Source organism: Labrenzia sp. PHM005 (genome assembly GCF_006517275.1).
In the GTDB taxonomy this organism is placed as follows: Bacteria; Pseudomonadota; Alphaproteobacteria; order Rhizobiales; family Stappiaceae; genus Roseibium.
Genome location: NZ_CP041191.1, coordinates 3,846,858 through 3,904,058 on the forward strand (window position 1 = coordinate 3,846,858; position 57,201 = coordinate 3,904,058).

The following is a 57,201-nucleotide window of genomic DNA, read 5'->3' on the forward strand; positions in this document are numbered from 1 at the left end:
AACGCACTGTGGTCGAACGGTGGTTTCCTGTACGCACCGCCGGTCCGCTAATCCTCTTATGAATTGAGGATTTCTGGGGTTCCGGCGGCATAGCTGCCGGAACCCTCAATAAATTCTACGCAGATATAACCGGAAAACATCCGGACATGCGTGGGGAACACACCTGCTTTCTGCCGATAGGGGAACGCTCTTTCAGGAGCGTTATCGAAGAAAGAGGTCTACGCCACGTCCACGGTGAGGCCATATCAAGGGCCAGAGATGCCGGGCGTGATAACTTGGGCGAGGTTCTATGTCAGTCTTGGAGCAAGACTCGGCTGGGGCACCTGCGCGTGCCTCGCTGGTGAATGATCCGAAAGTGCGGGGGCTGTTCTATCAGGTGCTCCTGATTGGAACATTGGTTCTCTTCGGATACTTCATAGTCACGAACACGATAGCCAACCTGGAGCGGCAAAACATTGCCTCCGGTTGGGGCTTTCTTGAAAATACAGCCGGTTTCGGCATCATCCAATCGCTGGTTTCCTACTCGGAAACATCGTCCTACGGACAAGCGGTTTTTGTCGGCTTCCTCAACACACTGCTGGTGGCCGTCGTTGGTATCTTCTTTGCAACAATCATCGGGTTCGTTGTCGGGATCGCCCGGCTGTCGAACAACTGGGTCATTTCGCGGATCGCGTATTGTTACGTTGAATTGGTCCGGAATATCCCACTGCTGTTGCAGATCTTCTTCTGGTATTTTGCGGTTTTGCGCGCTGTGCCGGGCAAACGGGAAAAGTGGTCGTTCTTCTTCGACACTTTTCACCTCAACATCGCAGGCCTTCGCATGCCGAGGCCGATTTGGGAACCGGGTTCTGGATGGATCGGCGTCGCCTTGATAGTTGGTATCGTGGCTTCAGTTGTCGTTTCAAAGTGGGCGCACAAGCGCCAGGATGAAACGGGTCAGCAGTTCCCAGTCTTCTGGACGGGCCTTGGACTGATTATCGGGCTGCCGGTACTCACTTATTTGGTCACCGGAATGCCGATGTATCTGGAGCATCCGAACTTTATTGAAACCGGTCCGATTTTGCGGCGTGGTTTTGAATTGGGTGTCGGTTTCAACCTCATCCCGGAATTCCTGGCTCTGACAGCGGCGCTGGCTATTTACACGGCGGCCTTCATCGCGGAAATCGTTCGTGCGGGTATTCAGGCGGTCAGCCATGGCCAAACTGAAGCGTCTCATGCACTTGGTCTTCGCAACGCACCGACGCTGCGTCTGGTGGTTATCCCGCAGGCAATGCGCGTGATTATTCCGCCGCTGACCAGTCAGTACCTGAACTTGACGAAGAACTCCTCACTTGCCGTTGCTATTGCCTTCCCGGATCTGGTGTCCGTCGGCGGTACGGTTCTCAACCAAACTGGTCAGGCGATTGAAATCATCGCCATCTGGATGGCGGTCTATCTGTCGCTCAGCTTGATCACTTCAGCATTCATGAACTGGTACAACCAGCGCATGGCGCTCGTGGAACGGTAAGGAGAGCGGCATGTCAAATTCACAGTTGTTCCAAATAAGAACTGAAGAGGCGCCGCTTCTGCCGGCGCCGGTTTCCACCACTGGTGTGATCGGATGGATGCGGCAGAACTTGTTCTCATCCATTGGTAACACGCTTCTGACCCTGGTCGGAATCTACATAGCCTATTCTCTGATTACCCCGTTCATTCAGTTCGCTTTTGTCGATGCGGTCTGGACCGGAGAAAACAGGGAGGCCTGCCTTCCGTCAGATGGTGGGCATAGCGGGGCTTGCTGGGCCTATGTTGAAGCGTATCTTCCGCAGTTCATCTATGGCCGGTATCCGGTCGAGGAACGGTACAGGGTCGATATCGTCTATGCACTGTTTGCGCTTCTGCTCGTGCCTTTGGCAATTCCAAGCGCACCGTTCAAGAAGATCAACGCGGTCCTGTTTCTCGTCGTTTTCCCGATCGTTGCCTATTTCCTTCTGACCGGTCTGGTCATTGGGGATTCGGTGATCTGGCCGATCGTTGAAACTGCTCAATGGGGTGGTCTGCTGGTAACGCTGGTGATCGCAGTGACAGGTATCGTGGCGTCCTTGCCGCTCGGTATTGCGCTGGCCCTTGGACGACGGTCTAAAATGCCGATCATCAAGCTGGTCTCGATCATCTTTATCGAGTTCTGGCGTGGTGTACCGCTCATCACGGTTCTGTTCATGTCCTCAGTGATGCTGCCGTTGTTCCTGCCGGAAGGCGTGACCTTCGATAAGCTTCTCCGGGTTCTGATCGGCGTGACGCTGTTCTCAGCTGCCTATATGGCTGAGGTCGTCCGTGGTGGCCTTCAGGCGATTCCGAAGGGGCAATACGAAGGTGCGATGGCGCTCGGACTTCGGTTCTGGCCGATGATGTATCTGATCATTCTGCCGCAAGCGTTGAAGCTGGTGATCCCTGGGATCGTCAACACCTTTATCGGTCTGTTCAAAGACACGACCCTTGTGCTGATCGTCGGTATGTTTGACCTCCTTGGCCAAATCCAGTCGTCCTTTACGGATCCGACCTGGTCGACGCCAAGTCAGGGCCACACCGGTTATCTCTTTGCAGCCATAATCTTTTTCGTCTTCTGCTTCGGCATGTCGCGATACTCCATCTACATGGAGAAGAGGCTGCACACAGGGCACAAACGCTAGACACTGAACAAGTGCAGGGCGCGCGATCAGACGCTGCGCCCTGCGGATCGAAATTTCTGGAGAGATACTCATGAGTGAAAATGCAGTAAATGCGGAAGAGCTGGCCGCTGACCGCTCGAAAATGAAGGTTTCGGACACGGATGTCGCGATCGAAATCAAAGACATGAACAAGTGGTACGGTGACTTTCACGTCCTGCGCGACATCAACCTGCGGGTGATGAGCGGAGAGCGGATCGTGATCTGTGGCCCGTCCGGTTCCGGCAAATCAACAATGATCCGTTGCATCAACCGTCTGGAAGAGCACCAGGCCGGCAACATCATCGTTGAAGGCACTGAACTGACCGACGATCTGAAAAAGATCGACGAGATCCGCCGTGAAGTCGGCATGTGCTTCCAGCACTTCAACCTGTTCCCGCATCTGACGATCCTGGAAAATTGCACCCTGGCGCCGATCTGGGTGCGTAAGATGCCGAAGAAGGAAGCCGAAGAGATTGCGATGCACTACCTGGAGCGGGTCAAGATCCCGGAACAGGCGCTGAAGTACCCGGGCCAGCTGTCTGGTGGTCAGCAGCAGCGCGTGGCGATCGCCCGGTCACTCTGCATGAACCCGAAGATCATGTTGTTCGATGAGCCGACATCGGCGCTCGATCCGGAAATGATCAAGGAAGTGCTCGACGTGATGGTTGGTCTTGCCGAAGAAGGCATGACAATGCTTTGTGTGACCCACGAAATGGGCTTTGCCCGTAAAGTGGCCAACCGGGTTATCTTTATGGACGCCGGCCAAATTGTTGAGCAGAACGAGCCGGAAGAGTTCTTCACCAACCCGCAACACGAGCGGACGAAGCTTTTCTTGAGCCAGATCCTGCATCACTGATCTCAGCCACCTTGTTTGGCGTTCCAAAAACAAGAAGCCCCGGACTTTTGTCTGGGGCTTTTTTCTTAGAAATTTATTAGACTGGCACCAGTTTATCGACCGCACAGCCAGCAAGCATCTTCAGCGATTCCGGATCTTCCCCCATACGTGCCCGGATCGAAATTCCGTGGATCACCATGGCCAGTATTTGACTGGCCTCGAACGCTGCTGCTTCGCTGATATTACCTTTGCCGTGATAGTGGATAAGCTGGCCGAATTGGGTGTCCATTCGAAGAATGACAGCTTCCAGCGCGTCCTTGAAATCTTTGTCCTGCAGGATTTCGGTCGGAAGAGTGGAGATAGCAAAACATCCATATCGCGCGCCGGTGATATCAGTGTGCCCGGTGTAAAGGTCGATGGCAGCACTGAAGATTGCTTTGAGTTGTGGTTTGGCGCCTTTTTCGGCGAGTGCAGCGTCCCGCAAATGCGCTTCCATCTTGTCCGCAAACCGCGTGACCACCTTCAAGAACATGTCTTTTTTTGAGCCGAAGGCGGAATAAAGGCTTGGCCGGTTCAAGCCGGTTTCAGCAGCGATCTGATCCAAACTGGTTGCCGAATACCCGTTTTTCCAAAACACCTGCAGGATTTGATCCAGCGTTTTGTCTTCATCAAATGTCCGCGGCCGGCCGCGTTTGGCGCTTTCTGTCATTTTATACTACTTCGCATAAAATGCTCGACCTGTCTATTTATATGCGATACGGTACAAAAAAGGGGATGATGTCATGACAATGTTTGACGAGATTGAAGGAAAACCGGCATTTGGATCGCTGGCCTGGGGGACGCGGACTGGCGCCTACAGCCACGGCCGCCTCACCACTTATGAAAAGCTCAGTGTTTTAGGAAACATGGGAAAGATGGCGGGGCTCCAAGGGTTGGATGTACTGGCCAGCAAACTAGGGCTGATGAAGGCTTATGGTGCGGATTTGGAGGGGCTACTGCCGCCAACAACCGGTTTGGTCACTGATAGCCTTGCATTTGCCGATGAAGTGCTTGGCGAAGAGATTTTCCAGCACAGTTGGCGGACTTATTATTGGGGCATGCTGTTGGGCGGTTATCGGGGTTTGGAAATCGACCGGGAAATACTGTTTTCAGCGGCGATTCTTCATGATCTTGGGATGGCAAAGGATCGGCCGGTCCATCCGTGCACCTGTTGTTTTGCTGTTCATGGTGCGGAACGGGGTAAAGCACATTTGGTCTCAATGGGGCACGATCCGGCCAAGGCGAGAAAAGTTGGCGATGCGATCGCCCTTCATCTTAATGGCTATGTTTCTAACCGCCTTTATGGCGTCGAAGCGCACCTATTAAGCCGTGGAGCCATGTGCGATGTTTTTGGTTTGGGAAGCAAACGGGTCGCCCGGGACACCCGCCGGGCCATATTGGCGCACCATCCCAAAGGAGACTTGTTGAACGGTTTGGAGATTTGGCCTGGCCATCACTTAAAAAACACCCGGGGCGATTTTCTTATCCGTTTGAACGGGGGCGAAAAGCACGCGGCTCAGCCGCTTTCCCTGCAACAAAGTCCTAGATAACCGGGGACTAGAAATGGAAAAACTTCTGCCGGGATGATCGCTGTTCTAAGAAGTTTTCGGGACCCCGGTTGATCGGTAGCGAATCAGTTTCTGGCTTTATTTCGTCATCCTGTTCTTTTTTGCAATGAAGGAAGTTCTGTTGGGAAGAAGTACTTAGGTAAAAAATGTAGTCAGATTGTATATTTAGGAAATGTTCATCATGAGGTGGCCAATTGCCCTTACGTAAAGTGAGGGCGCTCCAATGAATTTGTTACAATCTGATTTTCAGAAACGGTTGGAATTCGCTGAAATTGATAGTCGGACAGTTTCAGCTTTGCAGGAGATTTGGCCGGTCATTCAGCCAGCTCTGGATGGCTTGTTGTCTGACTTTTACGCGCATGTGGGAAAGGTTCCCGAACTGGCCAATTTGGTCGGGGCCCAGCAATCGCGATTGGTGAATGCTCAAAAGACTCATTGGGAAAAGCTTTTCACAAGCGGTTTTGATGAAGACTATCAGCGCAGCATCAATACCATTGGTCATGTCCACTGCCGGATCGGCCTCGAGCCTAAGTGGTATATCGCGGGATATAAATTTGTCCTCGTTCGCCTCAATAAGTTCCTGGTCAAAAAGTACCGCAGATCGATGAAGGATCTCGGGAAGACACTTGAACATGTCACTGCCGCAGTCATGCTGGATATGGACATGGCAATTTCCACCTATGAAGAACAATTGCTTTTGGAACGGGCGGAACAGGCCAAGCGCCTCAATCAAGCGATCGAGACCTTCAGAACACGTGTTGAGGGACCACTTGCGGAGGTCGACAAGGGAGCCGCTATCGTTTCATCTGAATCCCGGAACCTTTCATCTTTGTCAGAGGGCGCCCTGGAGCAGATTGGCAACGCACAAACTTTTTCTGCCGAATCCAATTCCAGCGTTCAAACAGTTGCGGCCGCCACCGAAGAATTGTCCGGCTCTATACGGGAACTTTCAGAGCAGGTGATTGGCGCTGCGCGAATTGCAACAGAAGCCTCTGAAGGCACAGAACAATCTAGTGTTCATGTCAGCAGCCTGGCCGGGGCAGCCCAGAAAATCGGTGATGTGGTCGGGCTGATTCAAGCAATTGCCGAGCAAACCAACCTTTTGGCGCTCAATGCCACAATCGAGGCTGCGCGGGCAGGGGAATCTGGAAAAGGGTTTGCAGTAGTTGCCAATGAAGTCAAAACCTTGGCTGGACAAACCGCCAAGGCAACGGAAGAAATCAGCCAGCAAGTTGGAGAAATTCAACAGACGACGGAACGAGCCGTCCAGTCGATCGCATCCATTTCCGATGTGATCAAACAATTGGATGAAATGACAACATCCATCGCCGGTGCTGTGGAAGAGCAGGGGGCGGCGACCCAGGAGATTTCTCAGAGCGTGAATGTTGTTGCCTCAGGGGCTCAATCTCTTGAGGAAAATATTCGCGGTGTTGCGGACGCAGTTAATGCGACCCATGACGCTGCAAATACTTTCCAGTCGGCCGCCGGCGAAGTGAACCAGAGTGTCGACAGCATCTCCGATCACATCAAAGACTTTTTTGAAACATTGAAAACCGGGACCTAAGAGATCCAGAACTTTCCCGTTTTTGATCCCCTAAGGCTCCATGAGTAGGAAATCTTGCCTGCCATAAACAAGTTAACCCTGCCGAATTCTGCAGGGTTTTCTTTTATTGGGGTTGGCAAACCGATCAGGCCGAGCCTGTTAGCACTTCCGTATCGTCGCGGGCGCCCCATTCGGACCAGGAGCCATCATAAAGGGACAGGTCACGGGCTTCGAGGACAGTGAGGCCGAGCGTGAGGATTGCCGCAGTCACGCCGGAGCCGCAGGTTGTGGTAATGGGTTTGGAAAGATCCACACCGGCAGCTTCATAGACCGGCTTCAGCTCCTCCCTTGTTTTGAAGGTGCCGGCTTCTGAAATAAGGTTGGTAAAGGGCAAGTTTTTGGCGTTCGGCATATGACCGCTTCGCAATCCCGCCCGCGGTTCCGCAGCTTCTCCGGCGAAGCGGGCCGCAGAGCGCGCGTCCAGAAGCTGCGCGTTCTCAGAAGTCGTCAGGGCTTTGACCGCAGCCAGATTGGCCACCGCGCTGTTGTTCAAGCGGGCCGTGAAATGGCGCTCGGGGCGCCGGACCGGATTGTCGTCCGCAGGGCGGCCTTCAGCGGTCCATTTCGGCATGCCGCCATCGAGCACATGGACGTTTTCGACACCAAACGTCCGGAAAGTCCACCAGACGCGTGCGGCGGAGTAAAAGCCGAAATCATCATATACGACAATGGTTTGACCGTCGCCAATTCCAAGTTTCCGCATGGCGGATGAAAACACATGCGGCGCGGGCAACATGTGTGGCAGGTCGCTGTTTTTGTCGCAGATCTCGTTGACGTCGAAAAAAACTGCCCCGGGAATATGGGAGTCCGGATAAACCGGTTTGGCATCGGGCGTTGTGACCGGCGGCATCCATGCATTTACGACAACCACATCCGGCGCGTTGAGATGATTGGCCAGCCAGTCTGTGGAGACGAGCGGATGATAGGTCATGAATCAGTCCTTGTGTTCCAGAAGGCCGTGGGCCTTGTGCCAGTCTTCGATCGATTTGTCCGGATAACCCTCAAAATGAGCGTGGCCAGGTCCCTCAGGCACGTCAATCCATGCGGGTTTGTCCTTCAGCATGATGTGAACGGTTTCCGGCGTTTGCGGCAAGGCCGTATCAATGGACCCAGCGTGGGGATGCAACAACTCCGGCCAGCGTGGATCCCAGAGCCAGAGGTGGGAGCCGCAAGCCCCGCAGAAATGACGTTCGGCCGGGCTGGTCTTGCCGTCGATTTTGGCGTGATAGACCGATTTTTGGTCTGCACCCTCAACCCTGAGGCTGTGCGCATCCGCCATCAGATTGATCGCATAACCGCCGCTGCCGGCCAATTTGCGGCAGATCGAACAGTAACACTTCATGAAGGGGTACGGAGCTGCGCTCTCCACTTCAAACGTGACCGCCTTGCAATGACAGCTACCGGCGAGTTTCATCTGTAGAACTCCCTGTCGTGATCAATCTGCCAGGCGAAGCCGGACCCGGCGGTTTTGCTTGCCCTTTTTTTCGCTTTTGCCGAGCGTGAGCGGTCCTATTTCCGACGTCCGGGTGACATGGGTGCCGCCACAAGGCTGCAGATCGACATCACCGCCAATCCGCACAAGCCGGACCCGGCCAGCCCCGCGCGGCGGCTGAACGGACATGGTCTTGACCAAACCAGGATTGGCGTCCAGTTCTTCATCGGTGATCCATTCGAAGGCGACATCGTAATCACCGCTGGCGAGGGCGTTGACTTTCTCGCTGACGGCTTCCTTGTCGAGCGGTGTGTCGCCCATGTCGAAGTCGAGCCGGCCTTCGCCGTCGCCGATCTGACCGCCTGTCACAGGATATGGCAAGGCAACAGAAAGGAGGTGCAAGGCCGTATGCATGCGCATCAGCCGGTAGCGGCGCGCCCAATCAATATGCGCTGTCAGTTTCGTACCCGCGTCCGGGAGGGTTTGGCCTTCAGCCGGAACATGAACGATGGTCTGCTTGTCTGCATCGTAGACCGTTGTGGCAATCTCAATGCGGCTGCCATCATCCAATTCCAGATAACCGCTATCGCCCGGCTGACCGCCACCGGTGGCATAAAAGACCGTCCGATCCAGGACGATCCCGCCGAGGTCGTTCACCACCACCACGTCCGCTTCGCAACTGCGCAAATAGGCATCATCGCGGAAGAGGGGCGTGGTCATGTGAACAACTCCTTGGTTTGAATTTTGAATCTCTGCCAAGGATGCATAGTGCTCAATCAGGGTCAATCCACGGGCTGTGGTTTTGACAGTGGAAAAAGGGTCAAGAATTCGCTTTGGCGACCAGCAGTTTGAGCGCAAATGTGCCCATGATGCCGGCGAACAGCCAGTCGAATGCCCGCATCACCTTTGGAGAGGACTTGAGCAGTCTTGCAAACGCACCGGCTCCCAGGACCATCAGCGCGCAGATCGGCATACCGAGGACCACGAAATAACCGCCGAAAAACAGAAGTTTAGCGGTGGCATGCGGATCGCTTGCAGACACGAATTGCGGCAGGAAGGTCACGAAAAATAATACAATCTTTGGATTGAGGATATTGACGCCCAGCCCTTGTAGCCAGACCCGGTGAAACGGCTGTTTTTTGGTCTCAACGGCTTCGAGGGTCATTGATGTGCCATTCCGGACAGCCTGAAACGCAAGCCAAATAAGGTAACCTGCCCCGATGACCTTGAGGATGGAAAACGCTGTTGCCGATGCCGCTAGCAACGCTGAAATACCGATGGCCGCCAAAATGGTGTGGATGACGAGGCCGCAAGTTGCTCCGAGAACGGCGGCCAGACCCGCCTTGCGGCCCTGGGTCAAGGTCTTGCTCATAAACAGCGTCATATCGGGGCCCGGCGTGATTGTCAGGACCAAAGCCGCCGCGGTGAAGGCAGCTAGGACAGCGGGTGTTGGGAAAAAGTCAGGCATCAGGGCGCAGTCCTTTTAAATGAGCGTCGCGCACAACAACGCAAACGATCTTGTCTGTCAAAAGAAAATTTTTGGGGGACAGGCGCGAGAAATAAGGACAGGCGCTAAGTCCTTAACTTTTCTTGAGAAGTCTCAGCCCTAATGTCAGTCAGGGATTGTTCCGGGGGATGGTATGCCGCTAATCAAACTTCTTGTCTGCCTGTGCGGCTTGAGCTTCTTGTCCGGATGCGCTGCCGTTGCCGTTGGCGGTGCCGTGGTGGGGACTGCAGGCACTGTTGTTGGAACCACGGTCAAAACGACAACAAAAGTCGCCGGCGGCGCCGTCAAACTCGCCATTCCAGATGGGGATGATGAAGAAGATTGAGGCGACACATGTCCGTGCATTCGGCTTAAATCACAAAATCGGTGACAACAAACGGGCGCCTTGGGCGAGGACCTGGAAGGCGTAGCTGCGGGATTGGAATGCGTCGGGCCAGGTCAGGCGGGCGTTGGCAAAGTCCTCTTCCAGCATTTTTTCGACCTTGCCGATCATGCGTTCGTGGGTGAACCACAGGGTCAGTTCAAAATTGATCTGGAAGGAACGGTTGTCCATGTTGAGGGTACCGATCGATACCAAGTCGTCATCCAGCAGCGCCACCTTTTGATGCATGAAGCCGTCTGTATAGCGGTAGACCTTAACGCCGCGCTGAACCAGGACATCCTCGTAAGCGTGGCTGGCCAGCCAGACGGTCCAATGATCACGTTTTTCCGGCAAAAGAATCCGCACATCGACACCGCGCATGGCAGCGGCCGCCAATGCGGTTTGCACATCTAGAGACGGGACGAGGTAGGGGGAGGTAATCCAGAGCCGGTTTTTTGCCCGTGCAGCGACCTCAACATAGGCGATCGCACATTCTTCAAGCTTGTCGGCTGGACCAGTCGGCATCACCAGTATCGATTCATCTCCTGGCATTGGGACATCACTGACTTGCGGCAATTCAATTTGGGTTCCGCTGGCCCATAACCAATCTTCCACAAAGGACAGGGCACAAGCGACAGTGGCGGGGCCTTCGATGCGCACATGTGTGTCCCGCCAGCGGCCAAACCACTTGCTGCGGCCGATGTATTGATCCGCCACGTTGTGCCCGCCGACAAATGCTTCGCGGTAGTCGATCACCACCAGTTTGCGGTGATTGCGGTAGTTGAGCCGCATTGGCCCGAGCATTTTTAAGAACTTGTGGTTTTCATTAAAACCACAAACCTTGACCCCGGCGTTGGTCAATCGGCCGATGAAGTCGTGTGACAGAGCGTGGCTGCCGACGTCATCGTACAGGAAATAGATGTCGATCCCGTCCTTGGCCCGGGCAATCAGGGCATCGGCCATCTCCCGGCCTAAGGCGTCGTCGTGGATGGCGAAGAACTGGAAAAAGATCACTGACTTGGCGCGGGCAATCCCATCCTTGATGGCCGTGAAGGTGGCCTCACCGTCGATCAAGAGATCAGAGGTGTTGCCAGCCAGGAACGGCATGCCGGCAACCCGCGTGAGCACCGGCCAATCACGGGTTTCTTCGTGATCGGTCAGTCCGAGTTCATCGGCTCGGCGGGCTCGTTCGGTTCGTCCAAGCGTTGTCTGGATTTTGGCGTAATCGGAAAACGACCGCCAGCCGAAGATGAAATAGAGCGGAACTGTTAGGTAAGGCAGGAAGAACAGGGAGAGGAGCCACGCAACCGACCCCTGGGAAGTGCGGGAATACATTACTTCCCGCACAGCGCAAACAACGGCGACAGAATAAAACGCCAGAAGCGCAGCAGCGACCAGACCCAGGTTGTTGGCCAGTATATCCAGCCACGTCAGGTCGGTCGCGGCATCCTGGAGGACCCGTTCGGTACCGGCTAGGCCGTCTTTGAGCGCAGGATCATCAGAATTCATGCCCGGTCTGGCGCGATTCGCTCCCCCTTGGTTTTAGGCAAATGGCGGCTTAAGGCTGGTTGTCCGTTCGAGCCATCCCGGCACAGGCAGGTTCTTCGATTTCAAGAACTCCGGATTGTAGAGTTTGGACTGGCTGCGGGTGCCGTGATCGCAGAGGATCGTCACGATTGTGTGCCCGGGGCCCAGGTCTTTGGCGAGACGTTTGGCGCCGGCAAGGTTGATGGCACTGGAGCCACCCAGCAGCAGGCCTTCGTGTTCCGCGACGTCAAAGACGAGCGGCAAAGCTTCTTCATCTGGAATGGCATAAGGATAGTCGACTTTCACATCACCAACGATCACGGTCGAGCGCCCAAGGCCAATGCCTTCTGCGATAGAGCCGCCGTCGGTTGCCTTGGCTTCACCGTCCTTGAAGAGGTGGTACATGCCTGCACCGAGCGGATCGGCACAGCCAATTGTCACGCCGGGTTTTTGTTCGCGCAGGAAGGTGGACACTCCGGCCAAGGTGCCGCCGGAGCCGACAGCACATATAAAGCCGTCAATCTTGCCGCCGGTTTGTTCAAGGATCTCCGGCCCGGTTGTGAGATAATGGGCATTCCGATTGTCGAGATTGTTCCATTGGTCGGCGAACAGGACACCATTCGGTTCGGTTTTTGCCATTTCTTCAGCAAGCCTGCGGGCAACGTGCTGATAGTTGTTCGGATCTTTGAACGGTTTTGCCGGGACTTCCAGAAGCTCTGCGCCACACATGCGCAGCATGTCCTTTTTCTCCTGGGTCTGGGTTTCCGGGATCACGATCACGGTGCGGTAGCCGCGGGCGCTTGCCACCAAGGCCAGGCCAATACCCGTGTTGCCGGCAGTGCCTTCAACAATCACACCGCCGGGTTTTAGATCACCGCGGGCTTCCGCTTCCAAGATCATCTGCCGGGCAGGGCGGTCTTTCACCGATTGCCCCGGGTTCATGAATTCGGCTTTGCCGAGAATTTCGCAGCCTGTTTCTTCAGAAAGGGCTTTGAGGCGGATAAGCGGTGTGTTGCCAATGGCATCAACAACAGATGCGGACACAGACATTCAATCAATCCTGACTGGTAGATGCGGACAGCGGGGCGGTCCGGCAGACATTGTATGTAGCTGCAGACGCTAATGATCTGAACGCCTGCGATCAAGCTTGCAATGTAAGATCTGTGATGGCGAATGCCATATCTTTGCTGGCAATTTGGCGTTTGATGGCCGTTTTCAGGAAAAGTAAAGCTTGAGTTGTTCTGCTCTGGTTATGGATAACTTGGCATTTTTGGCCTATTTATCCCGAGAATTGATCCGGTTTCAGCGCCAGTGCGTAGGTGGGGTGTTGACCGGAATAAAAAGGCCGCTATGAGAGTAGAGATGGAAAAGAACGTGACCGGGATGGATGAGTTGCTGGCTGGCTATGCCGCCGGAACCCTGACTTATCCGGCTCAGGCTTTGATTGGCGCTCATCTTGAATTGAGTGATCAAAGCCGCAGTTACGTCAATTCTCTGGAGACATTGGCCGGAACTGGCCTAGCCGACAGTGACCCTGTCGCCTTGTCTGATCGGGACAATCTATTGGAGTCGATCTTCTCTGATGATGATCCGATCATCGGCGGAGATATTGGCCTGCCGGTTGACGGGAATTCCTCGGATGTGCCGCAATCGCTTAAGACCATCATCGGAAAACCTATGAAGGACTTGCCCTGGAAAACTCTTCTTCCAGGCGTAAAAGAATGCAAGCTCGGTGAAATCGACGGCTGCGATACGAGCCTGTTATGGATCCGCGGCGGACGCCAGATGCCGTCCCACACCCATCATGGAACAGAGCTGACGCTTGTTCTTCAGGGGGGGTTCTCAGATGAAGGTGGTCATTACATAACCGGTGATGTGGCTTTTGCCGATGGTGACATAGATCACAAACCGGTCGCCGATGATGGCGAGGATTGCATCTGTTTTGCGGTTACCGCCGGACGCTTGGAACTGACCGGTCCTATTGGCCGCTGGTTTGCCCCATTCATGCGCGGCTGATCAATCCAGAACCTTAGACTTTGCGTATTAAAAGCAAGGACCTAAGGAGATATATTTGTCCAACAATCACTATGTTGCCGCCCCGTCCGACGGAGCTGCATGGATTACCGGTGCGAGCTCGGGAATTGGCCGTGAACTTGCGCTAGACCTGGCCCGGACTGGTTGGCAAGTCGCAGTGACCGCACGCTCGGAAAAAGGCTTGAGCGAGCTTCAGTCTGAAGCGTCTGACCTTCGCGGCGGCATTCATGTGTTTGCAGGGGATGTGACCGACAGCAAACAGATGGCCCAGCATTGCGCCGATATTTCTGCCAATTTCGGCGGGTTAGCACTTCTCATCGCAAATGCCGGAATTTACCTGCCGCAAGACGGCCTTGAGGGTGAAATCGAGGCTTACCGTAAGATCTTCGACGTCAATTTGATGGGCACGGTCAATGTGGTGCTGCCCGCTATCGCAGTGATGAGACAGGAAGGGCAGGGGCAAATTGCCCTTGTATCCTCCGTTGCCGGTTATCGCGGGTTGCCGACATCGGCGGCTTACGGGGCAAGCAAAGCTGGTTTGATCAACATGGCGGAAAGCCTGAAGTTTGATCTGGACCGTGCCGGGATCCATATTCAGGTCATCAATCCCGGATTTGTCGATACGCCAGCGACGAAGTCCAATCCGTTTCCAATGCCTTATCTGATGTCACCGGATGACGCGGTAAAGGCCATTCGGAAAGGTCTACAGGACCCGGACGCCTTCGAGATTGCTTTTCCCAGACCTTTTGTCAGACAACTCAAAGCCCTAAAACTGTTGCCCTACCGCCTCTATTTCAAACTTGTTCGCAAATCGACAGGTTGGGACAAGAAATAGGCCGGGTCTTGCCCGGCTTAAGTTCTGTTTTTTCTCAAGAGGTCTTTTCATAGACCATCTGGCGCACATCGATGTTGCCGGCCCTAAATCCGGCTTCGCAGTAATGCAGATAAAACTCCCAGAGGCGCTTGAAGCGTTCATCAAAGCCCATGGGGCTGATCTGTGGCCAGGCCGTGCGGAACCGCTGGCGCCATTCCGACAAGGTACGGGCGTAATCCTGCCCGAAGATTTTTTGCTCGGTTAGGTCAAGGCCGAGAGACTTTCCGATTTCCGTAAGTTTCTCTGGTGGCGGCAGCATGCCACCTGGAAAAATGTAACGTTGGATGAAATCGGTGCCCCGCCTGTAATCCTCAAACATCCGGTCTTGAATGGTGATGATTTGGAGGCCGGCTTTGCCGCCAGGTTTCAGGCAACTGGAGACTTTTTCAAAATAGGTCGACCAGTATTTCTCGCCGACCGCCTCGAACATTTCGATCGACGCGATCCGGTCAAATTGGCCTTTTTCGTCGCGATAGTCCTGAAAGACGATGTCGACTTTCTCATTCAGCCCGGCATTGAAAATCCGTTCTCTGGCGTAGTCGTATTGTTCCCGGGAAATGGTGAGGCCGCGAACATTTGCGCCGATCGTCTTGGCAACATGTTCGGCAAAACCGCCCCAGCCACAGCCGATCTCAAGAACGGAGTGGCCAGGTTCAATGCCAGTCTGCCGGATCAAGGACGCATATTTTTCTGTCTGAGCTTCTTCCAAATCCTTGGTGTCACTGTTGTAGAGCGCCGAGGAGTAGGTCATCGAAGGATCGAGCCATTTTTTATAAAATGCGTTTCCGAGATCGTAGTGCGCGGAAATATTGCGTTTGGAGCCGCGTTTAGTGTTGGCGTTTAGCCAATGGCGGACCGACAGCAGCAAACGGGTGAGCGGGCGGCCTTGTAGGGCTTCAAGCGTCGAACTCTGGTTGATACAGAATACTTCCAGGAAGGTCGTCACATCCGGGGAAGACCAGTAACCGGCCATAAATGCTTCGCCAACACCGACATCACCGCCATTTACGACCATCTGGAAGAAACGCCAGTTGTGAATTTTCAGAACACCTTTTGGTCCAGGCTCCACACCGTGGATCAAAAAAATGCGGCCATCCGGGAACGTGATTTCTAAAGAACCGAAGCGGATTTTAAGCGCCAGACTTGCGGCGATCTGGGCAAGACGCGGCACGCCCCTCAACTCATTGCGGATATTGTCGCCGGTCAAAACAATAGGCCCACTCATACCGAACCTCTTGAAATGTTATGTGTCGTTTTCTGCCATGGGTCTGGGGCGTTGCGCCGGTCCGCCTGGTAGTCTCTTACATCTTTTGCGGGCCGTTTATGGAATGGTACACGCTTGCGCCAGATTTTAAAGGCTTGCCAATGGATTGCGGCCATGACCTTGAAAGTAACGAGCGGCACACGCAGGCAGGCGAGCAGGAGATTGTAGGTCGTTGCAGCTTCGTGGCTGCCGGAAAAGGTTGCCGATAACAGAGGCCCTTTATCGTCGGTTTCCAGGATCCGAATGCGGACATCTTTACCGGGTGGCAGCATCCGGAAATGGTAGTGCTGCTCCATGCTGATGAACGGTGAAACGTAGAACTCTTTCTTCTGATCCTGGCGGACGCCGGCATCGCTCAACTGTCCATCGGTGACAGGCGCCACATAAGTATGAAGGCCGCCAAAGGTGTTCCTGACTTCATAGACGATCGCCGTCAGCGTGCCGCTTTCGCCGTAAGCATAATAGACACTGAGCGGATTGAAGCCGTAACCGAGAAGGCGCGGATAAGCGAGCAAAAGAATACGGTCTGCTGGCGGCAAACCCTTCTGGCTCATAAGCCTATCAATGTGGGCGCGAAGACTGCTGCCGTCCCGTGGGCCGTGATCCTTTTCATGAAACGACAGAAGATTGAACCGGTTGACTGAAAAGATGCGGCTTTGCCGCGCGGCGTCCGGCAACCGGTCCAAATCAATCAGCAGGTTGAACACCTCATAGGAGAACCGGTGGGTTTTTGGTTTCATCCTGTGATGCATAACCGCGCCTTGAAAGAGTGCCATCGCCGCATCCGGTGGTGGCCCATTGTCAGACATCCGGTTTTTGGATTCTCCTTTCCTCATTCGGCAGCTTCCAAAACTGAATAGGGCTCATGCTGTTGCTCCCACGGGAGCACCGCACCGAGCGCTTTTGCGACGTTGAGGCCGGATACAAGGCCGTCCTCATGAAAGCCATGTCCATTCCAGGCGCCGCAAAACCAGGTGTTGTTGACACCTTGAATGTGGTGAAGCTGCTTTTTCGCAGCCAGAGCGCCAGCATCAAATTGCGGGTGGTCGTAGATGTATTTGGCGAAAGTCTTGTCTTCACGCGGTGCTTGAAACGGATTGAGGGTCACGAAAACCGGTTTTGAGCGATCCAAGTTCTGCAACCGGTTCATCCAGTAGGACACTGTTACATCTTGGGTTTCGCCAGCATCCCGGTCTGACATGTAATTCCATGATGCCCAGACTTGTTTCTTTTTCGGCATGAGGTCTTCATCCCGGTGCAGGTAGACTTCATTCGGCCGGTAGCGGATGGCACTCAATATCCGCCGTTCTTCCGAACATGCATCGCCGAGCATGGCAAGGCTTTGATCGGAATGGCCCGCTAAGATCACCTGATCAAAAGTGTCTACATGACCGGTGATGTCGCGGACAATTACCTTGCCTTGTTGCCGAAGGATTTCGACCACTTCGCAGCCGAGTCGGACTTTGTTCTCAAAAGGCGCGATCAGTTTCTGAACGTAATTGCGGCTGCCACCAGAAACTGTGCGCCATAGCTGACGGTCCAAAGATAAAAGGCGGTGGTTGTCGAAAAAAGCGACAAAACTTTCTGCAGGGTAGGCGCGCATCTCGTTGATTGGCGTGGACCAAATGGCCGCACCCATGGCGAGCAAATAGTCGTTGATGAAGCCTTGGGAGTATCGCTCTGCCTCCAGATATCCGCCCAGCGTCTGGCCTGCGAGTTTGCCATTTGTAAGATCTACGACCGACTGCTTGTTGAAACGCAGGATATCGCGCAGCATCTTCAAAAAGCGGGGGGACAGGAGGTTTTTACGCTGCGCGAAGACCGTATTGAGCGAGTCGCCGGACCATTCCAATTTGCCGCAGTCCGCAGAGAGCGCAAAGCTCATGTCGGTGATCTCGGTGCCAACGCCCAGATGATCCAGCAATGCGGTGAAGTTGGGATAGTTTAGTTCGTTGTAGACGATAAAACCCGTGTCGACCGACATAGGCGTCCCATCATAATCGATGTCCGCCGTCGCGCTGTGCCCACCGGGCCGCAAGCGTTTTTCGTAAAGTACAATGTCGTGATGGGCGTTCAGCGCCCATGCCGCGCTGTTTCCAGAAATCCCTGAGCCGATGACGGCAATCCGCATGTCTTTTCCTTTGGCCTTAAAAGGCCGTTTTGATTTCCAGAGCCGGAAACCAAAACGGCTGAACAATTAAGTTTCAAAACGGTCTACGGCCTTGCATAAAATCCGGATCACGCAGGGCAATGAAATTTATGAGAAATTTCCAGTAAACGATGAACACCGTTGAAAATGGTAGATTGGTGCATCCCACTATTCAATACGCCAAGCCCCTGAATCAAAAGAACCGGCCTACTGGCCGGTTCAACTGAGATTTGTCCATGTGGGAGGCGGCCCGCTCCGAAGAGCGGGCCTTGTGACCTGTTCGCGGGGACTAATGGCGATCAGGCTTGTAGGGTATCAACCAGCCAGGTCCAGGCGACTTTCACCCGAGTGGTGGCTGCGTCGAAGAAGGCAACAACCTTCTCCCAAACCAATTGGCCGAAATCTGCAATTTGAAGCATCGTGCCTTTGCGGACCGGCTCATTGCCCGTTTCGATTAGTTCGACAGCGGCAGCATTCACGCCATCATTGATGACGCGGCGTGTCACCATCAGAGAACCTTCGCTGATCAAGCGGGATTCATCCTTGCCAACCACCACAGTTTCCGGGGCTAGGGCGTTGACGACCACCGCCCGGCCATCTGGTAGGAGATGGGTTTCGTTGGTGCTGACTTCGGAATCGTAAATGACCTCTCCATAAGAATCGATTAATTCGACCCAAACGGCTTTACGTCCTTGCAACTCAATTTCGCCAACCCAAATGGTCAATTCACTTTCCAGCGGATCCTTTTGATCAAAGGACGCCGATGCCACGGTGACCGCGAGGCGGTCTTCCGGCAAAGTGATGGTTTCCTGCGGCAATGGATTGGCAACAGCGCTTCCCGCGAAAGCGAGGATGAGGCCAAGCGCAAATGCTCCTGCTTTGGTATTCCGTTGCATGATCGCCTCCCGAGGCTTCAACAACAAATTTCACCGCGCTCTTGGGGCCTATTGCGATCGTGGTCCATTTTTGGACTTCTTGACCAAATTCCTTATGCTTTTTGTTTTTGTTCGTGAAAGCGCCCCTTTTGCGCAGCCACTATTCTGCCATTATCGCACCACAATCTGGTGAATGGGTGTAACATACATCACAAAACGCGCTATTTCCGGTTACTTTCCGTTAATAAGTGTGTCTTCAATACCTCAGTGCAAGCAAAATCACGTCCAAGTGATCGAAATACGCTCGCGATAATTGACAATAAAATTCGTCTTTCGATTGTGGTGTTGCAAAATCAGCACGCAATTTGGCCGGTTTTTGCCGCGTTTTTTAGGGTCAAAAACCACCGATTAATTTTGGATATCTTCGTTTTAGGCTGGTTTTTCACCGCCAGAGGGGCACCGGCAGCGAAGAAAGTTATCATGGCCTCACCCAGGCGGCTGCTGCCCAATTTGCGGTTAAAGCAAACTGCCATCACTTAACGTTAAATGTGTCAGGAGGCCTTTCTAATTGTGAAACCCAAGAAATGGGACAGTGTCAAAAAATGCAAAAAGGACTTTTATTCTGAAGTAGAGAATAGTTTAAGGAATTTGTAATTAAAGGCGAAGCTAATGCCCTTACGGAAAAAGAAAAATATATGCATCCGATACAGAGGGATAACGCAAAATGACACATGTGAATAATATCAATGCCAAAAAGAAGCTTTCAATACTTGCTGTTGTTCTTGGCTCTGCCGCTCTATCCGGTACTGCCTATGCTGATAACATTGTTGTCGGTGTTGAGGAGCTGAATTACTTTCCGCATTACACCATGGACGGTGGTGAATATGGTGGATTTGGCCGGGCGCTCTTTGATGCCTGGGCTGCCGATCGCGGGCACACGGTCGAATACAGAGCATTCCCGATTAAGCGCCTCTTTGAAAATCTTGTCGAAGGCAAGATAGACATGAAATATCCGGACAACGCCTATTGGTCATCGGATATGAAAGACGGAAAGTCGGTCGTTTATTCGGAAAAGGTGGTTGAATACATTGACGGCGTATCCGTGAAGCCTGGAAACGTCGGCAAAGGTATGGACTCGGTCAAAAAGCTTGGCACAGTGCGTGGCTTCACGGCTTGGTCTTGGCTCGATGTAATCAATTCCGGTACTGTGAAGGTGTCGGAGAACAAAGCGCTCGAAGGCGTGATCAAACAGACTTTGGCAGATCGTGTTGACGCCGCCTACGCGAATGTTTCCGTGATCCAGTATCAGCTGGACAAGATGGGAAGTGCTAAGGCGCTAACGTTCGACCCAGACCTGAAACATACCCGTGACTTCTATTACGCCAGCACCACGACCAAGCCGCAGTTGATCTCAGATTTCAATTCTTGGATGGCAGATAACGCAGCCAAGGTCGATGCCTTGAAAGCAGAATATAAGGTGACACTCGACTAACGGGCTGACCGAACTGAATCAAAAGGCCCGGCCAACGTTTGGTCGGGCCTTTTTTGTATTTCTATCTCTGAAAACTGGTCTTTTCATAAAGGAGCGTGATATGACCCGCGTCGCTTTACCGAATGCGACTGCTAATAAGGAAATCCGTTAGAAAACCAAAAATCGACGTAAAACACATCCGCTTCTTTTTGAAAGCCAAGGGTGTTGATTGCGTTGTATTCTTCAACATCTGTGGCTGCGTATAGATGCTTTCCAGTTTCCGGATTATAAAGCCGTGCAACACTGTCATGGTTTGTTCCGCTACTGTCTGCAAAGGCATAGAAAACGATACCTTCATATGTATACGGGTTGTCTGATTGCTGAAGATACTGAATTTCTGCATCGTTGGTGGTGAAGAAATGATGTCCTGTTTCGGTGTTCAAGCCCCGATGGACCGCAACGCCGGTATCTGGTGTTGCGCCGGTTACAAATGCGCGGCCCTCAAACTTGAAACTTGGCATGGTTTCCAGAACAAGGTCTTTCTCTTGTTCACTGGCTGTGTAGAAGTGCGATCCGTTCGCTTCATTCAAAAAACGATAGGCCGCTAGATTTTGGGCTTCAGACAGATATTCTGTCATGGACGTATCAAACGCCTGCAAGGCGCCGTCTATTGTGGTGTCGATAACTTCAAGACTGACAGACCCGCCTTGCTGGTCAAGAAAGGATTGCAAATCGGCGTCTGAAAGACTGTCAAAGATGCCGTTGAAGGCGGTTTCCATTTGTTCTTCAGACCAGACAGTGTTGCCCATCAAGGCAATCCGAAGGGTTTCAGTTTTGAGATTAACGAAGGCGGTTTGCCCAATATAAAGGTGGATGCCGTCTGCAATTTCACTGGCAAGGGGGGCCCCTAGATCGGTAAACGCTTTTGTTGCCAAGGTCTTCAAGGGGCCGAACCCCGGTGGTGTTCCAACAACCGGCCCTAGATCGCCGCCGATGCCTGTCAATACCGTTGCATCGGAAGCCCCATCATTGGTCAGGGATGTTTTGAATGCGTTTCTTATTTCGTCAGGGGAGGTCAAAAAATCTGGCAAAAAATAAACTCCAAACAAATAGTGATTCAGGTTGCAGTGCTAAAGTGATGTGATCAGAGATGCAACTAAAAGTATACATTCGGTAATTGCAGTGAGAGGGCTGGGGCGAGATTTTGCTAAATCAGCAAATGGTCAAAATGGAGCCGATGAGATGGATGCTGGGGGGAGGGAAAGTGTTACGAGAGGGCGCGCCTCCGGGGCGGCCGATTTCGTTGGGTTTATGACTTTTCTGTCCAAAAGGTCTTTGGTTTTGACGTTCTTGCTGCTCGTAGGCTGTGTCAACGGGACCCAAGCAGATCCTTCAGAAAACGGCAGCTTTGGCGCGCTGCTTTCAAAGAGCGAACATGTTTTCTTCAGCGCTGGCGCGAGTTATGCCGTTTACCGGCGGGGGGAGATCATTGAGGCAGGAGCTTTTGGCGTAGCAGATCTGAAAACCTGGCGGAAAATGACAGCCGGTACGCCTTTGCGCATCGCATCCTTGACCAAGCCAGTCGCGGCGTCATTGATCCTGGAAGCTGCCCAGGCTGGATCAATCGATTTGGGCAGCTCCTTTTGGGAGCATGCCCCGCAATTCACAAGGGACTGCGCCAGATACAAAGAGTTCTTCAAACAAAAAAAGCTGCGCTATCTGAATGGCGTGACGTGCGGGGATCCCAAGATCACGATCAGGTCGGTTTTAACCCATACGGCCTCTGCTCCGATAAATACGCGTTTTGCGTATAACGGATTTCTGTTCGGCAAATTAGTTGAAGTCCTTAATGCGGTGAACGATGGAAAATCAGCCGAGGAGATATTTCGGCATCAAATTATCGTCGCGATTGGACTGGACCGGTCAGCCGCGGGCGTCAGCGACCCCGGTGGTGCGGATGTCATCGAAGCGCTGGCACCTCCACATAGGCTGGATCAGGAAAACCAGCCTGTGCCGCAGCGTTTGTTGGAACACCCCATCAATACCGGTGCAGGATTTATTGCCTCTGCGCCCGATGCAGCGCGCGTTTATATTACGATGATGAACGGAGAATTTCTTTATGAGGGTCTCGCCAACGACCTTATGAAAAAGGTCGTTTTGAAAAATGGCGCACTGTCCCCCTATCGGTACGGGGTGTTTGTCGAAGATCTGAGGGGGCGGACGCTGGTTTGGCATCGGGGCTGGCAACCCGGCAACTATACGTCCCTCTGGATTCATGATGTCGACAGCCAGACTGGGATGGTGTTCTTGTCCAACACCGATCTCCAACCAGTTACAGGCGATTTCAGTGGTCACACGCTCGCGGATAATGGCCTTGCAAACCTCTTTCTGAGGTGGCAAAGCGCCTCTGCAGATAACAGATACAGATAAGGAGGCGTCCGGCTTCATCGAACGCACCGTCCTAACGGTGGCGATCATCTAGCTTTGGGATCTTGGGGTTGGCGTGCCCCACTATGGTTTGCGGATTTTTCAACGCTCTGCCGGCGTTAAGAGGCGCGTTTTGACAAAAGCAGAGAGCGTTATTCGAAGCTCACAACAATGGTGCGTGCTTAGTGCTACGTCTAACAAAGTAAAGGAAAAGAGTGGCTCCCTGAGTAGGACTCGAACCTACGACCCAGCGATTAACAGTCGCTTGCTCTACCAACTGAGCTATCAGGGATCACCGTGCGGCGGTCAGTGCGTCACCGCCCCCGTCGATGGAGATGCGTATAACGCAGGCTTTATCCGTTTGCCAAGCCCTGAAATGCGTTTTTTTCTTCTTCGCGATATTTTTTTGTCAGGTATGTGGAAAACTGCAATTTATTCAGGTGGCTAGCGGTTTCTTTCTCTTGTTGAAAGTTGCGTGATTTCAAACGCGCTCCAGATCGGGAATGTAAATCCTGACAGGTCACCTGGAATTTGAAACCATCAGCCTCTCAACCACTATTCTCGGTAGGCAGTCCGCGCTTGTGCTGCCGGAAACTTCCGGCTACGAAGGGAAATGACGGTTCCGGTACCAAGTGTTTTGGTCCGGATGAAACGGGAATCTGGGAGGTCGTTAGTCAACGGCCAATCCGGAGCTGCCCCCGCAACTGTGAGCGGTGAGTGCTGGCGCAAAACCCACTGGTGTTTCTTACAGGACTTTCTGTATGCAGCCGGGAAGGGGCGCTGGAAACTTGGAACTGCGAGCCAGGAGACCGGCCGTCTTTTTTGCAACTCAAAACGCTGTCGGGCGGACGGCGGGGAGAATTTGGTGACAAACACGACCGGCCACCGGGCCACATTTGTATTTGGCGGCGCACGCTCGGGCAAAAGCGAGTTTGCCGAACAGCTTGCCAACACGTCCGGACTTCAGAAATTCTATATTGCCACAAGCGCCGTCTTCGATCCGGAGATGAGTGAAAGGATTGGTCAACACAGGCACCGCCGCGGAGCCTCTTGGACCACGATCGAAGAGCAGATCGATCTTGCGGGTGTTTTGGAAAAAACGCTCGCCCCTGACCGGGTCGTCTTGGTTGATTGCCTGACTTTGTGGCTCTCCAATCTGACCTACACCGAGAAAAGAACCGAAGCAGAAATCAAACGGCTCCTGTCCGTTTTGAGCGCACCAGCCGGTCCGTGCATCTTCGTTTCCAACGAAGTGGGCATGGGCATTGTGCCGGAAAACAAACTGTCGAGGTCGTTCCGCGATGCGCAGGGGCGTCTCAATCAGGATATGGCAACGGTCTGCGATCAGGTTGTTTTCGTCGCTGCCGGACAGCCGCTGCTTCTTAAACCCAACTCTCAGCCGGACATCGTACTATGACTTCTTCTAAACTCCAGCCGGGCCAAAAGATCCCGGCGACCATCGTGACCGGATTTCTGGGGGCGGGCAAAACGACACTGATCCGCAATCTCCTGCAAAATGCGGATGGCAAGCGGATCGCTCTGATTGTCAATGAGTTCGGTGATATGGGCTTTGACGGCTCCTTGGTAAACGGCTGTGCCGATCCGGAGTGTTCGGCTGAAGAAGTTGTTGAGCTGACCAACGGCTGTATTTGCTGCACGGTGGCGGACGATTTCCTGCCGACCATGGAGATGCTTTTGGCGCGGGAAAATCCGCCGGAGCATATCGTTATTGAGACATCTGGCCTGGCTCTGCCGCAGCCGTTGGTGCGGGCCTTCTCTTGGCCGTCCGTCAAGCCGAAAGTGACGGTGGATGGTGTCGTGACGGTGCTGGATGCGGCAGCCCTGGCGGAAGGCCGGATAGCGCTCGATGAAGCGGCTTTGGAAGCCCAGCGCGCGGCCGATGAAGCGCTGGATCATGAAAGCCCGGTTGAAGAGCTCTTTCATGATCAGCTGCGTTGTGCCGATCTTGTTGTCCTGAATAAGGCCGACCTTGTCGCGGACGACGCGCTTAAAGGTGTCCAGGAAAGAATTTCCAAAGACGTCCGCCAGGCGGTTCACATCGTCTCTTCGGAAAAGGGAACTTTACCCATCGAGGTGTTGCTTGGCCGTGGTTCTGCTGCCGAAGACGACATGGCCGCCCGCCACGAGCACCACCATCATCACCATGATGACGATCATGAACACGAACATGACGACGACCATCACCATGACCACCACCACGACCACCATCATCACGATGATTTTGAGAGTTATGTGATCGGCGTTCCGGCGTTTGCTTCTCTAAAGGATGCCGAGGCGCGCGTTTTGGACGCTATGGCCCTGAAGGGGGTCTTGCGAATCAAGGGTGCGGTCCAAATTGAGGGCAAGGCTGCTCCGGCTATGGTCCAGGCGGTTGGGCCGCGGGTGGAAACCTGGTTCGCATCGGGCGCGGATAGTTCCGGTAAACTCGTGGTCATTGGTCTCAAGGGGCTCGACCTCGGTGCGGTTCGCGGCCTGCTTGGCGAGACTGCGAAAGCTGCCGAGTGATCAAGTTTGGCGGCGGTTGAGTTTTGCTTCCCCGGCCGGGGTCTGTTTCCCAAACGGTCCCAGCTCAATCCTTGGGCCGCGGGTAAACTACATAATATTTATTCAGTAGCTTTGCCGCGTTGATGGCAAACGGACTGGATCCCATGGTCAAGCCATGGGATGACGAAAAAGCAGCTTTAGGCAGCTGGCAAACTGGCGACAGAATAAAGAGAAAAACCTGAATGCATATTCTTGCGAGCCAGACGCGGCGCATTGATGATGGGGGCGATGCGGTCGATCTCGGCCAGCAGCCCGCTGATATCCTGTTCCTATCCGCGGCCGACACCGAACTAGGCAGTTTTGCAGCGGCCCATGCTTGGCTCGGGCCGGACACGGCCAGCTTGCGGCTCGCCAATCTGATGGCACTGGCCCACCCCTATTCCGTCGACCTTTATGCCGAGCAAACCATGCGCGGCTCCAAGCTTGTGATCTTGCGTATTCTGGGTGGGGTGGAATACTGGCGTTACGGGCTGGAACGGTTTTCAGAAGAAGCGCGCGCCAGCCAGATCGATCTGATTGTTATCCCTGGCGATGACAAATGGGATGAGGCGCTCACAAGTCACTCCACGCGGGGTATGGACGAAGTCCACCAGGTTTGGCGCTATTGCGTCGAAGGCGGCGCAGAGAACTATGCCAATGCGCTGCGTTATGCTGCCAATCTGATCGGCAAGGCCGAAGAGCCCGCTCATCCCGTGCCGTTGCCTCGGGCCGGGATTTATCTTCCAGGTCACGCTGCGCCAGATCTGGAGGCCTTGAAGGCGACGTGGACAGATCCGTCCGCTCCCGTTGCAGCGATTACTTTTTATCGGGCGCTGGTTCAAGGCTCGCAAACCGCGCCCATTGATGCGCTTGTTAAGGCGTTGGCGGAAACTGGCATTAATGCGCTGCCGGTTTTTGTCTCAAGCCTCAAGGAAGCTGAATCCATTGCTGTTCTGGATACGCTGTTTGACGGTGCAAAACCCGATGTAGTGCTCAATGGCACCGCGTTTGCTGTTTCCAAGGCGGGCGCGGCCCATCAGCCAACACCGCTCGACAAATGGGGCAAGCCGGTTCTGCAGGTGGTGTTCTCCTCGTCCTCAAAGGAAGGCTGGGAAGAAAGCGACCAGGGACTGTCGATCCGCGATCTTGCCATGCATGTGGTGCTGCCGGAAATCGATGGCCGTCTGCTGACCCGGGCCGTTTCTTTCAAGGAAGAGGGCGTATTTGACGAGGCAACCCAATCGACACCGGTGAAATTCACGCCGGTTCCGGACCGGATGCGGTATGTTGCTGAGCTCGCCGCCAACTGGGCGCGACTTGGCCATGTTCCGGCTTCGAATAAGAAAACAGCGCTGATCCTCGCCAACTATCCCAACAAGGATGGGCGCCTAGCCAATGGCGTTGGCCTGGACACGCCGGCGTCTTGCGTGACGGTGCTGAAGGCCATGGCCAAGGCCGGATATGATGTCGGCGCTGCCCCGCAGTCCTCTGCTGAATTGATGGATGTCCTGACCTCCGGAGTGACCAACGCGCTGGAGGGGCGTGAGGCGCGCGGAGATTACCAAGCGTTGCCGCTGGATACCTACAAAACAGAATTTGCCAAATTGCCCGCCACCGTCCGTTCTGCCGTCCAGGACCGATGGGGAGCGCCGGAGCAAGATCCGCATATTGTGGACGGTGATTTCAGGCTTGCCTTACACCGGTTCGGTAATCAGTTGGTCGGCATCCAGCCCGCGCGTGGTTACAACATCGACCCCAAGGAAACCTATCACGATCCGGATCTGGTGCCGCCGCACCACTATTTTGCCTTTTACATTTGGCTGCGCCGGGAGTTCGGTGCCGATGCCGTGATCCATCTTGGCAAACACGGCAATCTGGAATGGCTGCCAGGTAAAGCGCTCGCGCTGTCGGAAGACTGTTTTCCGGAAGCTGTTCTCGGTCCAACGCCGAACATCTATCCCTTTATCGTCAACGATCCGGGCGAGGGCGCGCAGGCCAAACGGCGCACATCCGCGGTTATTGTCGATCACTTGACGCCGCCGCTGACGCGGGCTGAAAGCCATGGCGTTGCCGAAGAACTCGAGACGCTGCTGGATGAATACTACCTGGCAAGCGGTGTCGATCCGAGGCGCTTGAAGGCGCTGACGCGAGACATTCTGGATGCTGCGTCCCGGCATGGCCTCGACAAGGACATCGGTATATCGGACGACATGGACGAGGACACGCGCCTTGCCCGTCTCGATGCGCATTTGTGCGACCTGAAAGAACTGCAGATCCGCGATGGTCTGCATATTCTGGGAGAAAGCCCACAAGGTGAGTTGCTGGCGGATCTTCTGGCCGCTCTGGTGCGTGTGCCGCGAGGGGCTGAGGTGTACCAGAACAGCTTGCAGCGGGCGCTGGCAGAGGATTTGGCGCTCTCAGGTTTTGACCCGCTGAACTGCGATTTTTCTGCCTTCTGGACCGGTGCAAAACCACAGATCTTAGCAGAACAGTCCGATGCCCCTTGGCGGTCGAACGGCGATACGGTGGAGCGTCTGGAACTGCTCGCCCAAAAGATCATCGCGGGCGATGTGATCGCGTCCTCTGAATGGACGGCTGTCCAGGCGGTGGTGCAGGAAATCGAAACCCGCATCCGGCCATCGGTGACAGGATCGGGCAAAGCCGAGCTGGACGCTGTGCTGACCGCGCTCGACGGCGGGTTTGTTGCGCCCGGTCCGTCTGGTGCGCCGTCCCGCGGCCGTCCGGACGTTCTGCCGACCGGCAAGAATTTTTATTCTGTTGATGTGCGTGCTGTACCGACAGAGACCGCCTGGCGGCTCGGCCAGCAATCAGCTTCGCTGGTGGCCGAACGTTATTTTCAGGAAGAAGGCGAATGGCCTAAGTCGCTGGTTCTGACGTGCTGGGGTACGGCCAACATGCGCACCGGCGGGGACGACATTGCCCAAGCGCTGGCCTTGATTGGGGCCAAACCTGTCTGGGAAACAGCCTCGGGCCGGGTCACCGGTTTTGAAGTCCTAAAACTCTCCGAGCTTGGCCGGCCGCGCATAGATGTCACGCTGCGGGTCTCCGGCTTCTTCCGCGATGCTTTTCCGCACCAGATGGACCTCTTTGACAGTGCGGTCCGCGCCGTCGGGGCATTGGAGGAGCCTGCGGAGGCCAATCCTGTTGCTGCTCGTATGAAAGCGGAAGCGGCAAAATTGGCGGGCGAGGGCATCTCCATTGATGAAGCCCAACGCCGCGCAGGGTTCCGTGTCTTTGGGTCGAAACCGGGCGCCTACGGTGCAGGTCTTCAGGCTCTGATCGATGAGGGCATCTGGGAGGAACGCGGCGATTTTGCCGAGGCCTTCCTGACTTGGGGCGGATATGCTTATGGCGGCGGTGCCAGCGGCGATCAGGCCCGCGGCGAACTCGAAGGGCGGCTGGCGTCCGTCGATGCGGTTCTGCACAATCAGGACAACCGCGAGCACGATCTTCTCGACAGCGATGATTATTACCAGTTTGAAGGCGGATTGGCCGCGACCGTCGAACAGCTGAAGGGCGATGCTCCGAAAATTTATCACAACGATCATTCGCGCCCCGAGCGCCCAGTTGTTCGTTCCTTGTCGGAAGAAATCGGCCGGGTCGTGCGTGGCCGGGCGGCCAATCCCAAATGGATCAAGGGTGTGATGCGCCACGGCTACAAGGGTGCCTTTGAGATGGTCGCAACGCTCGACTATCTGTTCGCATTTTCGGCGACCACGCGCGCCGTTGGCGATCATCATTTTGATCAGCTTTATGAAGCTTATCTGGAGGATGAGAGCGTTCGCGATTTTCTTCAGGACGCGAATCCGGCAGGGTACCAGGAAATGCTGGCCCGTTTTCAGGAGGCGCTGGACCGCGGCCTGTGGACGCCACGGCGTAATTCGACCCATGCTGCGCTTCAAGACTTGAACAAGACACAATAATCCGGAGGGACACCGTGACTGCCGATAAAGACAAGCCCGAGCTGAGCGAAGAAGAACTCAATGCCCGGCACGCGGACAAAATGCGCAAGAAAAAAGCCGCGCGTGACAAGATCATGGCCACCAAAACCATCGAAAAGGGTCTGGTGATCGTCCACACCGGCAAGGGCAAGGGAAAGTCGACGGCCGGTTTCGGTATGGTGTTTCGCTCCCTCGGTCATGGCCACAAGGTCGGTGTTGTTCAGTTCGTCAAGGGCCGGATCGAGACTGGCGAGCGCATGGCGCTGGACCGGTTCGATGACTTGGTGACCATCAAACGCATGGGTGAAGGCTTTACCTGGGAAACTCAGGACCGGCAGCGCGACATTGAAGCTGCGCAACAGGCCTGGGATGCAGCCAAGGACATGATCCGTTCGGGCGATTACCGACTGATCTTGTGCGATGAACTCAACATCGTGCTGCGCTACGATTATCTCGATATCAACGAGGTCGTGGAATTCCTGAAAAACGAGAAACCGGAAGACGTCCATGTTGTCATCACCGGGCGCAACGCCAAGGACGAGCTGATCGAGATCGCTGACCTGGTCACCGATATGACCCAGGTGAAACATCCATTCCGGTCTGGCGTGAAGCCGCAAGAAGGCATCGAGTTCTAAGATGCCCTTTACGGTCATGCGCGCGAGCAGCGCTGATGCCCACGAGATTGCGCAGCTCTTGCGCCGGTCAATCGTGGAACTTTGTACATCCGATCACGGGAACGATCCGGATCGGATACAGCCATGGTTGTCACGAAAGACTGCTGAAAGCATTGAGACCTGGATCGATGGGCCGGGCGGAACCTTTGTGGCTCAAGATCACGACAAGAAGATTCTTGGATTTGGCATGGGCAGCCCGCAGGGGCATGTTCTATTGAACTATGTCCTTCCCGAAGCTCGGTTTACAGGTGTCAGCAAGGCGTTAATGCGGGCCGTGGAAGACTATTTCCGTGACCGTGGCCTCGATGAAGTTCACCTGAAAAGCACCAGTACGGCGGAAGGGTTTTACCGGGGGCTCGGTTACACGGAGACCGGTGAAAGCGACACTGACCTGGATATGACCTTCCGGGGGTTCAAAAAGGCGATCTGACAATGGGCAAGCTGTTCGATCATACTCTTAGAAATGCATCCCTGGACCACGCGGAAATTGTGCGCAAGTTCGAGCTTTACCGCACAATTGTTGAGTTTCTGGCAGCGCTTTTGTTTGTGATTGGCAGTATTTTTTTCTTTTATGACAGCCTTCTGTTTGCTGGAACCTGGCTCTTTCTGATTGGCTCAATCCTCTTCGGCGTGCGGCCGACCATCCGCCTAATGCTGGAACTCAAGCTGGCGAATCTGCCCGTTCCGAAAGAATTCCGACCCTATGGCGCGCCTCCCGTGGACGGCAGTTCTTCGCAATGATTGCGAAGTCTACACCTCGGACACCGGCCATAATGATCCAAGGGACCGGCTCCAATGTCGGCAAGAGCCTGATTGTGGCCGGGCTTTGCCGGTTGTTCGCCAATCGTGGCCTCAATGTGCGTCCGTTCAAACCGCAAAACATGTCCAACAATGCAGCCGTTACTGCCGATGGCGGCGAGATCGGCCGGGCGCAGGCCCTTCAGGCCATGGGTTGCCGTGTGCCGTTGAGTGTTCATATGAACCCTGTTCTGCTCAAACCGGAAACCGATACGGGCGCGCAAATCATCGTTCAGGGCAAACGTTTCGGTACGATGCGTGCGCGTGAATACGGAAAACAAAAAGGCGCGTTATTACCAAAGGTTCTGGAAAGTTTTTCAGAGCTGGAATCAAGCTCCGATCTGATCCTTGTCGAAGGTGCTGGCAGTCCGGCTGAAATCAATCTGAGGTCCGGAGACATCGCCAATATGGGCTTTGCCGAAGCCGCAAACCTGCCGGTGATCCTGTGTGCCGATATTGACCGCGGCGGGGTAATTGCGTCTGTGGTCGGGACACACGCCGTTTTGGAACCAGATGAACAAGACCGGATCAAAGGCTTTTTCATCAATCGGTTTCGGGGCGACCCAAGCCTCTTTGACGATGGCATGCACGAGATTGCCCAGCGCACCGGCTGGCAGGGTATTGGCGTCGTGCCGTGGTTTTCCGATGCCAGCAAACTGCCGGCAGAAGATGCGTTGGATCTCTCAAACGGTGAAGGCACTGGTGAGATCAAAATCGTTGTACCGGTGATCTCACGGATCGCGAATTTCGATGATCTCGACCCCTTGCGGATGGAACCGGATGTTACTCTTGAGTTGATCGGACCTGGGTCGCCGTTGCCAGGAGATGCAGATGTTGTGCTTCTGCCAGGGTCCAAGTCGACCATCGGCGATCTGGCCTTCTTCCGGGCGCAAGGCTGGGACATTGATCTGCAGGCTCATGTTCGCCGCGGCGGTCACGTTCTCGGGATCTGCGGCGGGTACCAGATGCTCGGCAAGACCATTTCCGACCCGGACGGGATTGAAGGTTCCGCTGGTACGGTCGAGGGGCTTGGCCTTTTGGATATCGAGACAGTTCTGACACCTGAAAAATCATTGGTTCAAGCGTCTGGCAAACATCTGGAAACGGGGGCTTCTGTTTCCGGCTATGAAATTCACATTGGCCGCACGTCAGGGGCTGATTGTGCCCGTCCGTATCTCCACATCCGTGATGCCAGTGGTGCACCCAAACTGGATGGGGCGCAATCAGCTGATGGCCGCATTGCCGGGACCTATCTGCACGGGCTATTCACCGACGACGCGTTCCGTAAGGCCTATCTGAAAGGTTTTGGGGCCGTTTCCGATCTTGCCTACGATCAGCGGATTGATGCGGTTTTGGACGATCTGGCCGAACATCTGGAACGTGTTTTGAATGTTGATGCGATCTTGCAGATTGCTAATTCTCGGACGTAGACCGGCTATGCGTTTGATGTGACTGGTCAGATACACGCAACTCGTGTAGGCGGGACAGATGGCAACACTCGCTTCCTCCACACGACTGTCGAAACCGGCCGCTGGTATCTTTTTTGTCCTGGCCGGCGTCACTGCTATTTCCATCAATGACATGCTGATCAAGCAACTGTCCGGCGGCTACCCTCTGCATCAGATGATATTTGCGCGCTCGGTAATCGGCCTGATCTTCATGGTGGTGTTTGTCCATTTTGAAGGCGGCTGGACGATTTTGAAAACACGGACACCGGTTTTGCATGTGGTGCGCTGTGTGATGGTTTTGATTGCCAATATGAGCTTCTTCACGGCGCTTGCCGTGGTGCCGCTTGCCGACGCGACGGCCTTGTTTTTTGTGGCGCCGCTGCTGATCACTTTGCTGTCCATACCGATCCTGGGTGAAAAAGTTGGTCCCTGGCGGCTTGGCGCGGTCGGCATTGGCTTTGCCGGTGTTGTTCTGATGATGCAGCCTTGGAATTCAGGCCTCAAAATTGAGGGTGGACGCCTGGTCCTGATCTTGCCGGTCATCGGGGCGGCCGCCTATGCCATGATGCAGGTCCTGACCCGTAAGCTTGGGGTCGCTAGTAAAGCTTCGGCACTTGCGGTCTATCTGCAATCCGGATTTTTGATCGTGTCCATCGGCTTTTTCCTGGTGGCCGGAGACGGCCGGTACGCGGAAGGTTTCGACAATGCCAGTATGCAGTTTTTGCTGCGCGCCTGGATCTGGCCGCCGGAAAACGATCTCTATTGGTTTCTGGCCCTTGGCCTGTGTTCCGGTGTCGTCGGCTACACCATGTCGCAAGCCTACCGGATTGCCGATGCCGCAACCATCGCCCCGTTTGAGTACATTGGATTGCCGATGGCTGTTTTCTGGGGCTGGTTGATGTTTGGAGAACTTCCAGGAACCGTGGTGTTTGCCGGGATCGGCCTCATTGTCGGCGGCGGCCTACTGGTGTTTCTGCGGGAGCATCAGAAACAAAGAAAGCTGGCATCGAGCAATGAGATTGGGAGGCGGTAGGCTTCTTGGCCTATTGCCGCTCCCAGACGACCAATTGATTGTTGGCGGGCATTTTGTGATCCGCGCTGAACGTCAAGCCTGCGTTTTGCGCCAGAGCATCGAGCGCTTCAAAGTCGCGAATTCCGCTGACCGGGTTCCAGTCTTTCAGCTGCACATCAAAGGCCGCATTGCTTTCCGTTGTAAAGTCGCCGCCGTATTTGAGCGGGCCGTAGACGCAGAGCACACCTTTTTTGGTGCTCAAGACTTCAGCCACCCGTCCAAAAAACTGCTCCACATGGCCAAATGACATGATGTGCAACGTGTTCGCTGTGAAGATCGCATCGAAAGCCTGGCTGGTATCAGGCGCAGGGAGCGGCCAAGGAGTTTCGGCGACATCCAGAGCAAGTGGTGCCGGCGTCCTTGGGTTTTCGCTTGCATTGAGGCGTTCGGTGATCCCTGGAATGTTCTCGGCAAGATCGCTGCATTGCCATGTGATGTGTGGCAGGGCTGTTGTTATATGAACCGCGTGCTGGCCTGTGCCGCTGCCGATTTCCAAAACCCGGTGCCGTTTCTCCAAGATGGGACGTAGCGTGTCACGAATGACATCCTTGTTGCGGTCGGCGGCTGCAGAAAAGGGGAGCATGAGGAGATCCGTCAAAAAGGTGAGAAAGCGAATGCTAAGATGAGAACCAAAAGGGCTTCAATCCCATAAGCACCCAAAAGCAGTCTGAGGCTCCGGGAAATGTCTTGCGCATTTGCCTGTCGGCGCCCGGTTGCATTCATGTAGGGATCATCGACCGTATATCCAGGATATTTGCGAGGGCCTGCGAGCGCCAAACCCAACGCTCCGGCCATTGCCGCTTCCGGCCGACCGGCATTTGGGGAGCGGTGCTTTTTGGCGTCGTTCAAAATCGCCTTGAAGCTTCTGAAGGTCGAGCCGCCAGCCATCGGGGCGGAAAGCGCCAGAAATACACCTGCCAAGCGGGACGCCGGCAAATTGATCACGTCGTCAAACCGGGCCGAGGCCCAGCCAAAGTCGGAGTATTTCTCATTCTTGTGGCCGATCATGCTGTCGGCTGTGTTGACCGCTTTATAGGTAATCAGACCTGGCAAACCGAGCAGCGCAAACCAAATGAGTGGCGCAACGATCCCATCGGAATAATTTTCAGCACACGATTCGATTGCTGCCCGGGATACACCTGCCTCATCCAGGCTTTTGGGATCGCGGCCGACAATCATGGCAACCGCCTTGCGGCCCCCTTCAAGGCCATTGTCCCGCAATCCATCGCGAACGGCTGCAACATGCTGATAAAGGCTTTTCTGGGCGAGAAAAACTGCTGCAATAAGAACAACAAGCAGGTCGCCAAAGGCAAGCGTTGCTGCCACTTGTTGAAGACCTAGGCCGAAAACAATGCCACCAGTGACCAGGACTATGAGTGTTAGAACTCCCATCGTGCGCCGGGTGGCGGCACTCCAAGCGGGCCTGTTCAAGCCGGTGTCGAAGCCGGAAATTACCTTTCCGATCCAGACGACCGGATGCGGCAGACGCCGCCACAGCCAATCCGGATCGCCGATTACAGCATCCAGAAGCAAGGCGGCGATCAGCAGCCAAAGTGTGTTGTCATAAAGCAGCATCAGGGCTGGTTAGAGCTCTTTTTGCGCCTCGGCAAGGGCTCCGGACAGGCGCTCAAGATTATCGGTGCTTCCGGGAAGACCGAAGCGGATCCAGGTCGGTGCATAATCAAAGATCCGGGTCCAGATGCGCTGCTGCGCCAATGCCTCATGAAGTTTGGCCGCGTTACGGGTGCCGGCCAGCGCATAGAGCGGCGTCCCGCCAAAGACGCTGAGCATGTTTTGCTGCAAAATTAGCCCCAAGTCTGCCATTTCGTCGACCAGTTGCCGGTTCATGGTTTTTTGCCATGCATGGTCCTTCAGCGCAGCAGAGCCAAGCTCCAGCGCTGGTCCACTTAGGCACCAGCTTTCCAAGAGCGCGGTCAGTTTTGTGGTGATTTCCGCGGGCCCTGCAAGAAAGCCTAGCCGGAGGCCGGCGAGACCAAAAAACTTGCCGAAGGACCGGAGGATCAGAATGTTTTCGTCGCCAATATGCGGCAGTAGGCTGGAACCCGGCATGACATCGGCGAAGGCTTCATCCACCAAAAGATAACCGCCGCGTTCTGTCACTGTGCGCGCGATTTCTAGGAGGCTTTTGACGTCGACCAGCTGGCCGTCCGGGTTGTTCGGGTTGACGAGCAGCACAATACGGGCATCTGCGGGCAGGGCATAGATGCTGGAAAGTTCCACCGGTTTGCGGCCGTCGCGAGTCCAAACATCGGAATGGCTTGAATAAGTCGGCGCTGCGAGCGCCACTGGGCCTTCGGGCAAAAGCCGAGGCAAGAGGGAGAGCAGCAGTTGCGTGCCTGGGCCGGCTGTAAGCCCGAGGTGATCCGGCACCAAATAGGCCTGACGTGCCGCGCCTATCAGCTGATCATAAGCTTTTTGAGCGGGCAGGGCCGACCAGGCGGTTTCAGAAAACTTCGGTGGGATAGGGTAGGGATGTGGATTGATGCCGGTCGATAGATCAAGCCATTCGGTCTCCGCTCCACCAAAGCGTTCGATCGCTTCACTCAAATCCCCGCCATGTTTCATAAAACGATAAGCCTTGTCCCGTGCCGCTTTAAGCGTGTGTGTTTCTGGTACAGATATCTAGCGGATTGAAAAGATAAAAGTACAGGCGGATCGCGACCTTAGCTGGACCAGAAGCGGCAGAAACATATGTATGGCTGGATATCCGGTGGTTCTGAACTGTAAGCGACGCCAGCAATTGCAGTGTCAGAATTCCCAAATAGAATTTTGCAGCAAATTGGTGGCTTAGTTTCCCTGTAGTTTGGAGGTCTGATGATCCGGTTGTTTGTCTCTTTGGTGTGTGGGTTTCTCGTTGCCGTGGCTGTTTATCAGCCGGCCAACGCGCAACGGATCGTGCGGCTTGGAATTGAGCACTATGACGATGGCTCTGAACGATACGAAGTCTCCTTGTTAAAGCTGGCGCTTGAGCATTCTGGAGAAAACGCAGTTTTAGAAGTCATTTCTCTGGGAGACACCACCCAAGACAGGGTGCTTCTGGAGTTTGAACAAGGGCGATCTGACTACAATGTCTTTTACAGCGGCGGCTCGCCTGACCGGGAACAGCGGTTTGAACAGATCGATATTCCGTTGAGCCGGGGATTGTTGGGACACAGGATTTTTGTAACCCGAAAGGACCAGCTCGACCGGCTCAAACACATCAAAACACTTGATGAATTTCGCGATTTTGCCGTCATAGGGTCCGGATATGGTTGGCCGGATACCGATATTTTCCGTGCTGCTGGATTCAAGGTTGTGACAGCAGAGTGGTTGAACATCTGGAAAATGCTGTCTCTCGGCCGGACGAACCTCTTCAATCTCGGCCTACATGAAGCGCATTCGGAGAAGGAGAATTTTACAGAAATTTATCCAAACCTTACCGTCGATAACAACGTTATGGTCAAATACCGGTTTGGTTTTTTCTTCTATGTCCGGAAGGGAAATCACGCGCTTGCAGACCTCATTCGGCGCGGGCTTGATAATGCTTACGCTTCTGGCGCATTCATGAAACTCTTTGAAAATCATCCACGTATACAGCGCGCGCTTCGCCATGTGGAGGATACCGATTTAACTGTCTTTGAAATTCCCAATCCCTTTTTGTCAGAGCGGCACAAGGCCATTCCTGATCGCTATTGGCATGAACTCAATTAGGATCGGTATTGACAGCCGTTGGGCGATCAAAGAAAATGGAACAAACGAAGAACAAAGATGCTGTGCGCGGGAATTTATGCAATGTCACACCCAAGACGAAGCCGGACGCCAATGGACTTTGACCGGCAAAAACTGCTGCAGAGCCTTGGAAGTGCCCGGGCGGCTCTCATTGAGGCGCACCGGGGGATGAAACCGAAGTCGGGTCTGGCACGGTCCGCCGATGCTGTGGTTTCAGAGATCGATGAATTTGCGCTCGTCCTGACGGGGTCCCGTGACTTCTTTCATTTGAAAGCTCATGGAACTCCTCAGGCGCGGGATGATACCGTTTGAACCGCCTCCACTCAGCTGGGTGAGGCCACGCCGTGTTGGGTTTCGCTGACCAGCTGATCGACCACTGCTTCAAGCTTTTCCGTGGCAATTAGGCTGTCCTCGGGTGTATCGCCGACAAGGGCGAGTTGGCGTTCCGCCGAGGTGCCGCGTTCAACAATTTTGCGGATATGGGCTATCTCAGCTTCACATCCAAAAAACTCTGCGTCTGGCCCGACCAGTTCGATGATTTCTTCAATCAGTTCTCTGAACGCAATGGATTTCTTGAGGCCAAAGTCGATCAGTTCTGAGGTGGATCCATGGCGTTGTGCTTGCCAGCGGTTTTCCGCCAGGAGGAACCCGGAATACTGGCGCCAGCGTTGATTGGCCCGGCGGAGCCGGTATAGCATCCGGCACAAACATCGGAATAAAGCCGCGATAGCGACTGTATCTTCAACGCAGGGACAGACATCGGTGATCCGCATTTCCAGAGTCGGAAACCGGTCTGACGGGCGTAAATCCCACCAGATTTTCGTGGCATCTTCGATGGCGCCGGCTTGAATAAGCGTGTCGATGGTGCGGCGGTAGCCTTCATGGCTATCAAACCGGGGCGGCAGGCCGGTTCGCGGCAATTCGTTGAACACGGACAACCGATAGGATCTTAAACCCGTGACGCGCCCACGCCAAAAGGGGGAAGAGGTGCTGAGAGCCAGAAGGTGCGGCAGGAAATAGGTGATCTGATTGCACAGATCGATCCGTAGTTCTGGATCTTCAATACCGATATGGACATGCATGCCACAAATTAGGAGCCGCTTTGCGACGACCTGCATGACACGGGCCAGGTCATTGTAGCGCTCTTTGTCTGTATGCGGTTGTTCCGTCCAATCCGCAAACGGATGCGTGGAGGCGGCGATTGGCGCCAGTCCGTGGCGGGCAGCTTCCGCGCCGATGGTTTTACGGAAATAGGAGAGTTCCGACCGCACTTCGTCCATGGTTGTACAAACCGGTGTGCCAACTTCGATTTGGCATTGCAGGAACTCCGGACTGACCCGGCCTTCAAGTGCGTTTTCGCAGGCGGCGAAAAGCTCAGGCGGCGGTGAACTGGCGATCTTCCGGCTAGTCAGGTCGACAAGAAGATATTCTTCTTCAACCCCGATGCTGAAACTGGGCTCTTTCATCCCTGCAGCTTGGATTGGCTGTCTAACGAAGGTCAAGCACGGAAAAATGCGGATAGTGCATGTGTGCCGCTTAGCTAATCTCCGCCATGAGGCCTAATTGATGTTTTGCTCGGTCTTGGCCTTGTTCATGATGCTGGCAAAAGTACCGTCTTCTTTCATCGACCGCAGGGCATCTGAAAATCTCACTGCTAGAGCTTGCCCTTCATTTGAACCTTGGAAGGCGTAAAAGACGTCCTGGCGGGACAACGGTGTATTCGGGTCGTATTGAACCTTGTCTTCCAAGCCTGTGTTTTTGAAGGCTTTCAGGCCGGAATGTTCCTCAACAACAAAAGCATCCATCCGGCCCGTGATGAGCTTGTGCGCATTTTGTTCGTCCGTGTTGGCGCGTTCAATATGGATAAACCTGTTTTCCATCAGCTCAGGAGCGTAGGCGTAGCCTCTTGTTATGCCGACATATTTTTCTTCTAGTTCAGGAACGATCCGGAGCAGTTCCTCGCCTTTTCGAGTGAAAACAAAATCTTCCTTTTCGTAAAAAATCTCCGTGGGTTTTGTGTATTTGACCCCGGTAGCAAAAAACACGTCAAGTGCCGGAAAAATCACATCAACGTCTTTGGTGGAGAAATAAAGGAGGGTCCGTTTTGGCGGCATCAAGATGATATCTGCCTCCAAATTGGCGCGTTTCAGAATTTCATTGGTTAGTTCGATGAAGATACCGTTTTCTTCATCAACAACCATCAACGGAATGACAAAGGTTCCGATGCGCAGTTTGCGGGGTTCGCTCGATTGGGCTCGGTCGCTGCCCGCCGCCAGGAGGAGGGCAAGAACAATGACGGCTGAAAGACCAAAGCGGTTTCTCAAACGCAATAACATCGGTTTGGCTCCGTTACCTTCTCTTGGACCGATCGCATACAGGTATACGAGCGGTCTTGTGGCGTTCTAGCGGGCCTGAGTAGCATTTAGTGTTGTTGTGCTATGGCCCTAGCTGCGGCCATAGGCAACCACAATGGCGTGTCATTCGCCGGTCCGTGTTGTCGCAAACACGCCTATTATCAGGCTTCCGTGGAGTTCATCATTCAATCCTTTAAGAATACTTATGAACATATGAAAATAGTGTCTTATATAAGGCAATTATTTGTATGCGAGCTGAAATAAACATAACAATCGAAAGTGGAGTACCTTGGTTGTTATGGTGAAATTTCAGCGTCGCATAGAACTGCTAGAACATAGCCTTTGAAGATCTTTCGAGCGGCAGATTGTCGCTTATGTGAAAGCTGAAGCGTTTAGGGCAATTCGTATCCGCAGGTTTGCCAAAGGTGCCGTGGGCTTACCGATCCTTGTGCGGACAGATCTCATTGAAGGGGATATGCGCAGGACTGCATTGGCAATGCTCGGCTTACTTAAAACAGGAGCAATTATGTCCCACATTTCCGACAGTGGACAAATGTGGGGCAAATAGATCCAAAAAGTCAGCAAAAACAATGTGGAGAGAAGAATGGAGGCCCCGACCGGAATCGAACCGGTGTACACGGATTTGCAATCCGCTGCGTCACCACTCCGCCACAGGGCCCCTCGGTGGTGTGCCGCGCCTTATCAAACACTTGAGGCGGTAGGTCAAGTCCAGAATGCGGGGGTTGGAACATTTCCACTGTGACATGCATCGTTGCCCGGTCAGCGGACGTGCTGAGACAAAAAGAACAGCAAAATCTGATGGGATCGGGCAACCAGGTTCATCTGGTGCTTGTCAGCGCAGCTTTGCCTCGGTATGGATCCTGCCAACGAGGCGCCGGTATGCCGGCAATTCATATGAGGGCCGATATGACGGACTTTAGCCAGTCCCGCCGCAAAATGGTGGACAACCAGCTGCGCACCAATGATGTAACAGATCACCGGATCTTGGATGCCTTGGAAGCGGTACCGCGCGAAAAGTTCGTTCCCGCATCCAAGCGTGCTGTTGCTTATATCGACGAAGATCTACCGGTCGGTTCGAGCGGCACAAACCGTTTTCTGATGAAACCGCATATCTTTGGCAAGCTGGTTCAGCTGGCTCAGATCGGATCTGATGATGTTGTTCTGATCGTCGGTGCGGGAACCGGATACAGCTCCGCAGTGGTTGCCAAACTCGCCGCGTCCGTGGTCGCATTGGAAGAAAATGAAGACCTTTCCAAGGTCGCAACTGATCTTCTCGTGGAGCTTGGAACGGAAAACGCCGTGGTTGTCGATGGACCTCTTGTGAAAGGTTATGCCTCTGAGGGCCCATACGACATTATCTTAATCGATGGCGCTGTGGATGACTTGCCGGAAGCTCTTCTGGAGCAATTGAAGTCAGATGGGCGTCTTGTGGCAATCGAAGGTCAAGGTGGCTCTGGCGTTGCCAAACTCTATCAGAAGTCGGGTGACGTGGTTAGCGGTCGTTTTGGGTTCAATGCATCGGCAGCTCTGCTGCCCGGATTTGCCCGCGAAGCCGAGTTTTCCTTTTAAATAAATCCTTCATTTGGGTATCGGATAAAGCCTAGGCCACTGGGCTAGGCTTTTCCTGCGCAGCGGCTTTCCAAAGTGCCCTAACGCGAGCTGAAAATGTCTGTTGCTATTTAGCCGCACTGAAAGAATTTCGGAAAAATTGATCCGATCTTGGTTGAAGATAGACACCGGTGAGTTTACTCAAACGTGAGTCAAAGTGAGTGGTCCGGAAGGAGTGTAGAGTGTCTGGTCGTTCAAAATTGAAAGCAATGACACTGTCGGTTGCGCTTCTTAGCGGTGTGGCCGCCGCGACAACGTCTGGCCTGTTCCTATCGCCGGCACAGGCCGAAACGATCCGTGATGCTCTGTCTTTGGCCTATGCCAACAACCCGACTTTGAATGCAGCGCGTGCGCAATTGCGCGGTGTTGATGAAAACGTCCCGCAAGCCCTGACCGGCTGGCGTCCGACAGCGTCTGCCGCGGCCGCGGTTGGATCGGTCCACTCGTCAGTAAATGGTCGGCAGGCGTACCGGAACAATGCATCTATTTCGCTGACACTTAGTCAGGCGCTTTTCCGTGGTTTCCGGACTGTGAACTCCACTCGCCAGGCAGAAGCTGTGGTACGGGCTCAGCGCGAAAGCTTGATGTCGAGCGAACAGGACACGCTTTTGAGCGCAGCTACGGCTTATGTGGATGTGATTCGAGACACCGCGCTCGTATCTCTGCAGCGCAGCGACCTGGCCTTCCTTCAAGAACAGGTTCGGGCAGCAAGGGACCGGTTTGATGTGGGTGAGGGCACCCGCACAGATGTCTCACAAGCCGAAGCCCGTGCAGCAGAAGCACAGGCTGGATTGAATACAGCGCTGGCCAATTTGAACACCAGCCGCGCGATTTACCGGCAGGTCGTTGGTGTCGAGCCGAAAAGCCTCTCCGCAGATACCTCGATTACACGCGCAGTGCCGAAGTCGCTTGATGTGGCCTTGAATGCCAGTGAAGAACAGCAGCCGCTGATTCGGCAGGCGCAACACTTAGTTGATGCTGCAATCTTCAATGTGAAAGCCATCGAAGGTGAATTGTTGCCAACGGTCACGTTGGACGGCAGCATTGGCCGGAGCTGGAATCCGTCCAGTACGGTTGATCAAACCAATAACGCCCAGATCTTCGGCAATGTCAGCATTCCGATTTATCAAGGCGGTGGGGTTTACTCCCGCGTTCGTCAGGCCAAGGAAGAATTGGGCCAGACGCGTCTGCAGCTTGATGTTGCCCGCGACCAAGTGCGCGCGAATGTGATTTCCGCTTGGGGTATTTTTCAGGCCGCCGAAGCATCCATCATCGCCGCTCGCGCCGCTGTGGAAGCCCAGAAATTGGCGTTGGAAGGTGTGATTGAAGAACAACGGGTCGGTCAGCGGACCACTTTGGATGTTCTTGATGCGCAACGTGATCTGGTGACTCAGCAATCGAATCTTGTCACTGCGCAGCGCAACCGGATTGTTGGCGGCTATCAGCTTGTAGCTTCAATTGGCCAACTGGATGCGGCTTCTCTCGGGCTCAATGTTTTGATCTATAATCCGAGTGAGCATTACAAAGCTGTACGCGGCAAGTGGTTCGGTTTGCGGACGCCAGACGGGCGTTAACCGCGAAAAACCCAAATTTAGACACTTCATATAGGTACTGATAGAATTCCGGCTTTAGGCCGGTTTTCTTGTTTGGGCACTTGGTCAATCGTGTCGAATCGGCGGATTCTCGTGAATGGTTTACAAAAAGTAGACTTAAAAGGGGAAAAGACGCTCACAGTTTGTGCTGCCGCTATGATCGGTTCCAGATGATCCGCATAATTTCCTTAACGAATCATCCGGGGACTTCTGGTTGGAGCGTAGAGTAGCCGACAAGTACGGGGGACGTCATGGCAGAGGCGAGCAAGGCTGAAGAGCCGTCGATGGAGGAAATCCTCGCATCGATCCGCCGGATCATATCCGATGAGGACGCCCAGAGCGCAGACTCCGGTGATACAGACAGTGATGAAACCCCTGTAGCAGCAGAGGCGGAGGATTCTATGGGTGACGCCTCGGAAATGTCACAAGACGATCTCGACAAGCTGTTCGACATGGACGGCGACGACGACGTTGCTGAAGACGACGGTGCGGACGACATGGCAGCGGCTATGATGGCTGATGCCGAAGAGGATGAAGGTGAACCCGCCGAAGACGACGAAGACGTCCTTGAACTGACTGAAGAACTCGCAGTCGAGCCAAGCGACGATCTTGAAATGGTCGAGGGGCTTGCCGAAGATCTTGCGCATCCTGATAGTGATGTTTCCTTTGCGCCAGATCCTGAGCCGGCTGCTGATTTTGAGGTGGAAATTGAGCCGGCGCCGGAGCCCGAAGCACTGTTTGAGCCGGAACCCGCGCCTGCGCCCGAGCCGCCAGTTATAAATGCAAAACCTATCCCGGACGAGCTGCCGAGAGTTGCACCGGAAGGACCGCTAACGTCGGCCGCGACCGGGAGCGCGGTTCATGCAGCGCTCGACAATTTCTCCGATATGCTGATCAGCACGCAGGCACAGACGATTGAAGAGATGGTGCGCGAAATGCTGCGCCCGATGCTCAAAGCCTGGCTGGACCAAAACCTACCGCCAATGGTGGAACAGATGGTCAAGAAGGAAATTCAGCGGGTCATCCGCAGACGAGACTAAGAGCCTATCGGTAGATGGTTTTTCAGGGGCGGCCAGAGATGGCAGCCCCTGAATTCGTTTTGGGCGATATCCGTACACAGTCCGTGCCACTCGCAATCCATGCAAGCGTTGCGAATCGAACCGTCTTTGAACCGCGCGCGCAGCTGGGAGATCGCATTGTTGCTAAGAGAAAAGGTCGCAGCGGTCAGATCTACATCCGGAAGAACCTCGTCAATGTCAGCAGCGGCCGCAACATCTCTTTGAGAAACACTGTCATTGTGGCAATGACAGTCTGCTTCACACAGCATTGGTTCGCAGATCTCGTCAGGCCCACCAACCAGTTCGATATTCTCCCCGGCATTTAGCCGTTTGATGATGGCCGTGTAGTTGGCGACGAAAGCAGGAGTGTATCCCTTGCCAGCGAATGTCAGCATGCAAAGCAGATGATGGGCACGAAGACGAACAGTCATAGCGGCTTTATGACAGGAAATTCGCTCACGACAAAGGACCTTAACCATACAAGTTTGGCCTGGTCATAACGGTTTCTGAGGTCCGCGGAATGAGGGTATTTCAGGTCATTGCCGATATTTGGAAGATGATGCGTAAGGCAAACGATCCACTTGATTTTCAACAAATCCCTGCCAAGGAAATCGTAGCCAGATTCGATCAAGAATCTGGACAGGCAGGGGACATCGGACAAATAACATCGCGGTCCCAGATTGTTGAGTTAGGTAGGGGGTTAGTGAATCCCCGGGAAATAATGCCAATAGTGAGTAGGGATTGCCGCCATTTCCGGCGTTAGATTTGGATTCTCGACCCGAATTGGGCGGCGGTCATCCAAGTGCAAGACCGAAAAGGCCTTTTGAATCATTGGGTGTGTCCGGAAAAAACGGATGAAACTCCCATCTGCATAAGCGGCTTCCAGCCCGTTCGTAATTGCTTTTGCAAGATCTGCGTCATGCTTGCCGGTGAAAAAGATGAACGGAAAGCGATCGTAGACCAGGACGATTTCGTCTTCGATATCGTAGGTAAGATCAGAGTGCTGCTCTTTCTCCGGCAGGATTTCGACAGCACCACGGGGAAACGCATCCCCCTGATATTTTGACAGTAGGCCGTAAAGCCGATCTTTCCGGGCTGTTTCTACTGTCAGTCCAGCGCCTTCTAAGATGGCCACATCGCCCCAGCCAATCCCTTGCAAAAACGTCATATTTTGCAAGTCTCGAATTGTTCTCACCTTTGCAAACTTGGGCTGAGTTCCGGCCGGAATAGCAATAATGCGCGCCCCTAACAGTCCACGCATCAGAGGAACGCGAATGGGAATGGCTATTTTTTCATACGCTTTGGACGTGCCACCGGCATATAGGTTGAACTCGGTATCTGCTGGATCCGCGAGTTTTTCCATCACCTGAGAGCCGGTCAGGTTTTTCGTGCCTTCAGGAAAGGAGATATTGAACGGTCGGCTCTGTTTGGAAAGGGCAAGCTCAAGCAGCGGCACAACGTAGTCTTGAATGGCCATCCGTTGCGGTATTTTGATTTCCAACGGTTCATTTGCAAGTGCGCTTCCCGCCGCAAATAGTGCAGGCGAAAAAGCAAGGAGCCATCGAGCTCTTAAGTGTTTCCAAAACATCCTATAAGTCTCTGACCCATTTAGTCGTCGTCAAAGTAGACCGGAAAAATGCTGCTCAATTCCTAATTCAATCAAATAGAGACATATCTTGGATAGCTGTTGTTTTTACCCCCTAGTCAGAACTTCGGATGACCGGAATGGAATATGGGGACATCTAATTATCGGCTGTTCGGCTCACCAAATTAGCGCAGCGATCAATGAAGCGCTGAAACCTGCCGGGTAAGCCTTGTTAGGCGGTTGACTTGAGCGGCAGCTTCCGATTTACACGGGGGCTCACGATTTTCTGAAAACTCTCCCTTTGAGTGACCCTGATGCTGGATAAAACCTACGATGCGGCCAGCGTTGAGCCGCGGATTTACGAAACCTGGGAAAAGGCGGAGGCCTTCAAGGCTGGAGCCGGTGCCAAAGAGGGTGCCGATGCCTTTACCATCGTAATTCCGCCGCCGAATGTGACGGGGTCCCTTCACATGGGGCACGCACTCAATAACACGCTGCAGGACATCCTCGTTCGCTGGAAGCGCATGCAGGGCTATGACGTCTTGTGGCAACCAGGTACGGACCACGCCGGTATCGCGACACAGATGGTTGTTGAGCGTGAGCTCATGGAGAGCCAACAACCAGGCCGGCGCGAGATGGGGCGCGACGCCTTTGTTGAACGGGTTTGGGAACAGAAACGGAAATCCGAAGGCACGATCCTGGGCCAGTTGAAACGTCTCGGCGCGTCCTGCGATTGGAGCCGGACCGAATTCACCATGTCGCCGAACCTGTCGGACGCTGTCTTGAAGGTCTTTGTCGAGCTGTATCGGCAAGGCCTGATTTACAAGTCCAAACGGTTGGTCAACTGGGACCCGAAATTCGAAACTGCGATCTCCGATCTTGAAGTTGAGAACATCGAAGTCGATGGCCACATGTGGCACTTCAAGTATCCGCTGGCTGGTGGCGAAACCTACGAGTACGTCGAAAAAGACGAGGACGGCAACGTCACGCTCCGCGAAACCCGCGACTACATTTCCATCGCCACGACCCGCCCGGAAACCATGCTCGGCGATGGTGCGGTTGCTGTTCATCCGGATGATGAGCGCTACAAACCGATCGTCGGCAAGCTCTGTGAAATTCCGGTTGGACCAAAGGAACACCGCCGTCTGATCCCGATCATCACTGATGAGTATCCGGATCCGGACTTCGGGTCCGGTGCGGTGAAGATCACTGGTGCACACGACTTCAACGATTATCAGGTCGCACTCCGGGGCAAGATCCCGATGTACCGCCTGATGGACACCAAAGGTCATATGCGGGCCGACGGTGCACCCTACGATGAAGAAGCCAAGAAGGCGCAGGCGATCATTGATGGCGCCGAGATGACGATCAATGAAGTTGATCTCATCAACATTGTTCCGGATGATTTGCGTGGTCTCGACCGGTTCGAGGCCCGTAAGCGGGTAATCGATCAGATCACGGCTGAAGGTTTGGCGGTAACTGTTGCCTCTGATCATCCGGATGTTGCCTGGATGAAGGGGCTGGCTCCGGAGTGGGATACCAACGGTAAGGCGAAAATCCGGAAGCTTGGCGACGACGAAGAAGGTCTTGCCGAGTTGCCGATGGTCGAATCCAAAAAGATCATGCAGCCATTTGGCGACCGCTCGAAAGTTGTCATCGAGCCAATGCTGACCGACCAGTGGTTCGTTGATGCCAAGACCCTGGCCGAACCGGCGCTGAAAGCCGTTCAGGATGGTGACACGAAGTTTGTTCCGGGAAACTGGGACAAGACTTACTACAACTGGCTGAATGACATTCAGCCGTGGTGTATTTCCCGCCAGTTGTGGTGGGGTCACCAGATCCCGGTTTGGTACGACGAAGACGGCAATGAATTCTGCGCAATGAGCGAAGAAGAAGCTGTCGAGATGGCCGGCGGCAAAACTTTGACCCGCGACGAAGACGTTCTCGACACTTGGTTCTCGTCTGCGCTATGGCCATTTTCCACGCTCGGCTGGCCGCACAAGACACCGGAACTGGAGCGCTATTACAAGACCGATGTTCTGATCACCGGTTTTGACATCATCTTTTTCTGGGTTGCCCGGATGATGATGCAGGGCATCCACTTCATGAAGGAAGTGCCGTTCCACACCGTCTACATCAATTCGATTGTTGTCGATAAAAACGGGAAGAAGATGTCCAAGTCCTTGGGCAATGTCCTCGACCCGTTGGACCTGTTCGACGCCTATGGCGCCGATGCCACACGGTACGCCCTGGCGAGCCAGGAAGTTCAGGGCCGGCGGACACTGCGGATGTCTGACCAAGCAGCCGAAGGCGGTCAGCGCTTTGCGACCAAACTCTGGAACGCTGCCCGGTTTGCGGAGATGAACGGCTGTGCCCGTGTTGAGGGCTTCGATCCGTCGGCGGCAAAACACACCCTCAACCGTTGGATTGCAACGGAAATGGGCAAGTGTGTCGCTGAAGTGACCGCTGCGCTTGAAGACTACCGGTTTAATGATGCCTCAGGCGCTGTCTACAAGTTCACTTGGAACACCTTCTGTGATTGGTTCCTGGAGCTGGCGAAGCCGATCTTCAACGGCGATGATGAAGCCGCTAAAGCCGAGACCCGGGCAACCGCCGCTTGGGCAATCGATGAGATCCTGAAGGTCCTGCATCCGTTCATGCCGTTTCTGACCGAAGAACTTTGGGAGCGTCTGGGCGACGAAGGCGTCAAGGCTGACAAGCTCCTGATGCTCACCGAATGGCCGCATGCCAACGTTTCTGATGATGCAGCTGCAGGCGAGATCAACTGGCTTGTCGATCTCATCTCCGAAATTCGCTCGGTCCGCGCTGAAATGAACATTCCGGCAGGCGCAAAGGTCCAGCTGGTTGTTGTTGGCGCGAATGATCAAACTAAAGGCCGGATCGCCACTCACGAATCTGCGATCCAGCGCCTCGCACGCGCTGAAGATGTTTCACTGGCAGATGCAGCTCCGGCTGGATCGGCACAGATCATCGTCGGTGAGGCAACCGTGTGCCTGCCGCTTGCAGGTGTCATCGATCTCGGTGCGGAAAAGGCCCGTCTGACCAAAGACGCCGGCAAGCTCGAAGGCGAGATCACCAAGATCGAGAAAAAACTCGGAAATCCGAAATTCGTTGAAAAGGCGCCGCAAGAGGTGGTTGACGGCGAAAAGGAGAAGGTAAGTGAGGCCAAGGCAAAACTTGAAAAAATCCAAGTCGCTTTGAGTCGTCTCGCCGAAATCGGCTAACTTTTTCCAAATATCGTTGGATACTATGCCCGGACACAGGCCTTGCCGCGTCCGGGCCGCATTTCGATGCTAGCGCCGCAGCTACCGGCAGGGATATGTTTGGACTTGCGAATCTGTTTGGAGCTGATGGCCCAAGTGTTTTTTGAATTTCGAAATCAGGCGGCACGTGCTGCGCTTGTTCTTGGGAGTGTGTTGGCGGGAGTAACGCCGCAGTCAACTTTCGCTCAGGAGCATACGGAAAAAATCAAAAACCCTGTCGCCGTGTTTTCCGGTCTTGATAAGATCACCGGCCGGATCATCAATTTCGATGTCTATATCGGCGAGACAGTGCAATTTGGTGCGCTGCAAGTGACCCCGCGTGTGTGTTACACCCGCCCGCAAACGGAATCGCCCCTGACAACCGGCTTTGTCCAAGTTGACGAAATCACGCTCAACAATGAAGTCCGACGGATTTTTTCCGGCTGGATGTACGCAGCTAGCCCCGGTCTTCATGCGGTTGAGCACCCCGTCTATGACATCTGGCTGACCGACTGCAATCTGGCTTCAAAAGTGCCGCCGCCGGAAGACTATGACGGCCCGCCGATCAAGGGTGTTGTTGCTGAAGGGGAAGACCCGCTTGCAGGTCCGGACGATGGAGTGGACTCAGGCCCAGGTATTCCGCGTGCAAAACCCTTCCAAGGATAAGCGGAATTCAGCTCTTCCTGTTATGCCCTTGAATGCTGAGACGTCAGAGCGTGTTTAGCGCGCCGCGATGGATTTGCCCCTAGACACAAATTCAAGTGCTTTTGCTGTCTTTGAATCGGTCTGTTTCTGGAGAATGCAAACAATCGCGGCGGGCTAATAAGTGAGGCGTGCTGCCTCGGTCCTTAGGCTGCCTTTTTCAGAGCTTTTTTGGCCGCTTTCAGCTTGCTTTCCTGCTTGGCGACCTTGGCCTTGCGGACTTTGACTTCTTTTTTCAGTTCTTTGATTTTGGATTTTTTAGACATCAAATATCTCCTGGTTCATGAGGTGTTCGAACGAGGCGTTAATCAGTGGATTGGTTCTTTTGAAGAAAGTCCCGGATAAAGCCGCGGATCTCCCGGGCAGCGCTGGTATCCAGTTCATCACATAGCTCAACAAACCGGTCCCGTTCATCGCTGCTAATGCGGATGACCAATTGACTGTCCTTCTTGGACTTCTTTGTCTTTTTTTGTTTTTCACCCATTTCAACCTCGCTTCAATACAGCTAGTGCATATAAAAACGATATGCAATGTATATACATAAAATATTTTAACTGTGTGGTCACTGACCGCCTTTGCAGTTAAGAGGCACTGCCTAGAGTTCATTTGCCGTGAATGGTCCGGAATGATCGATGATTAACGTCAGGATCAAGTAAGGGTTCGGGCCGGATATCCGGGCGCGCGCAGCTCAAATCCCTGTTTGGTCGCTGAAAACCCGATGCGTTCGTAGAACCGGTGTGCAGCGGTGTTTTGGATCCCCGATAGCAGCATTATCTTGTAGCACCCGGCGTCCCAAGCCGAGTCAGAAGCGGCTTTGAGCACCTGTTCGCCGTAGCCCCGCCCACGATGGTCGCGATGCGTGACCACATTTTCGATCAATGCATAGGGCGCGCAGCCACGGGTGAAATTGGGAACGACGATCAAGGTACAGGTGGTGACAGGCACGTCACCAAGACACCCAATCAGTATCGTCATGCCTGGATGGCGCAGTATCGTTTCGAAGGTTTTTGCTTGTATCTCTTCCGTTGCTGGCAGGTCGTCACCAATCAGGTGTTGGTAGAGCTCTGTAAGGCCGGAAAAATCATACGATTTGGCCGCACGGATTGAGAGGGCGCTATCGGGTTTGGTCACTTCGATGCCTTTCTGCCATTGGGAAACAAAAAAGCCCGCCGAGTGGCGGGCCTTGTATTTTGATGGTTCCAGAAAGTCAGTCGATGTCGACGTAATCTTCCGGGCCGAGGCCAAGGCGGCCATCGACATAATCGCCGCAATTGCCGATCAGCGTGTCCATGTCGTTTTCAAAGAAGTGGTTGGCACCCGGAATCGTCTGATGATCGATGATGATTCCCTTTTGGGTTTTCAATTTATCGACCAGCGTCTGGACGTCTTTCTGCGGCACGACCTTGTCCTGATCGCCATGAATGATCAGGCCCGAAGACGGGCAGGGGGCCAAAAACGAGAAGTCATGCAGGTTGGCCGGCGGGGCAACGGAGATGAACCCCTCGACTTCCGGGCGGCGCATCAGGAGCTGCATGCCGATCCAGGCACCAAAGGAGAAACCGGCGATCCAGCAGGCCCGCGCATCCGGATGGACTGTCTGCACCCAATCCAGCGCTGCTGCGGCATCAGACAATTCGCCCTGACCGTGGTCGAATGACCCTTGAGACCGGCCGACGCCGCGGAAATTGAAGCGCAACACGGCAAATCCGCGTTTCGCGAACATGTAGTACATTTGATAAACAATCTGGTTGTTCATCGTGCCGCCAAACTGGGGATGCAGATGCAGGACCAGAGCGATGGGGGCGTTGCGCTTTTTTGCGGGATGAAACCGGCCTTCCAGCCGGCCAGCGGGACCGTTAAAGATCACCTCAGGCATGAAGCGATTTATCCTTTTGTTTTTATCCGTAGCCGGATGGCTGCGGGGAGGGACCGTCTACGTGGTTTTCCTAAGTCTAAAACTTGACTCTTTGGCTCCAAGTTTCTAGAACCCTGTTTAGAATTATTCGAAAGTTCGCATCACCAAAACAGCAACACTCGGTTCGACCGTTGACGCTGTTATCGTCATCACAGCGGAAAATATCAAGTTTTTCGGACATGTGATTGGAAAAGATGTGATTTTCGGACCGAACTCTGTGTCCTGTTTCGCGTTTGAGGTGTCATGCCGCGCCAATTTGACCCGATCTATCTCGATCACAACGCTGGTGCGCCGCTGCGCCCGGTGGTGCGCGAGGCCATGATCGCGGCATTGCAGGAGGCTGGAAACGCATCGTCTGTGCATACACACGGCCGGAAAGCGCGTGGCAAAATCGAAGAAGCCAGAGACGCGGTTGCACGTTTATGCGGTTCCAAAACCCGTGCGGTGACATTTGTCTCCGGCGGCACAGAGGCCAACATGACGGCATTGACGCCTGCATGGCAGGACCAAGGTGCACCGGTTTACCTGGATAAACTGTTTCGTAGTGCGATTGAACATCCTTCCGTTGTGACGGGCGGACGGTTTCCGGTCGTTGACCAGGTGGTTGTTCCCGTTGATGAAAAGGGTGTGGTCCGTCTGGAAGCGCTTGAAGAGCTGATCAAAGACGTCGATCCAAGTCTGATTTCTGTCATGGCTGCCAACAATGAGACCGGGGTTGTTCAGCCGCTCTCAGACATTGGCGCGCTTGCACAACAATATGGCCATTTCTTCCATGTCGACGCGGTCCAAGCTGCCGGCCGGATGCCGATTGATGTGGAAGCTTGGCAGGCAGATGTCATCACCCTGTCGGCACATAAATTCGGTGGTCCGCAAGGCATTGGTGCCGTTGTCGTCCGCTCAACGGCCCGGGTTCCGGCTCCGCTAATGGTCGGCGGTGGTCAGGAGAATTGGCGCCGCGGCGGAACGGAAAATGTCGCTGCCATTTCTGGATTTGGCGCTGCGGCAATTTCAGCCCTTGAGGAAGCGGCCGAAACACGCCATCTCCTGCATCTGAGGACGAGGCTGGAAGAGGGCTTGCGCGCTGTTTGCCCGCAAACAATCATCTTCGGAGAGGGCGCAGATCGGCTCGCCAACACGGTTTGTTTCGCAGTTCACGGCATTTCTGCTGAAACAGCACTGATCGCTTTTGACCTTGAGCGCGTATCACTGTCGTCGGGGTCAGCCTGTTCTTCGGGCAAAGTCTCTGTGTCACATGTTCTGACGGCCATGAATGTGGACGAAGAGACCGCCCGTTGCGCGCTACGGATCAGCATGGGCTGGGACACCAGTGAAGCAGATGTGGCGCGATTCCTGGAGATCTGGCCGAAGATTGTCGACCGGTTGAATCCGGAGGCGCGGCACCAGGCTGCTTAAAAAGTGAATTTCAGCGGTGCGCCGCTGACCGAAATGGCTTCTGTCCATGCGTTTGGGCGAGGCGAATGAGTTAGGAAGCTGCGGACAAAAGGTCCGCCAATTGGAGGCAAGCGATGCCAGCTGTACAGGAAACCATCGAACAGGTGAAAGCCATCGATGTTGACCAGTATAAATACGGCTTTGTGACGGACATTGAGTCCGAAAAAGGCGCAAAGGGTCTTTCTGAAGAAACCATCCGGTTTTTGTCCGCCAAAAAGGACGAACCGGAATGGATGACGGAATGGCGTCTTGATGCGCTGCGCCGGTTCCAACAGATGGAAGAGCCGAGCTGGGCCCGTGTTTCCTATCCCAAGATCGATTTTGACGATCTTTATTATTGGGCCGCGCCGAAATCCGTCGAAGGTCCGAAGAGCCTGGATGAAGTCGATCCGGAGCTTCTGGCAACCTATGAAAAGCTCGGTATTCCGCTGCAAGAGCAGGAAATTCTGGCAGGTGTTGCCCCGGAAAACCGGGTGGCTGTGGATGCCGTCTTTGATTCCGTCTCCGTTGTGACGACCTTCAAGGAAGAGCTGAAGAAGGCCGGCGTCATCTTCTGTTCTATCTCTGAGGCCATGCGTGAGTATCCGGACCTGGTGAAAAAATACATCGGCTCCGTGGTTCCGGTCACCGACAATTATTATGCGACGCTGAACTCGGCTGTCTTCTCCGATGGGTCCTTCGTCTATATTCCCGAGGGCGTGCGCTGCCCGATGGAGCTGTCGACTTATTTCCGGATCAACGAGCAGAATACCGGCCAGTTCGAGCGCACGCTGATTATCGCCGACAAAGGATCCTACGTTTCCTATCTGGAAGGCTGCACGGCACCACAGCGCGATGAAAACCAGCTGCACGCCGCGGTCGTTGAGCTGATTGCCCTGGACGATGCGGAGATTAAATACTCCACCGTCCAGAATTGGTATCCGGGCGATAGCGAAGGCAAGGGCGGCATCTACAACTTCGTCACCAAGCGTGGCGATTGCCGGGGCAAGAATTCCAAGATTTCCTGGACCCAGGTTGAGACTGGATCGGCGATCACCTGGAAATATCCGTCCTGCATCCTGCGCGGCGATGGTTCGCGCGGAGAGTTTTATTCGATTGCGGTGTCTAACGGTCACCAGCAGATCGACTCGGGCACCAAGATGATCCACCTCGGCAAGAACACATCGAGCCGGGTGATTTCAAAGGGCATTTCCGCCGGTAAATCGGAAAACACCTACCGGGGTCTGATTTCCGCGCACCGCAAGGCATCACATGCGCGGAACTTCACGCAGTGTGACTCTCTGCTGATCGGCCAGGAGTGCGGCGCGCATACGGTGCCTTATATCGAGAGCAAAAACGCATCTGCCCAGTTCGAACACGAGGCGACCACCTCAAAGATTTCGGACGACCAGATGTTCTATTGCCTGCAGCGCGGGATGAACGAGGAAGAGGCAGTCGCCCTTATCGTCAATGGCTTCGTCAAGGACGTCATCCAGCAGCTGCCGATGGAATTTGCCGTGGAAGCTCAGAAACTGATCTCGATCAGCCTGGAAGGGTCTGTGGGGTAATCGCTCCACTATTTGAATGACTATTCGGGCGATTGCCCAACGTATTACAAGGACACATCTCAATGCTTGAGATCAAAAACCTGCACGCGCGCATCGCGGAAGATGAAACGGAAATCCTGCGCGGCATTGATCTGACGATCAACGCCGGCGAAGTTCATGCCATTATGGGCCCGAACGGATCCGGCAAGTCGACGCTGTCTTACATTCTGGCCGGCAAGGACGACTATGAAGTCACCGAGGGAGAGATCCTGTTCAACGGTGAAAACATGCTCGAGATGGAGCCGGATGAGCGGGCTGCAGCCGGCATGTTCCTGGCATTCCAATACCCGATCGAAATTCCGGGTGTTGCCACCATGGAATTCCTAAAGACAGCCATGAATGCACAGCGCGTAGCGCGCGGCGAAGACAAGTTGTCAATTCCGGACTTCATGAAGCGCGTCAAGGAAGCGGCAAACTACCTGAACGTTTCCATGGATATGCTGAAGCGCCCGCTGAATGTCGGTTTCTCCGGCGGCGAAAAGAAGCGGGCCGAGATCCTGCAGATGTCTCTGCTGGAGCCGAAACTCTGTGTGCTGGACGAGACCGACTCCGGTTTGGACATCGATGCCCTGCGGATCGTGTCGGAAGGCGTCAACAAACTGCGGTCTCCTGAACGGGCCATGGTTGTGATCACCCACTACCAGCGTCTTCTCGATCACATTGTCCCCGATGTTGTCCACGTTTTATCCAAAGGCAAGATCGTGAAAACGGGCGATAAAGACCTGGCGCTTGAGCTGGAGAAAAACGGTTACGCCGATTACATCGATACGGCCGCTTAAGGGAGTTTAGAGCGAGATGAACGCGACTGTTCCCATCAAGAACACCCAGGCTGAAACCGATCTGATTGCACGGTTTGAGGCTGCGAAGGATGCCCTTCCAGGCTCGGTCGCCGTTGCGGCTCTGCGTGAGGGCGCGCTTAGCCAAATCCGCGACAAGGGCCTGCCGCACCGGCGGGTGGAAGAATATAAATACTCTGATTTGCGGGCATTTATGAAATCCGCGGCTCCTCTGGCAGCCGGGACCGAACAATCTGACGCCCAAAATGCTCTGAATTTCCTGGAGACCTTTGCCGATCTGGACCGTTACAAGATTGTTTTGGCAAACGGATCCTATCTCCCCGCGCTGTCTGATGCAGAGGCTCTGGCAGGTGAAGGTGTTACCGTAAGCAACATGGCCGATTTCTTGGCTGGGGAAGAGGGCGCGCAGGCGCTTTCCTTTCCGAAGACCGGAGCAAGCGATGGTGTTGTTGCCCTCAACACGGCCTTTGTTCAGGGCGGCGTAATCCTGACCGTCAAGGATGGCGCGGAAGTGTCCAAACCGGTGGAACTGATCCAACTGGCAACGGCATCCGGTGCGCAAGCTGTCCGTAACAAGGTGGTGGTCGGCAAGGGCGCAAAACTCCATCTGCTGGAAAGCTTCACCGGGGACACAGGGAACGGCGAAATCAATACTGTTTTCGATTATTCCGTCGCCGACAATGCTCAGCTTGCAGCAACCCGCGTGATCGCTGGCAAATCCGACGCCGCGCATCTTTACACAAGTATCGCGACACTTGGCGCGGATGCGGAGTTCAAATCGCTTGGCTTCATCGCCGGTCCGCGGTTTGTCCGCAATCAGCAGTTCGTCAACTTCACTGGCGAAAACTCCGAAGCCAAGATCTATGGTGTCTCCATGGCTGGCGGCGAGGATCTGGCTGACCAGACCCTGATTGTCGATCATGCTGTCCCGCATTGTAACAGCCGTGAGTTCTTCAAAACCGTTCTCGATGGCCGGGCGCGGGGCGTTTATCAAGGCCGGATCAATGTGGCTCAGCATGCCCAGAAGACCGATGGTGAAATGATGACGCAGGCTCTGCTCCTCTCAGAGGAAGCGGAGATGGCGAATAAGCCGGAACTGGAAATCTTTGCCGACGATGTTCTGTGTGCCCATGGTGCGACCAGCGGTCAAATTGACGAAGACCTGCTGTTTTATCTACGTGCTCGGGGCATTCCGGAAGACGAGGCAAAAACCCTTTTGGTTTTGGCGTTCTTGTCGGAAGCGATTGAAGAATATGGCGAAGACGATGTGACGGAGGGCCTGGAAGCGCGGGTGCGCGACTGGCTTGCTGGTCACTGATTGTCGAAAAGCTGATTGAACAAGGAGCAGCGCCGCATGACGGTCGCAACCGCTACTGAGACCATTACACCGGCGTCTTACGACGTTGAAGCGATCCGAAAGGACTTTCCGATCCTCTCGCGAGAGGTTTATGGCAAGCCACTGGTCTATTTGGACAACGGCGCGTCGGCGCAAAAGCCTCAGGCGGTGATAGATGCGGTGACGCATGCGTATTCGCATGAATATGCCAATGTGCACCGCGGCCTGCATTACTTGTCCAACACGGCGACCGACAATTATGAAGCGGCCCGGGAAAAGGTCCGGCGTTTTTTGAACGCGGAATCGACCGACAACATCGTTTTCACCAAAGGCACCACTGAAGCCATCAATCTGGTTGCCTATGGTTTGGGCGGTAAGTTCTTTGATGAGGGCGACGAGATCGTTCTGTCCATCATGGAACACCATTCCAACATTGTGCCGTGGCACTTCCACCGAGAAAGGCACGGCGCGAAGTTGAAGTGGGTTTATGTGCGCGAAGACGGATCCTTCGATCTGGAGGCCTTCGAAAGCGCGCTTACTGAGCGGACCAAGCTGGTTGCGATCACCCATATGTCCAACGTTTTGGGCACGGTTGTTCCGGTCAAGGAAGTCTGCCGGATTGCCCATGAACGCGGCATCCCGGTTCTTGTCGATGGCAGTCAATCGGCGGTTCACATGCCGGTCGATGTTCAAGACATTGACTGCGACTACTATGTCTTTACCGGCCACAAAGTGTATGGCCCATCTGGCATTGGCGCTCTTTACGGAAAGAAAGAACGTCTGGAGGCTCTGCGGCCGTTTCAGGGCGGCGGCGAGATGATCCTTGATGTGACCGAGGACAACGTCACCTACAATGCCCCGCCGCATCGGTTTGAGGCCGGCACACCGCCGATCGTGCAGGCCATCGGCCTAGGAGCCGCATTGGACTACATGGATTCGATTGGCCGTGAAAACATCGCGCGCCATGAAGAGGACCTGAAAGTCTATGCCCATGAAAAGCTGCGGCAGATCAACTCCTTGCGCATTTTCGGCGATGCACCAGGGAAGGGGGC

53 protein-coding genes, 2 tRNA genes and 1 riboswitch (2 of these 56 running past the window's edge) are annotated in these 57,201 nt (G+C 54.3%); of the genes, 31 read left to right on the top strand and 24 right to left on the bottom strand.

Translation table 11 applies throughout. The features are described 5' to 3' along the window. The 4 genes from FJ695_RS17410 to FJ695_RS17425 all read left to right on the top strand — a co-directional run. Nucleotides 1-51, top strand: partial view of an amino acid ABC transporter substrate-binding protein gene (locus FJ695_RS17410; protein WP_209010700.1) — the 3' end only. Its footprint begins 966 nt before the window's first position; 51 of the gene's 1,017 nt are visible here — the last part of the coding sequence; the start codon falls outside the window, past its left edge; it ends in the stop codon at nt 49-51. A 238-nt stretch (nt 52-289) separates the two neighbouring features. Next, the gene (locus FJ695_RS17415; RefSeq protein WP_141186626.1) at nt 290-1,507 is read left to right on the top strand and encodes an amino acid ABC transporter permease; all 1,218 of its coding nucleotides are present in this window, start codon (nt 290-292) and stop codon (nt 1,505-1,507) included. A gap of 10 nt (nt 1,508-1,517) precedes the next feature. Then, entirely contained in the window at nt 1,518-2,669 is a 1,152-nt protein-coding gene (locus tag FJ695_RS17420; RefSeq protein WP_141186627.1) for an amino acid ABC transporter permease, read from the top strand. A gap of 70 nt (nt 2,670-2,739) precedes the next feature. After that, on the top strand, nt 2,740-3,543 hold the full coding sequence (locus tag FJ695_RS17425; RefSeq protein WP_141186628.1) for an amino acid ABC transporter ATP-binding protein: 804 nt from the start codon (nt 2,740-2,742) through the stop codon (nt 3,541-3,543). 76 nt (nt 3,544-3,619) lie between these two features. On the opposite strand, the gene FJ695_RS17430 is transcribed toward FJ695_RS17425, so the two are convergent. Then, nucleotides 3,620-4,231 (bottom strand): TetR/AcrR family transcriptional regulator, encoded by a 612-nt coding sequence (locus tag FJ695_RS17430; protein ID WP_141186629.1) that lies wholly within the window; start codon nt 4,229-4,231, stop codon nt 3,620-3,622. A 73-nt stretch (nt 4,232-4,304) separates the two neighbouring features. On the opposite strand from FJ695_RS17430, the gene FJ695_RS17435 reads away from it, so the two are divergent. After that, complete coding sequence (locus FJ695_RS17435; RefSeq protein ID WP_209010701.1) at nt 4,305-5,111, top strand: HD domain-containing protein; 807 nt, start codon at nt 4,305-4,307, stop codon at nt 5,109-5,111. A 241-nt stretch (nt 5,112-5,352) separates the two neighbouring features. Continuing rightward, nucleotides 5,353-6,693, top strand: a complete 1,341-nt coding sequence (locus FJ695_RS17440; protein WP_141186630.1) for a globin-coupled sensor protein — start codon at nt 5,353-5,355, stop codon at nt 6,691-6,693. Between the two features lie 124 nt (nt 6,694-6,817). On the opposite strand, the gene sseA is transcribed toward FJ695_RS17440, so the two are convergent. The 4 genes from sseA to FJ695_RS17460 all read right to left on the bottom strand — a co-directional run bounded on the left by sseA (nt 6,818) and on the right by FJ695_RS17460 (nt 9,632). Next, the gene (gene sseA, locus FJ695_RS17445) at nt 6,818-7,663 is read right to left on the bottom strand and encodes a 3-mercaptopyruvate sulfurtransferase (RefSeq protein ID WP_141186631.1); all 846 of its coding nucleotides are present in this window, start codon (nt 7,661-7,663) and stop codon (nt 6,818-6,820) included. Nucleotides 7,664-7,666: 3 nt separating this feature from the next. Continuing rightward, complete coding sequence (locus FJ695_RS17450) at nt 7,667-8,146, bottom strand: GFA family protein (protein ID WP_141186632.1); 480 nt, start codon at nt 8,144-8,146, stop codon at nt 7,667-7,669. Between the two features lie 21 nt (nt 8,147-8,167). Then, nucleotides 8,168-8,884: an alanyl-tRNA editing protein gene (locus tag FJ695_RS17455; RefSeq protein WP_141186633.1), complete on the bottom strand. Its 717-nt coding sequence runs from the start codon at nt 8,882-8,884 to the stop codon at nt 8,168-8,170. A 100-nt stretch (nt 8,885-8,984) separates the two neighbouring features. Next, nucleotides 8,985-9,632, bottom strand: coding sequence for a LysE family translocator (locus FJ695_RS17460; RefSeq protein ID WP_141186634.1), 648 nt, complete (start codon nt 9,630-9,632; stop codon nt 8,985-8,987). Nucleotides 9,633-9,804: 172 nt separating this feature from the next. Here FJ695_RS17460 and FJ695_RS17465 point away from each other — a divergent pair, with 172 nt between their 5' ends. Next, on the top strand, nt 9,805-9,996 hold the full coding sequence (locus tag FJ695_RS17465) for a hypothetical protein (RefSeq protein ID WP_141186635.1): 192 nt from the start codon (nt 9,805-9,807) through the stop codon (nt 9,994-9,996). 30 nt (nt 9,997-10,026) lie between these two features. Here the strand turns inward: FJ695_RS17465 and cls are convergent, their stop codons facing one another. Together cls and FJ695_RS17475 are read right to left on the bottom strand one after the other, a co-directional pair. Next, nucleotides 10,027-11,541: a cardiolipin synthase gene (gene cls / locus FJ695_RS17470; protein WP_141186636.1), complete on the bottom strand. Its 1,515-nt coding sequence runs from the start codon at nt 11,539-11,541 to the stop codon at nt 10,027-10,029. 33 nt (nt 11,542-11,574) lie between these two features. Next, entirely contained in the window at nt 11,575-12,609 is a 1,035-nt protein-coding gene (locus FJ695_RS17475) for a cysteine synthase A (RefSeq protein ID WP_141186637.1), read from the bottom strand. 312 nt (nt 12,610-12,921) lie between these two features. Here FJ695_RS17475 and FJ695_RS17480 point away from each other — a divergent pair, with 312 nt between their 5' ends. Beyond that, nucleotides 12,922-13,575 carry a ChrR family anti-sigma-E factor gene (locus tag FJ695_RS17480; protein WP_141186638.1) on the top strand — a complete coding sequence of 218 codons (654 nt, stop codon included), beginning with the start codon at nt 12,922-12,924 and terminating at the stop codon, nt 13,573-13,575. A gap of 55 nt (nt 13,576-13,630) precedes the next feature. Beyond that, complete coding sequence (locus FJ695_RS17485) at nt 13,631-14,428, top strand: SDR family NAD(P)-dependent oxidoreductase (protein WP_141186639.1); 798 nt, start codon at nt 13,631-13,633, stop codon at nt 14,426-14,428. Nucleotides 14,429-14,462: 34 nt separating this feature from the next. Here the strand turns inward: FJ695_RS17485 and FJ695_RS17490 are convergent, their stop codons facing one another. The 4 genes from FJ695_RS17490 to FJ695_RS17505 form a co-directional block, all read right to left on the bottom strand. Further along, nucleotides 14,463-15,692, bottom strand: coding sequence for a cyclopropane-fatty-acyl-phospholipid synthase family protein (locus tag FJ695_RS17490; RefSeq protein ID WP_141186640.1), 1,230 nt, complete (start codon nt 15,690-15,692; stop codon nt 14,463-14,465). Continuing rightward, nucleotides 15,689-16,567, bottom strand: a complete 879-nt coding sequence (locus tag FJ695_RS17495) for a DUF1365 domain-containing protein (RefSeq protein WP_209010702.1) — start codon at nt 16,565-16,567, stop codon at nt 15,689-15,691. Before FJ695_RS17495 ends, FJ695_RS17490 begins: the two co-directional genes overlap by 4 nt. Further along, complete coding sequence (locus FJ695_RS17500; protein WP_141186641.1) at nt 16,564-17,862, bottom strand: NAD(P)/FAD-dependent oxidoreductase; 1,299 nt, start codon at nt 17,860-17,862, stop codon at nt 16,564-16,566. Before FJ695_RS17500 ends, FJ695_RS17495 begins: the two co-directional genes overlap by 4 nt. A gap of 317 nt (nt 17,863-18,179) precedes the next feature. Next, on the bottom strand, nt 18,180-18,776 hold the full coding sequence (locus FJ695_RS17505; RefSeq protein ID WP_141186642.1) for a hypothetical protein: 597 nt from the start codon (nt 18,774-18,776) through the stop codon (nt 18,180-18,182). 703 nt (nt 18,777-19,479) lie between these two features. Between FJ695_RS17505 and FJ695_RS17510 the strand changes: the two genes are divergently transcribed. Continuing rightward, nucleotides 19,480-20,247: an ABC transporter substrate-binding protein gene (locus FJ695_RS17510; RefSeq protein WP_141186643.1), complete on the top strand. Its 768-nt coding sequence runs from the start codon at nt 19,480-19,482 to the stop codon at nt 20,245-20,247. Nucleotides 20,248-20,378: 131 nt separating this feature from the next. Here the strand turns inward: FJ695_RS17510 and FJ695_RS17515 are convergent, their stop codons facing one another. Continuing rightward, nucleotides 20,379-21,317, bottom strand: coding sequence for a hypothetical protein (locus FJ695_RS17515; RefSeq protein ID WP_141186644.1), 939 nt, complete (start codon nt 21,315-21,317; stop codon nt 20,379-20,381). Nucleotides 21,318-21,567: 250 nt separating this feature from the next. Between FJ695_RS17515 and FJ695_RS17520 the strand changes: the two genes are divergently transcribed. Next, nucleotides 21,568-22,656: a serine hydrolase gene (locus tag FJ695_RS17520; RefSeq protein ID WP_168206405.1), complete on the top strand. Its 1,089-nt coding sequence runs from the start codon at nt 21,568-21,570 to the stop codon at nt 22,654-22,656. A gap of 213 nt (nt 22,657-22,869) precedes the next feature. Here the strand turns inward: FJ695_RS17520 and FJ695_RS17525 are convergent. Then, nucleotides 22,870-22,945: transfer RNA gene (locus FJ695_RS17525), tRNA-Asn, on the bottom strand. A gap of 308 nt (nt 22,946-23,253) precedes the next feature. Further along, nucleotides 23,254-23,486, top strand: a riboswitch (cobalamin riboswitch). A gap of 32 nt (nt 23,487-23,518) precedes the next feature. Between FJ695_RS17525 and cobU the strand changes: the two genes are divergently transcribed. From cobU to FJ695_RS17565, 8 genes are all read left to right on the top strand, one after another. Then, nucleotides 23,519-24,070, top strand: coding sequence for a bifunctional adenosylcobinamide kinase/adenosylcobinamide-phosphate guanylyltransferase (gene cobU, locus FJ695_RS17530; protein ID WP_141186646.1), 552 nt, complete (start codon nt 23,519-23,521; stop codon nt 24,068-24,070). Further along, nucleotides 24,067-25,179, top strand: a complete 1,113-nt coding sequence (cobW, locus tag FJ695_RS17535) for a cobalamin biosynthesis protein CobW (protein ID WP_141186647.1) — start codon at nt 24,067-24,069, stop codon at nt 25,177-25,179. The genes cobU and cobW overlap by 4 nt, the downstream gene beginning before the upstream one ends. Nucleotides 25,180-25,400: 221 nt before the next feature. Then, nucleotides 25,401-29,141: a cobaltochelatase subunit CobN gene (gene cobN / locus FJ695_RS17540; RefSeq protein WP_141186648.1), complete on the top strand. Its 3,741-nt coding sequence runs from the start codon at nt 25,401-25,403 to the stop codon at nt 29,139-29,141. A gap of 14 nt (nt 29,142-29,155) precedes the next feature. Next, nucleotides 29,156-29,794, top strand: coding sequence for a cob(I)yrinic acid a,c-diamide adenosyltransferase (gene cobO / locus FJ695_RS17545; RefSeq protein WP_141186649.1), 639 nt, complete (start codon nt 29,156-29,158; stop codon nt 29,792-29,794). A gap of 1 nt (nt 29,795) precedes the next feature. Continuing rightward, on the top strand, nt 29,796-30,263 hold the full coding sequence (locus FJ695_RS17550) for a GNAT family N-acetyltransferase (protein ID WP_141186650.1): 468 nt from the start codon (nt 29,796-29,798) through the stop codon (nt 30,261-30,263). A 2-nt stretch (nt 30,264-30,265) separates the two neighbouring features. Further along, nucleotides 30,266-30,574 (top strand): YrhK family protein, encoded by a 309-nt coding sequence (locus tag FJ695_RS17555; RefSeq protein WP_141186651.1) that lies wholly within the window; start codon nt 30,266-30,268, stop codon nt 30,572-30,574. 32 nt (nt 30,575-30,606) lie between these two features. Next, on the top strand, nt 30,607-32,061 hold the full coding sequence (locus FJ695_RS17560) for a cobyric acid synthase (RefSeq protein ID WP_209010703.1): 1,455 nt from the start codon (nt 30,607-30,609) through the stop codon (nt 32,059-32,061). Between the two features lie 58 nt (nt 32,062-32,119). Then, on the top strand, nt 32,120-33,112 hold the full coding sequence (locus FJ695_RS17565; protein ID WP_141186653.1) for a DMT family transporter: 993 nt from the start codon (nt 32,120-32,122) through the stop codon (nt 33,110-33,112). 10 nt (nt 33,113-33,122) lie between these two features. Here the strand turns inward: FJ695_RS17565 and FJ695_RS17570 are convergent, their stop codons facing one another. The 3 genes from FJ695_RS17570 to cobD are packed head-to-tail and all read right to left on the bottom strand — an operon-like array spanning nt 33,123 to nt 35,719. Further along, complete coding sequence (locus tag FJ695_RS17570; protein ID WP_141186654.1) at nt 33,123-33,734, bottom strand: DUF938 domain-containing protein; 612 nt, start codon at nt 33,732-33,734, stop codon at nt 33,123-33,125. An 11-nt stretch (nt 33,735-33,745) separates the two neighbouring features. After that, entirely contained in the window at nt 33,746-34,726 is a 981-nt protein-coding gene (cbiB, locus tag FJ695_RS17575; RefSeq protein ID WP_141186655.1) for an adenosylcobinamide-phosphate synthase CbiB, read from the bottom strand. Nucleotides 34,727-34,735: 9 nt separating this feature from the next. Next, the gene (gene cobD / locus FJ695_RS17580) at nt 34,736-35,719 is read right to left on the bottom strand and encodes a threonine-phosphate decarboxylase CobD (RefSeq protein WP_209010704.1); all 984 of its coding nucleotides are present in this window, start codon (nt 35,717-35,719) and stop codon (nt 34,736-34,738) included. 267 nt (nt 35,720-35,986) lie between these two features. Between cobD and FJ695_RS17585 the strand changes: the two genes are divergently transcribed. After that, nucleotides 35,987-36,862, top strand: a complete 876-nt coding sequence (locus FJ695_RS17585; RefSeq protein WP_141186657.1) for a hypothetical protein — start codon at nt 35,987-35,989, stop codon at nt 36,860-36,862. 81 nt (nt 36,863-36,943) lie between these two features. Beyond that, nucleotides 36,944-37,192 carry a hypothetical protein gene (locus FJ695_RS17590; RefSeq protein WP_141186658.1) on the top strand — a complete coding sequence of 83 codons (249 nt, stop codon included), beginning with the start codon at nt 36,944-36,946 and terminating at the stop codon, nt 37,190-37,192. An 11-nt stretch (nt 37,193-37,203) separates the two neighbouring features. Here FJ695_RS17590 and FJ695_RS17595 read toward each other — a convergent pair whose 3' ends face one another. The 3 genes from FJ695_RS17595 to FJ695_RS17605 all read right to left on the bottom strand — a co-directional run bounded on the left by FJ695_RS17595 (nt 37,204) and on the right by FJ695_RS17605 (nt 39,913). Further along, nucleotides 37,204-38,346: a carboxylate-amine ligase gene (locus FJ695_RS17595; protein WP_141186659.1), complete on the bottom strand. Its 1,143-nt coding sequence runs from the start codon at nt 38,344-38,346 to the stop codon at nt 37,204-37,206. A 93-nt stretch (nt 38,347-38,439) separates the two neighbouring features. Further along, nucleotides 38,440-39,216: an ABC transporter substrate-binding protein gene (locus tag FJ695_RS17600; protein ID WP_141186660.1), complete on the bottom strand. Its 777-nt coding sequence runs from the start codon at nt 39,214-39,216 to the stop codon at nt 38,440-38,442. 623 nt (nt 39,217-39,839) lie between these two features. Beyond that, nucleotides 39,840-39,913, bottom strand: a tRNA-Cys gene (locus tag FJ695_RS17605). A gap of 248 nt (nt 39,914-40,161) precedes the next feature. Between FJ695_RS17605 and FJ695_RS17610 the strand changes: the two genes are divergently transcribed. The 3 genes from FJ695_RS17610 to FJ695_RS17620 all read left to right on the top strand — a co-directional run bounded on the left by FJ695_RS17610 (nt 40,162) and on the right by FJ695_RS17620 (nt 43,495). Beyond that, nucleotides 40,162-40,824, top strand: coding sequence for a protein-L-isoaspartate O-methyltransferase (locus FJ695_RS17610; protein ID WP_141186661.1), 663 nt, complete (start codon nt 40,162-40,164; stop codon nt 40,822-40,824). 248 nt (nt 40,825-41,072) lie between these two features. Next, nucleotides 41,073-42,437, top strand: a complete 1,365-nt coding sequence (locus FJ695_RS17615) for a TolC family outer membrane protein (RefSeq protein WP_141188788.1) — start codon at nt 41,073-41,075, stop codon at nt 42,435-42,437. 269 nt (nt 42,438-42,706) lie between these two features. Beyond that, a complete protein-coding gene (locus FJ695_RS17620; RefSeq protein WP_141186662.1) occupies nt 42,707-43,495 on the top strand; it encodes a PopZ family protein in 789 nt (262 codons plus the stop codon). On the opposite strand, the gene FJ695_RS17625 is transcribed toward FJ695_RS17620, so the two are convergent. Then, nucleotides 43,492-43,944, bottom strand: coding sequence for a DUF1284 domain-containing protein (locus tag FJ695_RS17625; RefSeq protein ID WP_141186663.1), 453 nt, complete (start codon nt 43,942-43,944; stop codon nt 43,492-43,494). The two genes, FJ695_RS17620 and FJ695_RS17625, sit on opposite strands and share 4 nt — an antisense overlap. A 269-nt stretch (nt 43,945-44,213) precedes the next feature. Then, nucleotides 44,214-44,990, bottom strand: coding sequence for a hypothetical protein (locus FJ695_RS17630; RefSeq protein ID WP_141186664.1), 777 nt, complete (start codon nt 44,988-44,990; stop codon nt 44,214-44,216). Between the two features lie 422 nt (nt 44,991-45,412). On the opposite strand from FJ695_RS17630, the gene FJ695_RS17635 reads away from it, so the two are divergent. Together FJ695_RS17635 and FJ695_RS17640 are read left to right on the top strand one after the other, a co-directional pair. Then, nucleotides 45,413-48,343 (top strand): valine--tRNA ligase, encoded by a 2,931-nt coding sequence (locus FJ695_RS17635; RefSeq protein WP_141186665.1) that lies wholly within the window; start codon nt 45,413-45,415, stop codon nt 48,341-48,343. Between the two features lie 126 nt (nt 48,344-48,469). Next, nucleotides 48,470-49,027 (top strand): DUF2155 domain-containing protein, encoded by a 558-nt coding sequence (locus tag FJ695_RS17640; protein WP_168206406.1) that lies wholly within the window; start codon nt 48,470-48,472, stop codon nt 49,025-49,027. A gap of 340 nt (nt 49,028-49,367) precedes the next feature. On the opposite strand, the gene FJ695_RS17645 is transcribed toward FJ695_RS17640, so the two are convergent. The 3 genes from FJ695_RS17645 to FJ695_RS17655 form a co-directional block, all read right to left on the bottom strand. Next, nucleotides 49,368-49,547, bottom strand: a complete 180-nt coding sequence (locus tag FJ695_RS17645) for a hypothetical protein (protein ID WP_141186666.1) — start codon at nt 49,545-49,547, stop codon at nt 49,368-49,370. Nucleotides 49,548-49,711: 164 nt separating this feature from the next. Beyond that, complete coding sequence (locus tag FJ695_RS17650; protein ID WP_141186667.1) at nt 49,712-50,317, bottom strand: GNAT family N-acetyltransferase; 606 nt, start codon at nt 50,315-50,317, stop codon at nt 49,712-49,714. Beyond that, the gene (locus FJ695_RS17655; protein WP_141186668.1) at nt 50,271-50,939 is read right to left on the bottom strand and encodes an alpha/beta hydrolase; all 669 of its coding nucleotides are present in this window, start codon (nt 50,937-50,939) and stop codon (nt 50,271-50,273) included. The genes FJ695_RS17650 and FJ695_RS17655 overlap by 47 nt, the downstream gene beginning before the upstream one ends. 282 nt (nt 50,940-51,221) lie before the next feature. Between FJ695_RS17655 and FJ695_RS17660 the strand changes: the two genes are divergently transcribed. The 5 genes from FJ695_RS17660 to FJ695_RS17680 all read left to right on the top strand — a co-directional run. Then, nucleotides 51,222-52,391 (top strand): cysteine desulfurase family protein, encoded by a 1,170-nt coding sequence (locus tag FJ695_RS17660; RefSeq protein WP_141186669.1) that lies wholly within the window; start codon nt 51,222-51,224, stop codon nt 52,389-52,391. Nucleotides 52,392-52,504: 113 nt separating this feature from the next. Next, nucleotides 52,505-53,977: a Fe-S cluster assembly protein SufB gene (gene sufB, locus FJ695_RS17665; protein WP_141186670.1), complete on the top strand. Its 1,473-nt coding sequence runs from the start codon at nt 52,505-52,507 to the stop codon at nt 53,975-53,977. A 62-nt stretch (nt 53,978-54,039) separates the two neighbouring features. Continuing rightward, complete coding sequence (gene sufC / locus FJ695_RS17670) at nt 54,040-54,795, top strand: Fe-S cluster assembly ATPase SufC (RefSeq protein WP_141186671.1); 756 nt, start codon at nt 54,040-54,042, stop codon at nt 54,793-54,795. Nucleotides 54,796-54,811: 16 nt separating this feature from the next. Continuing rightward, nucleotides 54,812-56,131, top strand: a complete 1,320-nt coding sequence (gene sufD / locus FJ695_RS17675) for a Fe-S cluster assembly protein SufD (RefSeq protein WP_141186672.1) — start codon at nt 54,812-54,814, stop codon at nt 56,129-56,131. A 36-nt stretch (nt 56,132-56,167) separates the two neighbouring features. Continuing rightward, nucleotides 56,168-57,201, top strand: partial view of a cysteine desulfurase gene (locus FJ695_RS17680; protein ID WP_141186673.1) — the 5' portion only. Its footprint extends 223 nt past the window's final position; only the first 1,034 of its 1,257 coding nucleotides appear in the window; it begins with the start codon at nt 56,168-56,170; the stop codon falls past the right edge of the window.

Bases quoted from the DNA above. Each gene is read 5' to 3' on its own strand.
- FJ695_RS17450 (WP_141186632.1), bottom strand. From the start codon at position 8,146: ATGAAACTCGCCGGTAGCTGTCATTGCAAGGCGGTCACGTTTGAAGTG.
- cbiB (WP_141186655.1), bottom strand. From the start codon at position 34,726: ATGCTGCTTTATGACAACACACTTTGGCTGCTGATCGCCGCCTTGCTT.
- FJ695_RS17600 (WP_141186660.1), bottom strand. From the start codon at position 39,216: ATGTTATTGCGTTTGAGAAACCGCTTTGGTCTTTCAGCCGTCATTGTT.
- FJ695_RS17430 (WP_141186629.1), bottom strand. From the start codon at position 4,231: ATGACAGAAAGCGCCAAACGCGGCCGGCCGCGGACATTTGATGAAGAC.
- cobN (WP_141186648.1), top strand. From the start codon at position 25,401: ATGCATATTCTTGCGAGCCAGACGCGGCGCATTGATGATGGGGGCGAT.
- FJ695_RS17420 (WP_141186627.1), top strand. From the start codon at position 1,518: ATGTCAAATTCACAGTTGTTCCAAATAAGAACTGAAGAGGCGCCGCTT.
- sufC (WP_141186671.1), top strand. From the start codon at position 54,040: ATGCTTGAGATCAAAAACCTGCACGCGCGCATCGCGGAAGATGAAACG.
- FJ695_RS17460 (WP_141186634.1), bottom strand. From the start codon at position 9,632: ATGCCTGACTTTTTCCCAACACCCGCTGTCCTAGCTGCCTTCACCGCG.
- FJ695_RS17610 (WP_141186661.1), top strand. From the start codon at position 40,162: ATGACGGACTTTAGCCAGTCCCGCCGCAAAATGGTGGACAACCAGCTG.
- FJ695_RS17475 (WP_141186637.1), bottom strand. From the start codon at position 12,609: ATGTCTGTGTCCGCATCTGTTGTTGATGCCATTGGCAACACACCGCTT.
- FJ695_RS17595 (WP_141186659.1), bottom strand. From the start codon at position 38,346: ATGAAAGAGCCCAGTTTCAGCATCGGGGTTGAAGAAGAATATCTTCTT.
- FJ695_RS17660 (WP_141186669.1), top strand. From the start codon at position 51,222: ATGCCGCGCCAATTTGACCCGATCTATCTCGATCACAACGCTGGTGCG.
- FJ695_RS17510 (WP_141186643.1), top strand. From the start codon at position 19,480: ATGACACATGTGAATAATATCAATGCCAAAAAGAAGCTTTCAATACTT.
- sufB (WP_141186670.1), top strand. From the start codon at position 52,505: ATGCCAGCTGTACAGGAAACCATCGAACAGGTGAAAGCCATCGATGTT.
- FJ695_RS17455 (WP_141186633.1), bottom strand. From the start codon at position 8,884: ATGACCACGCCCCTCTTCCGCGATGATGCCTATTTGCGCAGTTGCGAA.
- FJ695_RS17615 (WP_141188788.1), top strand. From the start codon at position 41,073: ATGACACTGTCGGTTGCGCTTCTTAGCGGTGTGGCCGCCGCGACAACG.
- sufD (WP_141186672.1), top strand. From the start codon at position 54,812: ATGAACGCGACTGTTCCCATCAAGAACACCCAGGCTGAAACCGATCTG.
- FJ695_RS17650 (WP_141186667.1), bottom strand. From the start codon at position 50,317: ATGGCCGCCTTGGCCTCGGCCCGGAAGATTACGTCGACATCGACTGAC.
- FJ695_RS17620 (WP_141186662.1), top strand. From the start codon at position 42,707: ATGGCAGAGGCGAGCAAGGCTGAAGAGCCGTCGATGGAGGAAATCCTC.
- FJ695_RS17560 (WP_209010703.1), top strand. From the start codon at position 30,607: ATGATCCAAGGGACCGGCTCCAATGTCGGCAAGAGCCTGATTGTGGCC.
- FJ695_RS17570 (WP_141186654.1), bottom strand. From the start codon at position 33,734: ATGCTCCCCTTTTCTGCAGCCGCCGACCGCAACAAGGATGTCATTCGT.
- cobW (WP_141186647.1), top strand. From the start codon at position 24,067: ATGACTTCTTCTAAACTCCAGCCGGGCCAAAAGATCCCGGCGACCATC.
- FJ695_RS17640 (WP_168206406.1), top strand. From the start codon at position 48,470: ATGGCCCAAGTGTTTTTTGAATTTCGAAATCAGGCGGCACGTGCTGCG.
- FJ695_RS17500 (WP_141186641.1), bottom strand. From the start codon at position 17,862: ATGCGGATTGCCGTCATCGGCTCAGGGATTTCTGGAAACAGCGCGGCA.
- FJ695_RS17415 (WP_141186626.1), top strand. From the start codon at position 290: ATGTCAGTCTTGGAGCAAGACTCGGCTGGGGCACCTGCGCGTGCCTCG.
- FJ695_RS17625 (WP_141186663.1), bottom strand. From the start codon at position 43,944: ATGACTGTTCGTCTTCGTGCCCATCATCTGCTTTGCATGCTGACATTC.
- FJ695_RS17495 (WP_209010702.1), bottom strand. From the start codon at position 16,567: ATGAGGAAAGGAGAATCCAAAAACCGGATGTCTGACAATGGGCCACCA.
- FJ695_RS17480 (WP_141186638.1), top strand. From the start codon at position 12,922: ATGGAAAAGAACGTGACCGGGATGGATGAGTTGCTGGCTGGCTATGCC.
- FJ695_RS17590 (WP_141186658.1), top strand. From the start codon at position 36,944: ATGTCACACCCAAGACGAAGCCGGACGCCAATGGACTTTGACCGGCAA.
- FJ695_RS17425 (WP_141186628.1), top strand. From the start codon at position 2,740: ATGAGTGAAAATGCAGTAAATGCGGAAGAGCTGGCCGCTGACCGCTCG.
- FJ695_RS17565 (WP_141186653.1), top strand. From the start codon at position 32,120: ATGGCAACACTCGCTTCCTCCACACGACTGTCGAAACCGGCCGCTGGT.
- FJ695_RS17440 (WP_141186630.1), top strand. From the start codon at position 5,353: ATGAATTTGTTACAATCTGATTTTCAGAAACGGTTGGAATTCGCTGAA.
- sseA (WP_141186631.1), bottom strand. From the start codon at position 7,663: ATGACCTATCATCCGCTCGTCTCCACAGACTGGCTGGCCAATCATCTC.
- FJ695_RS17550 (WP_141186650.1), top strand. From the start codon at position 29,796: ATGCCCTTTACGGTCATGCGCGCGAGCAGCGCTGATGCCCACGAGATT.
- FJ695_RS17555 (WP_141186651.1), top strand. From the start codon at position 30,266: ATGGGCAAGCTGTTCGATCATACTCTTAGAAATGCATCCCTGGACCAC.
- FJ695_RS17635 (WP_141186665.1), top strand. From the start codon at position 45,413: ATGCTGGATAAAACCTACGATGCGGCCAGCGTTGAGCCGCGGATTTAC.
- FJ695_RS17505 (WP_141186642.1), bottom strand. From the start codon at position 18,776: ATGCAACGGAATACCAAAGCAGGAGCATTTGCGCTTGGCCTCATCCTC.
- FJ695_RS17435 (WP_209010701.1), top strand. From the start codon at position 4,305: ATGACAATGTTTGACGAGATTGAAGGAAAACCGGCATTTGGATCGCTG.
- FJ695_RS17465 (WP_141186635.1), top strand. From the start codon at position 9,805: ATGCCGCTAATCAAACTTCTTGTCTGCCTGTGCGGCTTGAGCTTCTTG.
- FJ695_RS17585 (WP_141186657.1), top strand. From the start codon at position 35,987: ATGATCCGGTTGTTTGTCTCTTTGGTGTGTGGGTTTCTCGTTGCCGTG.
- cls (WP_141186636.1), bottom strand. From the start codon at position 11,541: ATGAATTCTGATGATCCTGCGCTCAAAGACGGCCTAGCCGGTACCGAA.
- FJ695_RS17645 (WP_141186666.1), bottom strand. From the start codon at position 49,547: ATGGGTGAAAAACAAAAAAAGACAAAGAAGTCCAAGAAGGACAGTCAA.
- FJ695_RS17490 (WP_141186640.1), bottom strand. From the start codon at position 15,692: ATGAGTGGGCCTATTGTTTTGACCGGCGACAATATCCGCAATGAGTTG.
- FJ695_RS17630 (WP_141186664.1), bottom strand. From the start codon at position 44,990: ATGGCCATTCAAGACTACGTTGTGCCGCTGCTTGAGCTTGCCCTTTCC.
- FJ695_RS17655 (WP_141186668.1), bottom strand. From the start codon at position 50,939: ATGCCTGAGGTGATCTTTAACGGTCCCGCTGGCCGGCTGGAAGGCCGG.